At 60.3% G+C, this 45,980-nt stretch carries 41 protein-coding genes and 3 tRNA genes; 41 read left to right on the forward strand and 3 right to left on the reverse strand.

The genetic code is table 11. The features are described 5' to 3' along the window. The first annotated feature begins 197 nt into the window (after positions 1 to 197). The 17 genes from ABHU32_RS07700 (at position 198) to ffh (ending at position 15,577) form a co-directional block, all read left to right on the forward strand. Positions 198 to 272 (forward strand) — tRNA-Asn (locus tag ABHU32_RS07700). Positions 273 to 305: 33 nt separating this feature from the next. Further along, positions 306 to 380 (forward strand) — tRNA-Asn (locus ABHU32_RS07705). A gap of 33 nt (positions 381 to 413) precedes the next feature. Beyond that, positions 414 to 488, forward strand: a tRNA-Asn gene (locus tag ABHU32_RS07710). Positions 489 to 683: 195 nt separating this feature from the next. Further along, on the forward strand, positions 684 to 1,040 hold the full coding sequence (locus ABHU32_RS07715; protein WP_022093773.1) for an Asp23/Gls24 family envelope stress response protein: 357 nt from the start codon (positions 684 to 686) through the stop codon (positions 1,038 to 1,040). A gap of 27 nt (positions 1,041 to 1,067) precedes the next feature. Beyond that, complete coding sequence (locus ABHU32_RS07720; RefSeq protein WP_152068084.1) at positions 1,068 to 2,729, forward strand: DAK2 domain-containing protein; 1,662 nt, start codon at positions 1,068 to 1,070, stop codon at positions 2,727 to 2,729. 10 nt (positions 2,730 to 2,739) lie between these two features. Then, on the forward strand, positions 2,740 to 4,917 hold the full coding sequence (gene recG / locus ABHU32_RS07725; RefSeq protein ID WP_346979554.1) for an ATP-dependent DNA helicase RecG: 2,178 nt from the start codon (positions 2,740 to 2,742) through the stop codon (positions 4,915 to 4,917). Beyond that, positions 4,914 to 5,570, forward strand: a complete 657-nt coding sequence (gene rsmD, locus ABHU32_RS07730; protein ID WP_195520468.1) for a 16S rRNA (guanine(966)-N(2))-methyltransferase RsmD — start codon at positions 4,914 to 4,916, stop codon at positions 5,568 to 5,570. The genes recG and rsmD overlap by 4 nt, the downstream gene beginning before the upstream one ends. After that, positions 5,563 to 6,060, forward strand: coding sequence for a pantetheine-phosphate adenylyltransferase (gene coaD / locus ABHU32_RS07735; RefSeq protein WP_152068081.1), 498 nt, complete (start codon positions 5,563 to 5,565; stop codon positions 6,058 to 6,060). The genes rsmD and coaD overlap by 8 nt, the downstream gene beginning before the upstream one ends. 68 nt (positions 6,061 to 6,128) lie before the next feature. Next, positions 6,129 to 6,626: an ATP synthase subunit B family protein gene (locus tag ABHU32_RS07740; RefSeq protein WP_040358176.1), complete on the forward strand. Its 498-nt coding sequence runs from the start codon at positions 6,129 to 6,131 to the stop codon at positions 6,624 to 6,626. Next, on the forward strand, positions 6,626 to 7,180 hold the full coding sequence (locus ABHU32_RS07745; RefSeq protein WP_055309521.1) for a YceD family protein: 555 nt from the start codon (positions 6,626 to 6,628) through the stop codon (positions 7,178 to 7,180). Before ABHU32_RS07740 ends, ABHU32_RS07745 begins: the two co-directional genes overlap by 1 nt. A 64-nt stretch (positions 7,181 to 7,244) precedes the next feature. After that, the gene (rpmF, locus tag ABHU32_RS07750; protein WP_022094017.1) at positions 7,245 to 7,424 is read left to right on the forward strand and encodes a 50S ribosomal protein L32; all 180 of its coding nucleotides are present in this window, start codon (positions 7,245 to 7,247) and stop codon (positions 7,422 to 7,424) included. Between the two features lie 87 nt (positions 7,425 to 7,511). Further along, entirely contained in the window at positions 7,512 to 8,531 is a 1,020-nt protein-coding gene (gene plsX, locus ABHU32_RS07755) for a phosphate acyltransferase PlsX (protein ID WP_152068080.1), read from the forward strand. A gap of 124 nt (positions 8,532 to 8,655) precedes the next feature. Further along, a complete protein-coding gene (locus ABHU32_RS07760) occupies positions 8,656 to 8,898 on the forward strand; it encodes an acyl carrier protein (protein WP_055286398.1) in 243 nt (80 codons plus the stop codon). 3 nt (positions 8,899 to 8,901) lie between these two features. Further along, the gene (rnc, locus tag ABHU32_RS07765; RefSeq protein WP_138112385.1) at positions 8,902 to 9,627 is read left to right on the forward strand and encodes a ribonuclease III; all 726 of its coding nucleotides are present in this window, start codon (positions 8,902 to 8,904) and stop codon (positions 9,625 to 9,627) included. A 10-nt stretch (positions 9,628 to 9,637) separates the two neighbouring features. Beyond that, complete coding sequence (smc, locus tag ABHU32_RS07770) at positions 9,638 to 13,174, forward strand: chromosome segregation protein SMC (RefSeq protein WP_346979555.1); 3,537 nt, start codon at positions 9,638 to 9,640, stop codon at positions 13,172 to 13,174. Beyond that, entirely contained in the window at positions 13,174 to 14,091 is a 918-nt protein-coding gene (gene ftsY / locus ABHU32_RS07775; protein ID WP_195919866.1) for a signal recognition particle-docking protein FtsY, read from the forward strand. The genes smc and ftsY overlap by 1 nt, the downstream gene beginning before the upstream one ends. Before the next feature lie 10 nt (positions 14,092 to 14,101). Next, positions 14,102 to 15,577, forward strand: a complete 1,476-nt coding sequence (ffh, locus tag ABHU32_RS07780) for a signal recognition particle protein (protein WP_346979556.1) — start codon at positions 14,102 to 14,104, stop codon at positions 15,575 to 15,577. 116 nt (positions 15,578 to 15,693) lie between these two features. Here ffh and ABHU32_RS07785 read toward each other — a convergent pair whose 3' ends face one another. Beyond that, positions 15,694 to 16,458, reverse strand: coding sequence for a NifB/NifX family molybdenum-iron cluster-binding protein (locus ABHU32_RS07785; protein WP_346979557.1), 765 nt, complete (start codon positions 16,456 to 16,458; stop codon positions 15,694 to 15,696). 166 nt (positions 16,459 to 16,624) lie between these two features. On the opposite strand from ABHU32_RS07785, the gene thyA reads away from it, so the two are divergent. The 4 genes from thyA (at position 16,625) to ABHU32_RS07805 (ending at position 20,500) form a co-directional block, all read left to right on the forward strand. Beyond that, positions 16,625 to 17,473 (forward strand): thymidylate synthase, encoded by an 849-nt coding sequence (thyA, locus tag ABHU32_RS07790; RefSeq protein WP_006234017.1) that lies wholly within the window; start codon positions 16,625 to 16,627, stop codon positions 17,471 to 17,473. 9 nt (positions 17,474 to 17,482) lie between these two features. Further along, a complete protein-coding gene (locus tag ABHU32_RS07795; protein WP_117746018.1) occupies positions 17,483 to 18,001 on the forward strand; it encodes a dihydrofolate reductase in 519 nt (172 codons plus the stop codon). Between the two features lie 109 nt (positions 18,002 to 18,110). Further along, positions 18,111 to 19,025, forward strand: coding sequence for a TrmH family RNA methyltransferase (locus tag ABHU32_RS07800; protein WP_195503179.1), 915 nt, complete (start codon positions 18,111 to 18,113; stop codon positions 19,023 to 19,025). A 125-nt stretch (positions 19,026 to 19,150) separates the two neighbouring features. Beyond that, positions 19,151 to 20,500: an MATE family efflux transporter gene (locus tag ABHU32_RS07805; RefSeq protein WP_195544370.1), complete on the forward strand. Its 1,350-nt coding sequence runs from the start codon at positions 19,151 to 19,153 to the stop codon at positions 20,498 to 20,500. 22 nt (positions 20,501 to 20,522) lie between these two features. Here ABHU32_RS07805 and ABHU32_RS07810 read toward each other — a convergent pair whose 3' ends face one another. Next, positions 20,523 to 21,008, reverse strand: a complete 486-nt coding sequence (locus ABHU32_RS07810) for a cob(I)yrinic acid a,c-diamide adenosyltransferase (protein WP_346979558.1) — start codon at positions 21,006 to 21,008, stop codon at positions 20,523 to 20,525. 92 nt (positions 21,009 to 21,100) lie between these two features. On the opposite strand from ABHU32_RS07810, the gene ftsH reads away from it, so the two are divergent. Together ftsH and ABHU32_RS07820 are read left to right on the forward strand one after the other, a co-directional pair. Further along, complete coding sequence (gene ftsH / locus ABHU32_RS07815) at positions 21,101 to 22,993, forward strand: ATP-dependent zinc metalloprotease FtsH (RefSeq protein WP_171021520.1); 1,893 nt, start codon at positions 21,101 to 21,103, stop codon at positions 22,991 to 22,993. 81 nt (positions 22,994 to 23,074) lie between these two features. Beyond that, a complete protein-coding gene (locus ABHU32_RS07820) occupies positions 23,075 to 23,530 on the forward strand; it encodes a 2-thiouracil desulfurase family protein (RefSeq protein ID WP_195625084.1) in 456 nt (151 codons plus the stop codon). Between the two features lie 48 nt (positions 23,531 to 23,578). Here ABHU32_RS07820 and ABHU32_RS07825 read toward each other — a convergent pair whose 3' ends face one another. Next, entirely contained in the window at positions 23,579 to 24,661 is a 1,083-nt protein-coding gene (locus ABHU32_RS07825) for an iron-containing alcohol dehydrogenase family protein (RefSeq protein WP_346979559.1), read from the reverse strand. Between the two features lie 510 nt (positions 24,662 to 25,171). Here ABHU32_RS07825 and ileS point away from each other — a divergent pair. The 18 genes from ileS (at position 25,172) to ABHU32_RS07915 (ending at position 45,854) form a co-directional block, all read left to right on the forward strand. Beyond that, positions 25,172 to 27,949 (forward strand): isoleucine--tRNA ligase, encoded by a 2,778-nt coding sequence (gene ileS, locus ABHU32_RS07830; RefSeq protein WP_346979570.1) that lies wholly within the window; start codon positions 25,172 to 25,174, stop codon positions 27,947 to 27,949. Between the two features lie 445 nt (positions 27,950 to 28,394). Then, positions 28,395 to 28,922, forward strand: a complete 528-nt coding sequence (gene lspA / locus ABHU32_RS07835) for a signal peptidase II (RefSeq protein WP_346979560.1) — start codon at positions 28,395 to 28,397, stop codon at positions 28,920 to 28,922. Continuing rightward, positions 28,922 to 29,935, forward strand: coding sequence for an RluA family pseudouridine synthase (locus tag ABHU32_RS07840; RefSeq protein ID WP_346979561.1), 1,014 nt, complete (start codon positions 28,922 to 28,924; stop codon positions 29,933 to 29,935). Before lspA ends, ABHU32_RS07840 begins: the two co-directional genes overlap by 1 nt. An 82-nt stretch (positions 29,936 to 30,017) precedes the next feature. Next, positions 30,018 to 31,313, forward strand: a complete 1,296-nt coding sequence (locus tag ABHU32_RS07845) for a glycosyltransferase family 2 protein (protein ID WP_022094595.1) — start codon at positions 30,018 to 30,020, stop codon at positions 31,311 to 31,313. A gap of 81 nt (positions 31,314 to 31,394) precedes the next feature. Next, complete coding sequence (locus tag ABHU32_RS07850; protein ID WP_346979562.1) at positions 31,395 to 31,817, forward strand: prepilin peptidase; 423 nt, start codon at positions 31,395 to 31,397, stop codon at positions 31,815 to 31,817. Between the two features lie 31 nt (positions 31,818 to 31,848). Beyond that, positions 31,849 to 33,096: a deoxyguanosinetriphosphate triphosphohydrolase family protein gene (locus tag ABHU32_RS07855; RefSeq protein ID WP_346979563.1), complete on the forward strand. Its 1,248-nt coding sequence runs from the start codon at positions 31,849 to 31,851 to the stop codon at positions 33,094 to 33,096. A 60-nt stretch (positions 33,097 to 33,156) separates the two neighbouring features. Then, positions 33,157 to 34,506, forward strand: coding sequence for a replication-associated recombination protein A (locus ABHU32_RS07860; protein ID WP_346979564.1), 1,350 nt, complete (start codon positions 33,157 to 33,159; stop codon positions 34,504 to 34,506). Positions 34,507 to 34,606: 100 nt separating this feature from the next. Next, the gene (locus ABHU32_RS07865; RefSeq protein WP_346979565.1) at positions 34,607 to 35,194 is read left to right on the forward strand and encodes a hypothetical protein; all 588 of its coding nucleotides are present in this window, start codon (positions 34,607 to 34,609) and stop codon (positions 35,192 to 35,194) included. Beyond that, positions 35,187 to 35,564, forward strand: a complete 378-nt coding sequence (locus ABHU32_RS07870) for an ATP-binding protein (protein ID WP_006233993.1) — start codon at positions 35,187 to 35,189, stop codon at positions 35,562 to 35,564. The genes ABHU32_RS07865 and ABHU32_RS07870 overlap by 8 nt, the downstream gene beginning before the upstream one ends. A 1-nt stretch (position 35,565) precedes the next feature. Continuing rightward, entirely contained in the window at positions 35,566 to 36,357 is a 792-nt protein-coding gene (locus ABHU32_RS07875) for an RNA polymerase sigma factor SigF (protein ID WP_022094589.1), read from the forward strand. Beyond that, positions 36,354 to 37,763, forward strand: coding sequence for an AI-2E family transporter (locus ABHU32_RS07880; protein ID WP_346979566.1), 1,410 nt, complete (start codon positions 36,354 to 36,356; stop codon positions 37,761 to 37,763). Before ABHU32_RS07875 ends, ABHU32_RS07880 begins: the two co-directional genes overlap by 4 nt. A gap of 151 nt (positions 37,764 to 37,914) precedes the next feature. Next, positions 37,915 to 40,572 carry an alanine--tRNA ligase gene (gene alaS, locus ABHU32_RS07885; protein WP_346979567.1) on the forward strand — a complete coding sequence of 886 codons (2,658 nt, stop codon included), beginning with the start codon at positions 37,915 to 37,917 and terminating at the stop codon, positions 40,570 to 40,572. A gap of 17 nt (positions 40,573 to 40,589) precedes the next feature. Beyond that, entirely contained in the window at positions 40,590 to 41,018 is a 429-nt protein-coding gene (gene ruvX, locus ABHU32_RS07890; RefSeq protein WP_346972395.1) for a Holliday junction resolvase RuvX, read from the forward strand. After that, positions 41,011 to 42,444: an endolytic transglycosylase MltG gene (gene mltG / locus ABHU32_RS07895; protein ID WP_229089763.1), complete on the forward strand. Its 1,434-nt coding sequence runs from the start codon at positions 41,011 to 41,013 to the stop codon at positions 42,442 to 42,444. Before ruvX ends, mltG begins: the two co-directional genes overlap by 8 nt. 1 nt (position 42,445) lies before the next feature. After that, the gene (locus ABHU32_RS07900; RefSeq protein ID WP_117786909.1) at positions 42,446 to 42,943 is read left to right on the forward strand and encodes a YqeG family HAD IIIA-type phosphatase; all 498 of its coding nucleotides are present in this window, start codon (positions 42,446 to 42,448) and stop codon (positions 42,941 to 42,943) included. Positions 42,944 to 42,951: 8 nt separating this feature from the next. Next, positions 42,952 to 43,485 (forward strand): shikimate kinase, encoded by a 534-nt coding sequence (locus ABHU32_RS07905; protein WP_346979568.1) that lies wholly within the window; start codon positions 42,952 to 42,954, stop codon positions 43,483 to 43,485. Continuing rightward, entirely contained in the window at positions 43,482 to 44,591 is a 1,110-nt protein-coding gene (locus tag ABHU32_RS07910) for a hypothetical protein (protein ID WP_346979569.1), read from the forward strand. The genes ABHU32_RS07905 and ABHU32_RS07910 overlap by 4 nt, the downstream gene beginning before the upstream one ends. A 132-nt stretch (positions 44,592 to 44,723) precedes the next feature. After that, positions 44,724 to 45,854: a M24 family metallopeptidase gene (locus ABHU32_RS07915; protein ID WP_117769618.1), complete on the forward strand. Its 1,131-nt coding sequence runs from the start codon at positions 44,724 to 44,726 to the stop codon at positions 45,852 to 45,854. The last annotated feature ends 126 nt before the right edge of the window (positions 45,855 to 45,980 follow it).

Raw genomic sequence — 45,980 nt, forward strand, 5'->3', positions numbered from 1 at the left:
CGGCCCGTTCTGGGCGCGCCTCAATCGTAGCCCGAGATGGTCCCAGGCTGACAATTTCGACTGTAATGGACGTTCTTGAATGACTGGTCGTTTAAGAACGTCCCCAATGACTGGGTCGGAAAATTTCTTAAAAAAGTTCTTGCCCTGAGCTGATTCGTCCGTATAATAAACTTCGTTGCTTGAGAGCACGCACCTATTCCTCGGTAGCTCAATGGTAGAGCACGCGGCTGTTAACCGCGCTGTTGTAGGTTCGAGTCCTACCCGGGGAGCCAGAATTTTCCAGCCCTTTCCGTTGGGCTTTAAATTCCTCGGTAGCTCAATGGTAGAGCACGCGGCTGTTAACCGCGCTGTTGTAGGTTCGAGTCCTACCCGGGGAGCCAGAATTTTCCAGCCCTTTCCGTTGGGCTTTAAATTCCTCGGTAGCTCAATGGTAGAGCACGCGGCTGTTAACCGCGCTGTTGTAGGTTCGAGTCCTACCCGGGGAGCCAGGTTGTAAAACCCGTCGCTTATGCGGCGGGTTTTTTCATGCCGCGATCGCCGTTCGCGAACGTTACCATATCAACATTTCGTGTCGAGGATGTAATCCCGAGGCCCGCCACCTCAACATGCCGCGGTCGTTGTAGAATATTGCAATGATTGCTCCCACGACATGGTGCCGCGAGCACCAAGAAAAGGAGATTCTTGTGTCTGAGACCATTAACGGCAGCCTGAGCGTCTCGAACGACGTTATTGCCGATATTGCCGGTTATGCCGCGATGACGTGCTATGGCGTTGTCGGTATGGCTGAGCAGCTCCAGGGCGCCGAGAGCGTGCGCCTGCTTGCCGGTCAGCGCCTCCGCAAGGGCGTGCTTGTCTCCGCCGACGAGAACGGCCTTACGGTCGATCTTCACGTCGTGCTCGAGAACGGCGTCAACATGAAGTCCGTCTGCCACAATCTTTCGAGCTCCGTTGCCTTCACCCTGCAGGAGATCGCCCAGATCGATCCCGCCAGCCTTAAGATCGGCATCCATATCGACGCGCTCAAGAGCCGTCTGAACTAGCATCCGAAAACGGAGATTCAAATACCCATGATTGCAAAGACCATTCGCACCTGTTTTCCGATCGCTGCGGCTGCCGTTTCCGACAAGGCCGAGGAGATCAACAAGCTCAACGTCTTCCCCGTACCCGATGGCGATACCGGCACCAACATGTCGCTCACGCTCGCCTCGGTGACCAAGGAGCTCTCTGTCCTTCCCGCCGATGCCGATATGGAGGCCATCGCCGGTGCCATCACCCACGGCTCTCTCATGGGCGCTCGCGGTAACTCCGGCGTTATTACCTCGCAGATTCTTCGCGGCGTGGCCGAGGGCCTTGTCTCTGCCGACGAGCCTATTACGTCCGCCAATATTGCCTTCGCCTTCCGTCGTGCCGTCAAGGTCGCCTTCCAGGCCGTCCGCAAGCCCATCGAGGGCACGATCCTCACGGTCCTGCGCGATGTCTCGACCAAGGCCGATGAGTGCGAGAAGAAGAAGTTCTCGGCCGAGGATGCGCTCGATGCTATCGTCGTCGAGGCGTACCAGTCCGTTGCTCGCACGCCCGACCTGCTGCCCGTTCTGAAGGAGAACGGCGTGGTCGACTCCGGCGCCTTTGGCTTTGCCATCTTCCTGGAGAACTTTGTTGCCGCCGCGCTTGGCCGCAGCACCGTTGTCGAGGATTTCTCCGCCACGTTTGATTCCGCTGGCTCTGCCCGCGATGCGGCCCTTGGTCGCGTTGAGATCGAGGCCAACGACGACTGGGAGGGCTCGGAGTTCCGCTACTGCAACGAGTTCCTCTTTAAGGCCGACGCCCCGTTTGACGAGGACGAGTGCCTTAAGTTCCTGGGTTCCATGGGCGACTGCGAACTGCTCGTGGGTGCCTACCCCGATTACAAGATCCATGTGCACTCCAACACCCCCAACCTGGTGCTCGAGCACATGCTGCAGCTCGGTCAGATTTACGAGGTCTTTATCCACAACATGGAGATGGAGGCCCACGACCGTACCGCCAAGATTCACGAGGACCAGGAAAAGGCCGCCGAGCCCGCGAAGGCCCTGGGCTTTGTCGCCGTTGCCGCCGGTTCCGGCGAGGCCGACATCCTTAAGTCCCTCGGCGTCGACGTGATCGTGTCGGGTGGCCAGACCATGAACCCCTCGACCGCCGACCTGCTGGGCGCGGTGGACCAGGTCAACGCGACCTCGGTCATCATCCTGCCCAATAACGGCAACATCCGCATGGCTGCCGAGGCTGCCGCTTCTGCCTGCACGGACAAGAAGGTTGCCGTCGTTCCCACCAAGACCGTCCCGCAGGCGTTCTCCGCGCTGTTCGCGGTCCTGCCCGATTCCGAGCTCGAGGACGCCGTCGCCGCCATGGTCGACGCCATCAGCGAGGTCCGCGATGGCGAGGTCACCCGCGCTGTGCGCGACTCCAGCGCCTCCGACGGCTCGCCGATTCACTCCGGTGACGTCATGGGTATCATCGCCGGCTCCATCGACGTGGTCGGCTCCGACGTGAAGCAGGTCACGCTCGACTGCATCAACCGCATGCAGGAGGAAGAGGAGGGCGACGCACTGACGATTCTGGCCGGCGAGGAGCTGTCCGATGAGGCCTTCCAGGAGATCGTCGACGCTATCGAGGAGGCTCAGCCCGACTTGGAGATTGACGCCCATCGTGGCGAGCAGCCGCTCTATCCCGTGATTTTCTCGATCGAGTAGGCATCTCGTCATGTCCGAGCTGTGCTCCGTGCCGCGCGTCTCGGAGCGCTTTGCCCAGAGCAATGCGCTCGATGAAGATATCGCGCGACTCAAATATGTTTCGGGTAAACGTGAGGAGGCCCTTCGCCGTCTGGGAATTCGGACGGTGGGGGACCTCCTTCTCCATATCCCTCATCGATACCTGGACTTTACCCGTTCGTGGTCCATCGAGATGGCGCCCATCGGTACCATGTGCACCATCATCGCCACGGTCGACCGTATCGTCCAAAAGCAGCCGCGTCCGCGCATGCAGGTGACCGAGGTCTCACTCGTTGACGAGACGGGCGTGCTGCAGGTCGCCTTTTTCCGCCAGCCCTGGATTGCCCAGCAGCTTAAGCAGGGCGACCGCCTGGCCGTGATGGGCAAGGTCGAGTTTGCCTACGGCTTTAAGCAGATGGCCTCGCCGCACTTTGAAAAGCTCGAGGACGGGCGTGCCGCAGGCACCATCCTGCCGGTCCATTACGTGAGTGATGGCGTGAGCCAGGCGTGGATGCGCCGCATCGTAAGCGGCGCGCTCGAGGTCGTCGGCAATCCGTTCGATCCGATTCCCGCGCCGCTGCGCGCAAAGCGGAAGCTCATGAGCAATGCCCGCGCGTTGCGCTCAATCCATTTTCCATCGAGTATGGCAGAGCGCGACATCGCGCGTCGTCGCCTGGCCTACGAGGAGTGCCTCTACCTGCAGCTGGCGTTGCGTCTGCGCAACGACGGCGGCCTGGTCGATGTGGTGCCCTATGCCCACACCGCGGGCGAGCACCTGGCCGCGCTCAAGCAAGCCCTGCCGTTTTCGCTGAGCGACGAGCAGGAGGCCGCGTTCCAGGATATCCTGCGCGATATGTGCGATGACGGGCGTGTGATGAACCGCCTGCTGTTGGGTGATGTCGGTACCGGTAAGACCGCCGTTGCCGCCTGCGCACTGGCTGTGGCTGCCGATAGCGGCACGCAGGCCTGCGTTATGGCGCCCACGGGCGTGCTGGCGCGCCAATATGCCGATAAGACCGGCCCTCTGCTCTCACAGGCCGGCATGTCCTGGGCGCTTCTGACGGGTGCCACGCCGGCTGCAGAGCGCGAGCGCATCCATGCACAGCTGAAATCGGGCGAGCTTAATGTGCTCTTTGGCACCCACGCGGTGCTTTCGGATAACGTTGCGTTCAAGCATCTATCGCTCGTGGTCATCGATGAGCAGCACCGCTTTGGTGTGGGCCAGCGCAACGCTCTGCGCGCGAAGGGCCCCGGTGCCGATCTGCTCGTTATGACGGCAACGCCCATCCCGCGTACGCTGGCGCTTTCGGTCTACGGCGATCTGGATACGAGCATCATCCGCCACCGGCCTGTTCCGGGTGCCGGTGTGACCACGCGCGTGCTCACCGAGTCGAGCCGCGACCTCGCCTATGGCGCCATTCGCGAGGCGCATGAAAAGGGTCAGCAGGCCTACGTGATTTGCCCGCTCGTGGAGCCGAGCGATTCGGCCGATGAGTTGGAGGACGTACCCGGTATCGCCCGCGACGAGGAGGGCCGCGTGACGGTCCCCGTGCCGCTTCACGATACGGCAACCGAGCTCGACCGACTGCGTCTTGCGTTGCCGGGGCTTACCGTCGAGCGCCTTCACGGCCGTATGCCGGCGGGGGAGAAGGATCGGGTCATCGATGCCTTCAAGCGTGGCGAGATTGACGTGCTCGTCTCGACTACGGTGGTCGAGGTGGGCGTCGACGTGCCCAATGCCACCGTCATGGTTATCGAGAACGGTGAGCGCTTTGGTTTGGCTGCCCTGCACCAGCTGCGCGGTCGCGTGGGCCGTGGCAGCGTGTCGGGCACGTGCCTGGTCATGACGCACTCCAAGGGCAACGGCGGCGCATCGGCGGCACAAGACCGTCTCCAGTCGCTCGAAAAGACCTCGGACGGCTTTACGCTCGCCCAGATGGACCTGCGCCTGCGCCATGAAGGCGAGATCCTGGGTTATCGTCAGCATGGTGGTGTGACCCTGCGCTTTGTCGACCTGGACGCCGATGAGGACCTTATCGAATGGGCCCATTTGGACGCGGTCGAGCTCTTGCGGTATGCTTGCAACCTTGACTCTGTGGCGACGCGTCCCTTGCGCGACGCGGTCGCCATGCGTTATCGACATATCTTTAAGGAGGTCAGCGGAGGATGAGAATCATCGGCGGCGAATGGCGCGGTCGTAAGATCGAGGAGCCCCGTGGTCGCGATGTCACCCGCCCCACGACTGATCGCGTGCGCGAGGCGTGCGCATCTATGGTCATGTCGGCATTCGATTTCGATCTGGACGAGGTCCGTGTGCTGGACGCCTTTGGCGGCTCCGGTGCCCTAGGTATCGAGATGCTCTCTCGTGGGGCCCGCTCGCTCACGACGTTTGAGATCGATCGCAACGCCGCGCGGCTCATTACCAAGAATATCGAGTCGCTCTGCCGTGACCGTGCGCGTTGGCGCGTGGTAACGGGCGACATGCTGATGAGTGCCTCGCGCGGTCGTGTGCCGGGCGGCCCCTTTGATCTGGTCCTGCTCGACCCGCCGTATGCTTTTGGCGCCGAGCCGGTCGAGGAACTGCTGCAGAATCTGGCTCAGCAGGGTCTGCTTGCGCCTGGCGCTTATGCCCTGTTTGAGCATGCCTCCGCCGATGCGGGCGCGCATCCGGCAGGCTTTGAGACTGTACGTGAGAAGCGCTACGGCATTACCTCGGTCGACCTGCTTCGTTGGGTCGGCGATGACGACGGTGAGGACGATAGTGCCGTCACCGATGCCGATAACAACGATGCCACGACGTTTCAGGAGGACGCCCATGAATGACACCATCAACCGCGTGATCGTCCCGGGCACCTTCGATCCCATCACGTTTGGCCATATCGATGTGATCCGCCGCGCCCGCCGCATCTTTCCCAGTGTGATCGTCGCTGTTGCAGAGTCGCAGGGTAAAAACGGTGTGGGCACCACGTTTATGCTCGATGAGCGCGTGGCGCTGGCCCGCGAGGCGCTCGGTAATATCGACGGCGTCGAAGTCCTGCCCTTTACCGGCCTCTTGGTCGACTTCGCTCGTGAGCAGGGGGCGGGGGCCGTGGTCAAGGGCCTGCGCGCCATGACCGACTTTGAGTATGAGCTGCAGCAGGCCGACCTCAATTATCGCTTGGATAGCGAGCTGGAGTCCATCTTTGTCATGAGTGCTCCGCAGTACGGTTACATCTCGAGCTCGGTCGTTCGCCAGATCGCCTCGCTCGGCAGCGATGTATCGACGTTTGTGCCGCCCAACGTGGTCGAAGCGCTCAGACATCGCTTTTCGTGACGTTTTTTATTGCCTGGTGGCATGTGGTAAACTAGCACGATGATAAGTTACCTATGAAAGGAGACCGGATGCCGGGCGAGAATTTTCCTGGCGATAGGATCGTCAGCTTGGTCGATGAGCTCGAAGGGCTGATCGAGGAAGCCAAGCCGCCTTTCGGCAAGAACGCTCAGTTCAAGGTCATCGACGCCGACGTGTTCTTCAATATCCTCGACGAGATCCGCATGAGCTATCCCGAGGAGTGGCAGAAATCCCGCCGTATCCTTAAGGAGCGCGAGGAGCTTATGGCTTCCGCCGCCGCTCAGGCTGATTCCATCATCGCCGACGCTCAGCAGCAGGCCCTCACCATTGCCGGTGAGCAGGAGATCGTCCGCCTTGCGCAGCAGCAGGCCGACGACATCCGCGATCGTGCCCAGCAGTACGAGCGCGAGACGCGTTATGCTGCCGAGGACTACGCGGAGCAGGTCTTTACGCACCTGGAGGAGAACCTCAAGAGCCTGACTGGCACCGTTACCCGTTGCCGTCAGCAGCTCAACGAGGGTGCCGCCCAACAGAATGGTCAGTGGTAATGGCTGAGTTTCCGAGCGTTACCGTCGATCTTTCCGAGCAGCTCGAGTTTCCTGGAGATTCGTATCCGCTGACCGGTAAGGTCGATGTCGCCACCTACACGGTGGGCGAGAAGGAGTACCAGCTTCAGGACGGCATCGACTACGACGTTGTCTTTACCAATGCCGGTACCGGTGTCTTGCTCACGGGCATGGTCCGCGCGCACGCCACCGGCGAGTGCGACCGTTGCCTGGAGCCCGCCTCGTTTGATATCGCCGGCGAGATCGAGGAGTTCTACCTCTTTGAGGAGCCCGAGGATCCCGAGGCCTACGAGGACGGCTACGAGCTCCTGGGTGAGGACCGCATCGTCGATCTGGGCGAGCCCATCAATGACGCGGTCGTTATGGACACGCCGTTTGTGGTGCTCTGCAAGCCCGATTGCCGTGGTCTGTGCCCCACATGCGGTTGCAATCTCAACGTCGAGCAATGCGATTGCGCCGCCCAGGCAGAGGCGGAATGGGCCGCTGCCACGGAAAATCCATTTGCAGCATTGAAGAATCTCAAGCTTGATGAGTAAAACTGTGGTAGTATCGCTACTTGCGCGTAATCGCCACACTGGATAGTTCATAAGGAAGGTCACTATGCCCGTACCTAAACAAAAGCAGGGTCGTATCCGCACTCACACCCGTCGTTCCGCCAACATGAAGATCTCGGCTGCGGCTCAGTCCACGTGCCCCCGTTGCGGCGCTGTCAAGCTTCCGCACCACGTGTGCCCCAGCTGCGGTTTCTACAAGGACCGCGAGGTTATCGTTACCGAGTAACGGTATACTCTGGATGCGATGCCGTTCCAAATGGAACCACAATGGCCGGCTCAATGAGTCGGCCATTTTTGTATAAGGAGCATGTATATGAGTAACGTTCGCGTTTGTGTAGACGTTGTGGGCGGAGACGAGAAACCTCAGGTTGTTCTCGATGGTATCGAGGCTGCGCTTGCCGCCGATCCCGATATCGAGGTCTTGGCGGCTGGCCCGGCCGAAATCGTCAATCCCTTTGCAGCTTCCCATGCACGTGTTGAGGCCCTTGAGGCACCTGACGTTATCGCCATGGATGACGATCCCATTCGCGCCGTGATGACCAAGCGTAAGTCGTCGATCGTGCTTTCTTGCCGCGCCATTAAGAAGGGCAACGCGGATGCGTTCTTCTCCGCCGGCTCGACCGGTGCCATGACCGCCGCTGCCACCGCCTACGTGACGCCGTTTAGGTATCAGGCCGAAGGCAAGAAGCAGCCGGTGCGCCCCTGTCTGACCAATGCGCTGCCCAATCGCGCCGGCGGTCTGACGGTGCTGTGCGACATGGGTGCCAACCCCGATGTCGAGGTTGACGATATGGTGCGTTTTGCCCAGATGGGCAGCGCCTATGCCCGCGTCGTCCTGGGCATCGAGCATCCTCGCGTGGGCCTGCTTGCCAACGGCACCGAGGACGAGAAGGGTTCTAACTTTACCAAGGCCTGTTTCCCTGCTATGAAGGCCGCCGTTCCCGGCTTTGTTGGTAACTGCGAGGGCACCGACCTCACCTCAGGCAACTTCGATGTCGTCGTTGCCGATGGTATGTCGGGCAATATTGCGCTCAAGGCCACCGAGGGCGCTGCCAAGTTTTTGCTGCAGGAGCTCAAGGGTGTCTTTATGTCTTCGCTCGGCACCAAGATTGCCGCGCTGCTCATCAAAAAGCAGATGCGCGAGATTAAAGCCAAACTTTCGGGCGACGCCAAGGGCGGCGCGATTCTTTTGGGCCTGCGCGGCGTGGTCCTGATCGGCCATGGTGCCACCTCGGTCGAGGCTGTCAAAAACGGTACGCTCGCGGCGGCCGAAGCCGTGCGCGCCGGGCTGGTCGAGAATGTCGCCAACTCTATGGACGGTATCGTTTTATAAGAGCGAGTTAGAGCGCTGTTATGTGCTTCGCGGTGCACGTCGTGGGGTAGAATCAGAACCGTGTCTTGGTACCGCCCGGGCGGTACCATTCTTTTGGTATTCATGCACTATGAGAGGAAGCGCTATGGACCGCTCCGAAATCTTCGACAAGATCGCCGAGGTCGCTGCTGACGTTCTGGGCGTCGATGTTGCCGAAATTAGCGAGGAGACCACCTTTGACGACCTCGATGCCAACTCGCTCGAGCGCCTGCAGCTGGTTACGGCTATCGAGGACGAGTTCAACCTCGAGATCGATGACGAGACCCTGCTCTCGCTCAACTCTGTCGCCGACGCCGTCGACGCTATCGAAGCTGCCAAGGAGGCTTAAGTCTTGGCTTTATCCGACCGACTTACGCGCGCCCAGGAAATCCTGGGCCACGAGTTCAACAATAAGGTGCTGCTGCGCGCGGCGCTTACGCATCCCTCGGCAGTCGAGGGCCAGCCGGTTTCTGCCAGCTATGAGCGCCTTGAGTTCTTGGGCGATTCCATTTTGGGCGCTGTGGTCGCACGCTCCCTGTTTGAGTCCTATCCGGAGTTTGACGAGGGCAAGCTCACGCGCTTGAAGGTGTCGCTTGTCTCGGGCGCTACGCTGTCCGAGGTTTCTCACGAGCTGGGCATCGACGACATCATCATCTTTGGTGCCTCCGAGACCGGTACCGGTGCGCGCGGCCTGCATTCGGCCCTCGAGAACGTCTATGAGTCGCTCGTGGGCGCGCTGTACCTGGATGCCGGCTGGGACGTTGCGGCGGAGTTCATTCACCGTACGCTTAAGCCGCATTTGGCTTCCGAGCGTGCCGAGCATCCTGCGAACCCCAAGTCGTTTTTGCAGGAGTGCGTGCAAGCCGACGGTCACGAACCTCCGGCGTACAAGCTCGTTGGCTCCGAGGGCCCGGCGCATGCGCCCACCTTTACCGCTGTGGTTTTGATCGATGGTATTCGCCAGGGTCGCGGCTCCGGCTCCTCAAAGAAGGAAGCCGAGGGAGCTGCCGCGCTCGAAGCGCTCGACCGCATGGGTTACACCACCAACGGCGTGATTCTGAACAAGAAGCACGTGTAAGCGAGGAACCGTGTATCTCAAGTCCCTCACGCTCAAAGGGTTCAAGTCGTTTGCCGACCGCGCCCATATGACGTTTGAGCCGGGCCTGACCGTCATCGTCGGTCCAAACGGCTCGGGAAAATCGAACATCTCTGACTCGATTCTGTGGGTCCTGGGCGAGCAGAGCGCCAAGCAGCTGCGCGGCCAGGCCATGGAGGATGTCATCTTCTCGGGCTCGTCGGCGCGCAAGCCGGTGGGTGTCGCCGAGGTCACGCTGGTGCTCGATAACTCGGACCATATGTTGCCCGTCGACTTTGACGAGGTCGCCATCACCCGTCGCATGTATCGCTCGGGCGAAAGCGAGTACCTCATCAACTCGAGTCCGTGCCGCCTGATGGACATTCAGGACATCCTGCACGATTCGGGCCTGGGCAAGGATACGCATTCCATCATCAGCCAGGGCAAGCTCGACGCCATTTTGCAGAGCCGCCCCGAGGAGCGTCGCGCCCTCATCGAGGAGGCCGCCGGCATTTCCAAGCACAAGCGCCGCAAGGAGCGTGCGCTCAAAAAGATTAAGTCGATGGACGAGCACCTGACGCGTGCCCGCGACATCAATAAGGAAATCGCCCGTCAGCTGCGACCGCTGGAGCGTCAGGTCGATCGCGCGCGCAAGTACAAAGAGCTGTCCTCGCGCGCGAACGAGCTTACGCAGATGCTGGCTGTCGATGAGCTTCGTTCGCTGCAGTCGCAGTGGAACGACCTGGAGAGCCGCTCCAAGGAAGGTGCTGCCGAGCTGGAGCTTGCGCAGTACCGCATGAGCGAAAAGGAGCGCGAGCTCGAGAAGCTCCAGGTTATGCTTGAGGAAAAGGGCCTGTTTGTGGGCGACCTGGGCGAGCAACGCCGTCATATGCAAGATGTGGTCGGCCGCATTAACTCCGACATGCGCCTGCTCGAGGAAAAGGGCCACAACATGGTGTCGCGCCTGTCTGACATGCGCGGTCAGATTTCGAGCTCCGAGCATCAGCGTCGTCGCGTGGTCGAGGAGCTCGAGGACGCGCGTGCGCAGCTTGAGGAAGTGACCGGTGCGCATATGCAGGCCCAGGAGGACGTTGACGCCGCTGGTCCTGCCGCCGCTGAGCTCCACGAGCGGCGCGTGGCGCTCGACAATCAGATTTCGCAGCTTACGCGTGAGCAGCGCGATGTGCAGCGTGTGGCTGATAACGCCGCGCTTGAGCTCGCCAAGGTGAAGGATTCCTTGAGCAATGCCGAGGTCGAGGACAACATGTATGCCTCGCGCCTGGAGCAGATTGACGAGCAGCTCGAGGAGGTCACGGCCTCGCTCGAGAGCCGTCGCAACCGCGCCGAGGAGCTTGAGGGCGCTCTTGAGGAAGCGCGCCAGGCTCAGGTTGATGCGCGTGAGGCCACCGAGACGGCACGCGCGGCCCTGAAGGACCTGCGTGCCCGCGAGAGCGAGGCACGCAACAAGTTATCCGAGGTGCGCTCGGAGCTTGCCAGCCAAAAGAAACTCGATGCCCGCATGGCCGACAGCTCGCCGCTCGTGAGCCGTCTGATGGGTGCGCTGGGCGATGATGTCTCGGGTCGTTTGGGCGACGTGCTCGAGGCTCCTCGTGAGCTCGAAGGCCTGGTCGAGCAGCTGCTTGCCGGCGATATCGATGCTCTTTTGTTTGATGACGCCGCCACGCTTGAGCGTGCCGGTCGTGCGGCTCTGGACCAAAATAAGGCCTCGGGCGAGGCACTGCTGGTGGCGCGCGGCGTGAGCGGCTCTACCGCCGCTGTGGGCGCCTCCGGTACCCGTCTGGTTGATCGTCTGTCCGTGCGCGCAGGCTACGGACCCGTCGTCGAGGCGCTGCTCGGCGGCTATTACGTCGTGGACGATCTTTCTGCCGCGCTTTCGGCGCCGGTCGTTGACGGCGTGACTTACGTGACCCCCGATGGCGCCCGCGTCGCCTGCGGCGGCCTGGTGCGTGTGGGCCTCGATGCCGGCGAGGCGTCGGGTGCTCTGGAGCGTAAGCGTCGCATTCGCGAGCTGGAGGGGCTTGAGCCCGATTTGGCCGCTGTGTTTGAGCATGTGTCGGATCGGGTCGTCGAGGCCAACGCGGCCGTTGAGGAAGCGCGTGCCGCTGAGGACGATGCCGCCGGCGAGATCGCCCGTCTTGAGGGCGAGCGCCGCTCGCTGCTCTCCGAGATCGGCCGCTTGGAGCAAAGCGCCAACAATGCCGAGGTCGAGCGCGTGCGCATCTCCAAGCGCCGCGAGCAGGCCTCCGAAGCCGTTCGCGCTGCGCGCCCGCGCGTTGACGAGCTCACCCGTTCGCGTGACGAGGCCCGCGCGCAGGCAAGCGATCTGGGCTTGCAGATTTCCGAGGCCAACGACGAACTCGACCGCGTTCGCCGTGACGATTCCGAGGCTGCCGGCAAGCTCGCCGACGCCAAGGTTCGCCTAGCCCAGACGAGCGAACGCCTGCGTTCGCTGAAGGGCCGCGTGCCCGACCTTGAGCATCGTCTTGAGGGCATCGACCGTCGTATCCGCGGAACACGCCAGGCCTCGCGCTCGCTCGAGCTGCTGCGCCTGCGCGTCGATCCCATGCACGAACGCTATTCTGCCCTGTTGGAACGCGCGTCGGATTGGGCAGCGCGCCTGCGTGACCAGGCCTCTCTGGAGGAGGCGGACTCCGCTTCGCTCAAGAAGACCATCGAGGATGCCAAGGCAGAGGTTGCCCGCGCTAAGGAGCGAGTCGATACCGCCTCCGCCACGCAAAACGAGTTCAAGGTCGCGCGTGGCAAGCTCGAGGTGCAGGTCGAGGCTGCCATCAAGGCCATTACCGCCGATGGCACGACGGTGCTCGAGGAAGCGCTCATGCTTCCTGCTCCTACCGACCGCGATGCCGCCGAGCGCGAACTCAACCAGCTTGTGCGCCAGATCAACAACCTTGGTCCCGTTAACCAAGTTGCCATGGAGGAGTACGAGCAGCTCAAGCGCCGCGCCGACTACATCGAGGAGCAGCTGGCCGATCTGGAGAGCGCGCGCAAGGCGCTCACCAAGATCACGGTGGCCATTGATCGCAAGATGCGCAAGGCGTTCCTGGTGACGTTTGAGAAGGTCGACGCGAACTTCCGCGAGATCTTCGCTATGCTCTTCCCGGGCGGCCAGGCTCATCTGGAGATGACCGATCCCGAGCATCCTGCCGAGACGGGTATCGAGGTCGTGGCGCAGCCGCGCGGCAAGCGCATCACCAAGATGATGCTCATGTCGGGCGGCGAGAAGAGTCTGACGGCGCTCGCCTTGCTCTTTGCCGTGTATCGCACGCGCACGGTGCCGTTCTATGTGCTGGACGAGGTCGAGGCGGCGCTCGATGACGCCAACCTGTCCAAGCTCATCGGCGCGCTCGATGTGTTGCGTTCCGATACGCAGCTCTTGGTTATCTCGCATCAGCGCCGTACTATGGAGGACGCTGACGTCCTCTATGGCGTCTCGATGCAAGCCGACGGCGTCAGTCGCGTCGTCTCGCAAAAACTCGATCGCGAAACCGGAAAGGTCGTGAATGCATAATGGGATTCTTCGATGCTCTCTCGCGCGGACTTGAGCGAAGCCGCGAGGCCCTCAACGAGGTCTTCTACTTTGGCGGTGAGGTCGACGAGGATTTTTGGGAGGACCTGGAGGACACCCTCGTCATGGGTGACATGGGCGCCGAGATCGCCATTCAGGTCTCCGATGACCTGCGCGATGCCGCGGCCAAGAAGAACCTCAAGACCGCTCCACAGCTTCGCCGTGCCCTGGCCGAGCAGCTTGAGCAGCACTTTGTGCCCATCGAGCGCGATCCGTTCTCCGATACGCCGAGCTGCGTGCTGTTTGTGGGCATTAACGGTGCCGGCAAGACCACGACGGTCGGTAAGATCGCGAGCGCCATGGCCTCCCGCGGCAAGAACGTCGTGATCGGTTCGGCCGATACCTTCCGCGCTGCCGCTATCGAGCAGCTCGATGTGTGGGGTCAGCGCGCTGGCGTCCCCGTCATCAAGCGCGACCGCGGCTCCGACCCGGCAAGTGTTTGCTACGACGTTCTCGACGAGGCCGACAAGCGCGGCAGCGACCTGGTGCTCATCGATACCGCCGGTCGTCTGCACACGAGCCCCGAGCTCATGCGCGAGCTTGCCAAGGTGGTCAATGTGACCCGCAAGCGCGCCGCCAATATGGCCGCCGGCCCCATGCCCGTCTATGTCGTGCTCGTGATCGATGCCGCAACGGGCCAAAACGGCCTCAACCAGGCGCTCGAGTTTAACGAGGCGCTTGGCCTGGACGGTATTATCATGACAAAGCTCGACGGCACGGCAAAGGGCGGTATCGCCATGGCCGTGGCCGAGAAGCTCAAGCTTCCCATCCTGCGCATCGGCGTGGGCGAGCAGGTCGATGACCTGCAGGAGTTCAATGCCAAAGATTTCTGCCGCGCCCTGGTGGGCGAGTCCAATTAAGGAGTGACTAGTGTTTGATTCTCTGAGCGATCGCCTCAACGACACATTTGACCGCCTGCGCGGCAAGGGCAAGCTGACCGAGGCCGATATCACCTCGGCCATGCGCGATATCCGTATGGCGCTGCTCGAGGCCGACGTCAACTTCAAGGTCGTCAAGGAGTTTGTCGCTAAGACCAAGGAGCGCTGCATGACCGCCGAGGTCATGGAGTCGCTGTCGCCGGCGCAAAACGTCGTCAAGATCGTGCTCGACGAGCTTACCGAGATGCTCGGCTCCACCGAGAGCAAGCTTGTCTTTAGCAACCGCATTCCCAATGTCATCATGCTCGTGGGCCTGCAGGGCTCCGGCAAGACTACGGCGGCCGTAAAGCTGGCCTACCTGCTCAAGAATCAGGGCCGCTCCCCGCTGCTCGCCGCGTGCGACGTCTACCGTCCCGCCGCTGCCGACCAGCTGGCCACGCTCGGCGGCGAGATTGGCGTTCCGGTCTTCCGCGGTGACGGCGAGCACCCGGTCGACATCGCCAAGGGCGCCATTCAGGAGGCCGTCGACCACCTGCGCGATGTGGTCATCGTCGATACCGCCGGCCGCCTGCAGATCGACGAGCAGATGATGCAGGAGGCCGTGGACATCAAGAAGGCCGTCAAGCCCGATCAGGTGCTGATGGTCGTCGATGCCATGACCGGCCAGGATATCGTCAACGTCGTCTCGACCTTCGCTGAGCGCACCGACTTTGACGGTGTGATCATCTCCAAGCTCGACGGCGACGCCCGTGGCGGCGGCGCGCTTTCTGTGCGCCAGGTGACCGGTAAGCCCATCAAGTTCGTGAGCATGGGCGAGAAGCCCGATTCGCTGGAGCCGTTCTATCCCGATCGTATGGCCAAGCGCATCTTGGGCATGGGCGATGTTGTCGGCATCATCGAGAAGGCCCAGGAGGCAGCCGACGCCGAGCAGCTCGAGGCTGCCGAGCGTATGCTGCGCGAGGGCTTCACCATGAACGACATGCTCGACCAGATGAAGGCCGTCAAGAAGATGGGCGGCATGAAGGGCATCCTGGGCATGCTCCCCGGCGGCCAGCGTGCGCTTAACCAGATGGGCGGCAACCTGGACGAGGGCATCTTCGACAAGAACGAGGCCATTATCATGTCGATGACCAAGGAGGAGCGCCTTCGCCCCTCCATCATCAACGGCCAGCGCCGTGCCCGCATTGCCAAGGGCGCCGGTGTGACCCCCACCGAGGTCAATAGCCTTATGAAGCAGTGGGGCGAGATGAATAAGATGATGGGCCGCATGCGCACAATGGCCAATCAGGCGCAGGCCGGCGGCAAGAAGGGCAAGAAGGGTAAGAAGGGCAAAAAGATGCGCATGCCCAATATCCCCGGCCTGGACGCTATGGGCCTGGGCGGCATGGGCGGCCTGGGTACGGGCGGCCCCAAGTCCGATATGGACCTGCTGCGCCAGATGGAAGCGCAGATGCGTAATAAGAAGTAACGGCTGGTTGAGTCGAGTATGGCGAAGGCCGCCTGGATGGTACTCCAGGCGGCCTTCGCCGTTCGTTCGCAGGTTGTCGCACGCGCGGAAGCGTGCTGGCGCCGGGGTATGTGCCGCTAGTGGCAGCCGCAGCCCTCATGTCCGTCGTGGTCGTGATGGCCGTGACAGCCGCAGGACTCGCCATGCTCATGGGTGTGCTCGTGGTCATGTCCATGGCAGTCGCAGGTGGCCTCGCCGTTCTGTGCGAGCGTGCCGGCAATGAGGGCCTCGACGCAGGCATCGCAGCTGCCCTGGGCGCCCGCATAGACCGTGATGCCGGCTTGGGCAAGCGCGTTGATAGCGCCGCCGCCGATACCGCCGCAAATGAGCGTGTCAACGCCACCGTTGGCAAGCAGGCCCGCCAAGGCGCCGTGGCCGGTGCCACCGGTGCCTACGACCTGCTCGTTGAGCACCTTGCCATCCTGGATGTCGTAGATCTTGAACTGCTCGCTGCGGCCAAAGTGCATAAAGATGTTGCCGTTGTCGTACGTTGTTGCCACCCTCATGGTGCCGACCTCCTTTGCTGGCCATGCGGCCGTCGTCGTGGTGATGGGGGAGTACGCGATGTTGCCGCCTTCGATGACGATCGCCCGTCCATTGACCAGCGCGTTTGCCACCTTGCGATGCGCGCGACTGCTGATTGCCGCCACCGTGGCGCGGGCGATACCCATGTGCAGGGCGACGGCCTCCTGATTGAGGCCCTCCAGATCGCACAGGCGCAGTACTTCGAGCTCATCGACCGTCATATCGATAGCGTCTCCGCTGGCAAGGCCATCGGGGGTAAAGCCGCGATATTCGGGGATGATCCCAACGCGGCGTAATTTTTCTCGTCTTCCTGACATACACTCTCCAAATCTGACATATGTCAACAATAGAATAGCGAACGTGCGGATTTGCGCAAGTAATTCCTGGCATATGTCAGAAAATGAGGGGTTATGTTTGGGCTGTGGGGCCGCGTGCGCCTGGGCTACAATAAAAATCGCTTATAGACGACTGACAGGAGGGTCAATGAGCAAGGCTGATCAACAGTTTGTAGCCATGTGCCGCGACATTCTGGACCATGGCACCACCACCGAGGGCCAAAAGGTCCGTCCGGTGTGGGAGGACGGCACCCCTGCCTATACCATTAAAAACTTTGGCGTTACGGCGCGCTACGACCTGCGCGAGGAGTTCCCTGCGCTCACCCTGCGCCGCACGGCCCTCAAATCTGCCATGGACGAGATCCTGTGGATATATCAGAAGAAGTCCAATAACGTGCATGACCTCAACAGCCATATTTGGGATGAGTGGGCTGACGAGACCGGCTCCATCGGCAAGGCCTACGGGTATCAGATTGGGCAGAAGAGCCATTACGCCGAGGGCGACTTCGATCAGATGGACCGCGTGCTGTACGACCTTAAGCACACGCCGTACAGCCGCCGCATTATGACGAACACCTATGTGTTTAGCGACCTGTCCGAGATGCACCTGTACCCGTGCGCGTACAGCGTGACCTATAACGTCACGCAGCGTCCGCAGGACGATAAGCCCACACTTAACATGATTCTCAACCAGCGCAGCCAGGACATTTTGGCCGCGAACAACTGGAATGTGTGCCAGTACGCCATCTTGCTGATGATGGTTGCGCAGTCGGTCGATATGATTCCTGGCGAGCTGCTGCATGTGATCGCCGACGCCCATATCTACGACCGTCATGTCGATATTGTCCGCGAACTTATCGAGCGTCCGCAGTTTGCGGCGCCTAAGGTAACGCTTAACCCCGACGTGCACGATTTCTATGCGTTTACGACCGACGACCTGATTGTGGAGGGCTACGAGCACGGTCCGCAGGTCAAGAACATTCCCATTGCGGTGTAGGTGGTGCTCATGACGTGTAAGCTATCTGCTATCGTTGCCGTGTGTGACGATTGGGGCATTGGGTGCGAGGGCGACATGGTGGTGTCCAATCGCGCCGACATGCGCCATTTTGTGGCCTGCACCAAGGGCTGCCCGGTCATCATGGGGCGCAAGACGCTGCTGAGTTTTCCCGGTGGGCGTCCACTCAAGAACCGTCGCAATATCGTGCTTACCCGCGACGAGGATTTTGCTGTCGAGGGCGTCGACGTGGTGCATAGCATCGACGAGGCGCTCGCCGCGGTTGCCGATGAGCCCGTTGCGTGGGTGATCGGCGGCGGCGATGTCTATCGGCAGTTTTTGCCGTATTGCGCCGAGGCCGAGGTCACGCACAACCATTGCACTCATGCCGTGGACACGTACTTTCCCGATTTGGACGCCGATCCCGCGTGGGAGATTGCGTGGCGTGGCGGTGTTGCCACGATTGCCTCGGGCGAGGGCGACGAGGGTGTCGATTATGAGTTCGTGACGTATCGTCGCGTTGAGGCGTAAATCGCCTGGCGTGAACGGTATTATCGGGTTGATTGAATGTATGGGGCGGCGCTTAGCGTCGCCTCGTTTGGTATAGATGTGCTGTAAAGAAGGGTGCGGGCAGGCTGCTATGACTGATGCCGTTGAGGTTCTGCGAATTGATTCGCTCGAGGACGAGCGGCTCGATGCCTACGTGCGACTGACCGAGCGTGAGCTGCGCTGCGTGCTAGAGCCGCAAAAGGGCATCTTTATCGCCGAGAGTGCCAAGGTTATTGAGCGCGCGGTGCGTGCCGGATACGAGCCGGTGAGCTTTCTTTTGGGCGAACGCTGGCTCGACCAGATGATGCCGCTGTTTGAGCGCCTGGTTGTGCGCGAGGGCGCAGGTCCGGTTCCTGTGTTCGTGGCTTCCATGGAACTCATGGAGCAGCTGACGGGCTTTAACGTGACGCGCGGTGCGCTCGCGGCGTTTCGTCGCCCGCGGCAGATTCCGGTTGATGAGTTCTTGGGTGGCGTCGTCGAGGCGGCGGGGGAGCGCCCGGTGCGCGTGTGCGTGCTCGAGGGTATTGTCGACCACACGAACGTGGGTGCGATTTTCCGCTCGGCCGCCGCGCTCAATGTCGACGGTATTTTGGTCAGTCCGACGTGCTGCGACCCGCTGTACCGTCGCTCGGCCCGCGTGAGCATGGGCACGGTGTTTCAGGTGCCGTGGACGCGTATTGGCAGCGAGGCTCGTGTGTGGCCGCACGATGGCCTGGCGGCACTGCACGAAGCCGGTTTTTCGTGCGCTGCGATGGCGCTGACGGACGACTCCGTTTCGCTGGACGATCCTGCGCTGCAGGAGGTTGATCGCCTGGCGATCTTTATGGGCACCGAGGGTGCCGGCCTGGGCGCCAAGACTATCGCGGGCTGCGACCGAGCCGTGCGCATTCCGATGGCGCACGGGGTCGATTCGCTCAACGTGGCCGCGGCGAGCGCTGTCGCCTTTTGGCAGCTGTGCCCGCACGTGAGCAATGAGTATCACTACCAGCCGGGTTTGTATCACTAGGCACTTATTCCGCACCGCGCTCTAATTCGGGGTGTTTCGGTCGCCGCCAGTCGGTGCTAAGCTGGTTTTGGCTTTGGTTTTAAATTGCTGTTTTGCTGTTTGACGTATGCGTGTGGGGAGGGCGTGTGGCTAAGAAATCTACGGCGATCGATGTAACGCAAGGAGTCATTTGGCAGCAGCTGCTTTCGCTGTGCGTTCCCATCTTTTTTAGTTCGTTTTTTCAGCAGGCCTACACGCTTATCGGTACCTATATCGTCGGTCAGTTTGGCGGCAAGCTCGCGCTAGGTGGCATTCAAGCTACGATGGTGCTCACCGAGCTCTGCATTGGCTTTTGCGTTGGCGTCGGCGCCGGCTGCGCGGTCATTACCGGTCAGTATTTTGGTCAGCACGATGATGAGCGACTGAGTCGTTCGGTCCATACAGCCATGACGCTCGCGCTGGTGGGCGGTATCGCTTTCTCGATTCTTGGCATAGTGTTCGTTGAGCCCATGCTGGTGCTTATGAACACGCCGCATGAACTATTGGCCGAGGGTGTGGCCTATGCTCGCTGTTATTTTGCCGCGATGGTTGCGGCACTGCTGCTGAATATGGGAACCGCACTGCTGCGTGCCGTGGGCGACACGCGCGGGCCCGCCGTGATCATTGCCTCTGGCTGCCTTGTTAACGTGGTGCTGGATATCATCTTTGTCGCTGTGTTGCATATGGAGGCGCTGGGCTGCGGCATCGCAGTGGCGCTGACCATTTGCTCCAATGCAACGATGATCGTGTTGCGCATGATGCGCGCTCCGGGTGCATGGCGTCTTTCGCTGTCTAAGCTCGGTATCGATCGCGGTATTTGCAAGAGTATGATCTCGTGTGGTCTGCCACTCGGTTTTCAATCGGCTGCCTATTCGATCTCGAACGTGCTGATCCAGGTGTCGGTTAATTCGTTTGGCGCCGATGTCACGACTGCTTGGGGTCTATCTGGGCGCCTGGATGGCATTATCTGGATGGTGACCGAGGCGCTCGGCGTATCGATCACTACGTTCTCGGCGCAGAACTTTGGCGCGCGCAACTACGAGCGCATGCGCAAGGGCTACCATACGTCGCTCGTGCTGTCGTTTATGCTCATTGGTGGCCTGTCTGCCGTGCTGCTGGTGTTCTCGGGCCCGCTGTCGCGTTTGTTTGTCGACGATGCTTCGATTTCGGCGTACACCACGACTATCCTCCATTTCATTGCGCCGTTCTATGCGATTTTCTCGATTATCGAGAACGCCTCGGGTTCCATCCGCGGCGCCGGCGTGAGTTTGCAGCCTATGATGCTCACCATCTTTGGCACCGTTGTCTTGAGGGTGATCTGGGTGTTTGCGATCATGCCCTTCGATCCGTCGCTCGAGCATCTACTGCTGGTTTACCCCGTAACCTGGCTCATCACGGCCACGATGTTTACCATTTACCACCACAGCGGCAACTGGCTCGGCCGCGCCACCGCCTAGCCATTCGGGACGTCCCCAATGGCTAGTATTCGATGCCTTGGCGGGCTAGGAGTCCTTCGTCGAAGTAGTGTTTGATGGGGCGCATTTCGGTGACAAGGTCGGCGAGGTTCGCGAGGGGCAGCAAGCCCCGGCCGGTGAGCACGAGCTCCGTGGTGGCGGGCTTTATCGCGATCAGCGCTTCGACATCCTCGCGCGTCACGAAGCCGCGGCGCATGGCCTCGCCGAGTTCATCCAAAATCAGAACGTCGACCTGTGATATCTGCTCGCATGCGAGCTCCATGATCTGCGCGGCGCAAGCCTCGGGTGTGTCGCGGTCGGCTTGTACGATGCGTAGCCCTAAACGAGGTGCTGCATCATGTTCGGCGCAGTGCAGCTTCTTGGCAAACTGAAGCATGAGCACGTTAAGTCCATAGCCCGTGGCACGCAGCGCGAGCCCCAGCGCAGCCGTCGTCTTGCCCTTGCCGTCGCCCGTATAGATTTGAACCTTGCCGACTTCCAGTGATGCCATCTCTGTCTTTTCGTGCCCGGCGTCGGTTTATCGCCGTTCGGGTTGGGTATTCTAGAAAGCATTATCAACCCCAGTAGATGGAGTTCAAGCAGATGGAGATGGATGACAACAAGCGTAGACGGAATATGATCCTCTACGTGCTCATCGCCTTCGTCGTCTACCTCGTGCTCTCGACCGTTCTGTTCCCCAACATCGGTCACACGCAGCAGATTACGAAGACCGATTACTCGACGTTTGTCAAAGCGCTCGATAAGAAGAGTGTCGACAAGGTCGAGTACAACACGGACGATTACTCGATTTATTACACCAAGAAGGGCGAGGACGAGAACATCGCCTATAAGACGACCGGTGTGCCGAACGATGCGGGCTTTACCGATCGCGTGCTTGAGTCTGGCGCTTCGCTGGAGTCGGTCGTTCCCGATAAAAACTCGGGTTTGATGACCTATTACCTGCTCACACTCATTCTTCCCATGGCGATTTTCTTCCTCATCGGTTGGTGGCTCAACCGCCGCATGAAGAAGGCTATGGGCGATGACGGCCCGTCGATGAACTTTGGCGGCGGCGGTTTTGGCGGCGGCGGACTGGGTAAGTCCGGCGCGCGCGTGATCGCCTCCAAGGACGTGGGCGTGACCTTTAAGGATGTCGCCGGCCAGGAAGAGGCCAAGGAGTCTCTCAAGGAGGTCGTCGACTTTCTGGAGAAGCCGCAGCGCTATGAGGAGATCGGCGCCAAGTTGCCGCGCGGTGCTCTCCTTGTTGGCCCTCCGGGTACCGGTAAGACCCTGCTTGCCAAGGCTGTTGCCGGCGAGGCGGGCGTTCCGTTCTTTAGCATTTCGGGCTCTGAGTTCGTTGAGATGTTTGTTGGTCGCGGCGCTGCTAAGGTTCGTGACCTGTTTAAGCAGGCCAAGGAAAAGGCACCGTGTATCGTCTTTATCGATGAGATCGATACCATCGGTAAGAAGCGCGATGGCGGCGGCTTTAGCGGCAACGACGAGCGCGAGCAGACGCTCAATCAGTTGCTGACCGAGATGGATGGCTTCGATAACCACAAGGGTATCGTTGTCCTTGCCGCAACCAACCGCCCCGACAGTCTCGATCCCGCTCTACTGCGCCCCGGTCGTTTTGACCGCCGCATCCCCGTCGAGCTGCCCGATCTGACCGGCCGCAAGAACATCCTCGAGCTGCATGCTAAGAGCGTGAAGACCGAGCCGCCGATCGACCTGACCGCGATTGCCCGCGCCACGCCCGGTGCCTCGGGCGCCGACCTGGCCAATATCATCAACGAGGGCGCCCTGCGCGCCGTTCGCGAGGGTCGCAAGCGTGCAACCCAGGACGACTTCGAGGAGTCGGTGGAGGTCGTCATTGCCGGCCAACAGCGTAAGTCCACGGTGCTGTCCGACCACGAGAAGCAGGTCGTTTCTTATCACGAGATCGGCCATGCCATCGTTGCCGCTCGCCAGAAGGGCTCTGCGCCGGTCACGAAGATCACCATCGTGCCGCGCACGAGCGGTGCTCTTGGTTATACCATGCAGGTCGAGGAGGACGAGCGCTTCCTGACGACGCGCCAGGAGGTCTTGGACAAGCTCGCTGTCTATTGCGGTGGCCGCGCAGCCGAGGAGCTCATCTTTGGAGAGATGACGACCGGCGCCGCCAACGACATCGAGCAGGCCACCAAGCTCGCCCGTAATATGGTGACGCGCTTTGGTATGTCCGACGAGTTTGGCATGATGGCGCTCGGTACCGTGCAGAACGCGTATCTCAATCAGGACACGTCGCTCACCTGCGCCCCCGGTACGGCCGAGCGCGTGGACGCGATTGTCGCCAAGCTGATCGAGGATGCGCACGACCGCGCTTTGCAGATTCTGAAGGAGAACAAGTTTAAGCTCCACGAGCTGGCTCGTTATCTGTATAAGAAGGAGACCATCACGGGCGAGGAGTTCATGAACCTCCTCACGCGCGAGAATCCGCTGATGCCCAAGCAGCAGTAAAGCCGCGGCCGAGCCAGTAAACGCCGACGCCCCATTTGAGCAGCTTTCTCAAATGGGGCGTTTTGCTTGAGAGGGATGGAAATGAAGATCGTGGTGAGCGCCTGCTTGATGGGCGAGAGCTGCAAGTATAATGGGCTCGACAACTATCATCGCGAGTTGGTCGAGGCCTGCGAGCGTACAGGGACCGAGGTCCTCTTGGTGTGCCCTGAGGTCTTTGGGGGCCTGCCCACGCCGCGCAAGCCGTCCGAGATTGTGAACGGCGAGGTCTGTACCTGCGAGGGCGTGTCCGTTGACCTGGAATTTCGCCTAGGCGCCCAACGTGCGCTCGACATGTGCGAGCAGGCGGGTGGGCCGGAAGAGATCGCCGCGTGCATCCTGCAGGACCGTAGTCCCTCGTGCGGCGCGAGCCTCATCTACGACGGAACATTCAGTGGCACCCTCACGGCGGGCAACGGCGTCTTCGTTGATTTACTGCTCCGCCACGGTTATCGCGTGATCCCGGCTAGCGAGTTCGACCCCAGCATGCTGGAGCAATAAAAAACCACCACAAAGGTGCTGCTCCCTTGTGGTGGTTTTGGCCTGGGTCTAGAGCGTGTGGCCGTAGGCGTTGGCGGCCTTGATGGCGGCGGCGAATTTTTCGTTGGTGAAGGGCTCCGGGTTGCCTTGCTTCCACTCGTTGGTGGCGTGCGCGTGCTCGCACAGGGCAGGGATATCGGTCTCGGAAAGCCCGACCTGCTCAAGCGTTACGGGCAGCCCCATCTGCTTGTTGAAGTCAGCATAGCGCTTAAGGTTCTCGGTGTCGCCCGTGTAGGCGAACAACACCAGCACGCCCAGGCTTACGACTTCGCCGTGCAGGTAGGTGCCCTCACGCGGAATGCTGCAGGTGGCGTTGTAGAACGCGTGCGCCACGCTCGAGTTGTAGTAGTAATCGTTCTGGTTGGTCAGGTTCGAGACATAGCCCGTGTTGACCACGATGTCGAGCGCGATCTGCTTGACGGCCTCGCTCGACAGATTCTGACGAACGTCCTCAAGACCCTGAACACCGTAGGTAAACAGCGGCTCGGAACAGGTGTGGGCAAGAGCCAGGCCAAGGCCGGCGGTGTGCTCCAGGTCGCCGGCGCTCGTGGCGTACTCGACTTCGGGCTGCTTGGACAGGGCGTCGCCCACGCCGGCCCAGAAGTACTCCGCCGGAGCCTCGGCGATGATCTTGGGATTGATGAAGATGTGCGCCGGTCGGTTGGGGTACGAATAGCCCTCGAGCGATCCATCGTCGTTGTAGACGACGGCAATGGCGGTCGCGGCGGAACAGTTAGAGCAAATCGTCGGCACCGTAAAGACAATCTTCTTGAGCTCGATTGCCGCTGTCTTGACGGTGTCGAGTGCCTTGCCGCCGCCACAGGCGATAAGCACGTCTGCCTGCTGGCAAGCGGGGGAGTTCACGACCTTGGCGATATTGGCGCGCGTACTGTTGGTGCCGTAGACGCGCGTCTCCAGAATCTCGACGTCGGTACCTTCAAGCGCCGCCTCGATGCCCGGCAGCGCCGCAGCTAGGGCTCGCTTGCCACCAATGATGGCGACTTTCTTCGCGCCGTACTCCGCCAGTGCGGCGGGCAGCTCGGTAAAGCAATCCTCGCCGACGGTGTAGTCGCTCATTCCGATTGTGCGCATGGCAGCCTTCTTTCGTTAGTTAAAGTGCTTTCAGGTATTTTGCTCCTAGAGAAGGTCCACAGCCGCGAGAAATTTCGAACGTATAAAACCAGTGTTGAGGGTTTTTCGCCGGCGCGGAACGTGCTAGCATACTCCGCATAAGCGTTGATGGGGACGAGTAGTCGGCCGTCCGCATGTTACAGAGAGCGGGGAGCGCTGAGAACCCGTGCATGCGACCGATGAAAATCACCCCGGAGCTGCGGTCCCAACGGACGCGTCGCACAGGCTCGTCTTAGTAGATATCGCCGAGATGGTCGTCGATACAGGCCAGCCGAGTAACGGATGCGAGCGCGCGAATACGCGGGCGAGGGCATCTAAGCTGGGTGGTTAAACGAAGAGCTTTTGCGGGCGTACAGTCCGTTTTGTGGCGCTTCGTCCCAGCTTGTAGGGACGGGCGCTTTTTTGGTGCCCAACGGGCGTGCGCGCCCACGACATGAAAGGGGTACCGTGGCAAACGAGTACAAGCAGACGATGAATCTGCCCAAGACCGGTTTTCCCATGCGTGCCGGTCTTTCCAAGTCCGAGCCCAAGCGACTCAAGGACTGGCAGGACAACAAGGTCTACGAGCAGGTTCTGAAGAAGAACGAGGGTCACAAGAAGTTCGTGCTGCACGACGGCCCTCCGTACGCCAACGGCCCGATCCACATCGGCCACGCCATGAACAAGATCTCCAAGGACATGATCAACCGTTACTGGATGATGCAGGGCTATGAGGTTCCCTATGTCCCCGGTTGGGACTGCCATGGCCAGCCGATCGAGCATAAGGTCGAGGAGAAGCTCGGCACCGAGAAGTTCAACCAGACCTCCACGGCTAAGATCCGCGAGCTTTGCAACAAGTTCGCTGTCGAGAACATCGAGCTGCAGAAGGCCGGCTTCCGTCGCCTGGGCGTGCTTGGCGACTGGGACAACCCCTACCTGACGCTCTATCACCAGCATGACGCTGCCGACATCGAGGTCTTCAAGGCCATGTTCGATAAGGGTATGATCTATCGCGGTCACAAGCCCGTCCATTGGTGCAAGCACTGCCACACCGCACTCGCTGAGGCCGAGATCGAGTACTCCGACGAGACGAGCCCGTCCATCTTCGTGCGCTTTGAGATGACCTCCAATCCCGCCGGCCTCGAGAACTTCGACGGCCCGGTTGACTTTATCATCTGGACGACCACGCCGTGGACCATCCCCTCCGACCAGGCCGTTTCTCTCAAGCCCGGCGCCGCCTACGTCGCCGTTGAGCACGACGGCCGCGCCGAGGTCATGCTCGAGGACCTGGCTCCCAAGTGCTGCGAGGAGTTTGGCTGGGAGTACACCCCGGTTGTGGTCGATGGCAAGCCCTATGTGGTTCCCGCCGAGACCTTCCATCACATTCACTATAAGCAGCCGATCTTTGACGGTGTCGAGGGCGTGGCGCTGCTGGCCGATTACGTCGGTGTCGATGACGGTACCGGTATCGTCCACAACTCGCCCGGCCACGGCGTCGACGACTACTTTGCCTGCCTCAAGGAGGGCATCACCGACATCTGCATGCCGGTCGATGACGACGGCAAGTTCTACACCGGTGAGGAGTTTGGCACCGGTGGCCCCTTCAGCGGCATGGATACCGACGAGGCCAACCCGCATATCATCGAGTTCCTGCGCGAGCGCGGCACCCTGGTCCTCGAGAAGAAGATCACGCACAGCTATCCGCACTGCTGGCGCTGCAAGCACCCGGTGCTCTTCCGTGCTACCGACCAGTGGTTTGTCTCGATGGACAAGACCGGTTTGCGTGAGCAGGCTGGCAAGGAGGTCCGCGAGAACGTCAAGTGGTATCCGGCCCATGCCGCCAACCGCATTGGCGCCATGGTCGAGCAGCGTCCCGACTGGTGCATCAGCCGCCAGCGCAACTGGGGCGTGCCTATCCCCAGCTACACTTGCGCCGACTGCGGCGAGAAGGTCATGAACGACGCCACGCTCGACGCCGTCATCAAGCTCTTCCACGAGAAGGGCTCCGACGCCTGGTTTACTGACGCTCCCGAGAGCTACCTGGGCGAGGCTTGCGTCTGCCCCAAGTGCGGCGGCCATCACCTCAAGGCCGATAAGGACATCCTCGATGTGTGGTGGGACTCCGGCGTTTCCTGGAAGGCCGTCTGCGAGTATCGCCCCGAGCTTGAGTACCCGGCGGACGTGTATCTCGAGGGATCCGACCAGCATCGTGGTTGGTTCCAGAGCTCGCTGCTCACTTCGGTGGGCGCCAACGGCCATGCTCCTTACAAGGCGGTCGTCTCGCAGGGCTTCACGCTCGATGGCCAGGGCCGCAAGATGTCCAAGTCGCTCGGCAACGTCATCGACCCCAATAAGGTCTGTGACGAGATGGGCGCCGACATCATCCGCCTGTGGGTTGCCTCCGTCGACACCAGCTCCGACGTTTCCATCGACCACGAGATTCTCGCTCGTACGTCCGATGCCTACCGTCGTTTCCGCAACACGCTGCGCTTCCTGCTCTCCGAGCTCGAGGGTCAGTTTGAGCCCGAGACCGACGGCGTCGCCTTTGCCGACCTGCTGCCGCTCGACAAGCTCATGGTTGCCCGCCTGACTCAGGTTCAGGCCGAGGTCGACGACGCTTACTCTTGCTACGAGTTCCCGCGCGCTTACCGTGCGATTTATGACTTCGTGGTTACCGAGCTTTCCAACGTGTACCTCGACGCCCTGAAGGACCGTCTGTACTGCGATAAGCCCGGCTCGCTCGAGCGCCGCAGCGCCCAGACCGTGCTGGCCGAGCTCTTCTCGATGCTCATGCGCGACCTGCAGCCGATCCTGTCCTACACGGTTGACGAGGCCATGGCATATGCGCCCGCTGGCTGCGTCGATCACCAGAAGTACGCCGCGCTGCTCGATTGGTACAAGTCGCCCATCACGGTCGACGAGGCCAATGAGTTCGAGGGCGTGCTCGAGGCTTCGCTCGAGCTCCGTAGCGCCGTGACCAAGGCCCTTGAGGATGCCCGTTCTGCCGGCACCTTCACCAAGAGCCAGCAGGTCCGCGTCAAGGCGGTCGTTCCCGCCGAGATGTACGCGCTGCTGACCGGTGATAAGGCCGTCGACCTGGCCGAGTTCTACATCGTCTCCGATGTTGAGCTGACCCAGGGCGAGGAACTCTCCGTTGCCATTGAAGCTGCCGAGGGCGAGTGCTGCGACCGTTGCTGGAACTACCGCACCACCGTTGGCGAGTACAACGGCCACGCGCATATCTGTAAGCGCTGCGCTGATGCGCTGTAGGTTACGGCGTTCGTAGAACGCCGTAACCTACCGACGCTGCAAACGCCCCTAAGCGGCAATCTGACGTTCAATCGTCGGTCGCGTACCAAAGTACGCTTCCCTCCTCTTTCACGTCACCTTGCTCGCTTAGGGACGTTTTCGCTGTTGGTGACGATAACGCGGCGTTTCCATTGCTGGAGCTAGAGGCTTTCTTTCGACTTGCGTTTTTAGTCGAAAGCTATTAAGCGACATTCCGTTATTCGGAATGTCGCTTTCGTTTTTAGCTGGTTATTTCGCTTGCGTTGGTGGATATGTCGTGCGTTCTGCGTATGGCAATATAAGATAGTTCTTTGTATTAAACGTAATTCGATGATCTTGAGGGTAGGGGATTAATTTGGGTCGTGCTGGGGATATGACGCCGCCTTTGCGTTGGCGGTTGGGTGTTGCTGGTGGGGTGGCGCTGGTTGTGCTGCTTGTTGACCAGCTGACCAAGCTTGCGGTTCGTGCCGTGGGCGACGCTTTGCATGTGACTGTTATCCCCGGTGTGATCGACTTTCTATTTGTCCGCAATATCGGAGCCGCCTTTAGCATGGGCGAGGGGCATGGCATCGCGTTTGCCGTGCTGGCGTTGGCGGTCATTATCGCTATTGCCGTGTACCTCGTTCGTGCACCCCAGCTCGCCCATCTTGAGGTTGTGGGCATGGCGATGGTTGCGGGCGGTGCTATCGGCAACGCTATCGACCGTCTGACTTTTGGCTTTGTGACCGATTTTATTGCCACCACCTTCATCGACTTTCCCGTCTTCAATGTGGCCGATATCGGCATTACCGTGGGCGTTGTGCTCGCCCTCTTCGGCTACATGTTCTTGAGTCCCGCGGCCCGCGAGGTTGATGCGACTGCCGAGCTCAATGCCCGTGATGAGGCCCGCGCTAAGCGCAAAGCCAAGCAGCGTGGGGAGCGTGCCCGCAAGATTCGCGAAAGGAATGAGCGTTAATGGCCGACATCCATATTCTTGTTGCCGACGATTCCGCTGGTCAGCGTCTTGATGCCTATTTGGGCGCCAACGATGGCTGTCCCACGCGCTCTGCCTGCGCGCATCTGATCGAGGGAGGCGCCGTTGCCGTCAACGGTGAGACTTGTCTCTCTAAAAAGTACGCCGTACGCGCCGGCGATCGCATCTCGGTCGACTTGCCCGAGCCGCACGACCCGACCGACGTGATTCCCGAGGCCATTCCCCTCGATATCCGCTACGAGGACGACTACCTTATCGTGCTCTCCAAGCAGCGGGGCCTGGTGTGCCATCCCGCCCATGGCCACGAGAGCGGCACCCTTGCGAACGCTCTGGTCTACCACTGCGGCATCGATCATCTTGGTACTGTGCAGGGTGAGGACCGCCCCGGCATCGTGCATCGCCTGGATCGCGATACCTCGGGCCTTATGCTCGCGGCAAAAGACGACGACACCCAGCGCGCGCTTCAGAATCTCATCCGCACGCGCACGCTCGACCGTCGCTATATCACGCTCGTTCACGGTCACATCGCCATGGACGAGGGCACTATCAACACCGGTATTGCCCGTTCCACGCGCGACCGCGTGAAGATGGCGGTTTCGGATGACCCCTTTGCCCGTCAGGCCATTACGACCTTTAAGGTCCTCGAGCGCTTTGATTCCACGCGTTTTGACGACGGCTATACGCTCGTTGAGTGCCACCTGTTTACGGGCCGCACACATCAGATTCGCGTGCATATGCGCCATATCAACCACGCCTGCGTGGGCGATCCGCTCTACGGCAAGTGCGATGCGCGTGCCGATCAGGGCCTGACCAGGCAGTTCCTGCATTCTTGGCGCGTTGCGTTCGATCATCCCGTAACGGGGAAGCGCATTGAGTGCCGTGACGAGTTGCCGTGGGATCTCGCTGCGGTTCTCGACGATCTGGCTCCGCGCTCGCTCGGTCGCACGGCCGTTGGAGATGAAATCGTTCCGCAGCTCGGTCTTCTCGAAGCCTAGCCAGTATTAGGTGGTTTCTTGAACTCGGTAAGCCTGCGGTAAGATATACGATTGTTTACGTTACACGTTGCTGGGAGCCTGCATGCTCGCCTTTTTACAAACCAACACACCCATCGTGATCTTCAACCAGATTGTCGTCACGCTGCTCACGGTCTGCTTTCTGTACCAGGTGGTCTTCTTTGTCATTGGCGCTCTTCGTGGCGAGGTCGCGCCTCCCAAGGCCAAAAAACTCCATCGCTATGCCTTTTTTATCGCGGCGCATAATGAGGAGGCCGTGATCGCCAACCTCGTTCGCTCCATCAAGGACCAGGATTATCCGTCCGAGCTCATCGAGGTTTTCGTGGTCGCCGATGCCTGCACCGACAACACGGCGCAGCTCGCGCGCGAGGCCGGTGCCATTGTTTACGAGCGCAATGACCTGGCCCGCAAGGGCAAGAGCTGGGTCATGGACTTTGGCTTCGACCGCATTCTCAACGAGTATCCCGACACGTTTGAGGGCTACTTTATCTTCGATGCCGATAACGTTATCTCCCGCGATTACGTTTCCAAGATGAATGATGCCTTTGACCAGGGCTTCCATGTGGTCACGAGCTATCGCAATTCCAAGAACTTCGGCAGCTCGTGGATCTCGGCTGCTAATGCCACGTGGTATCTACGCGAGGCGCGCTTCCTCAACAACGCGCGTAATATCTGCAAGACGTCCTGCGCCGTCTCGGGTTCGGGCTACCTCATCTCCGCCAGCGTTATCGAGGGCATGCACGGTTGGCAGTTCCATACGCTGACCGAGGACATTCAGTTCACCACGTTCTGCGCCATTCACGGTATTCGCATTGGCTATGCGCCGGCGGAGTTCTTTGACGAGCAACCCGTGACGTTCAAGGCATCCTGGAAGCAGCGTATGCGCTGGACCAAGGGCTTTTACCAGGTGTTCTTTACCTACGGTAAGCATCTGGTCAAGTCGACGTTCCGCTATCATCGCTTTGCCGCCTACGACATGTTCATGACGATCGCCCCGGGTATGCTGCTATCGCTGATCTCGATGCTCGCTAATGCGACGTTCTTGATTGTGGGTGGCCTTTCGCATGGTTTCTTGGCAACCGAAGTCGAGATGCAGGCGTGCGCCGCTTCGCTCATTATGACCTTCGCCATGATGTATCAGACGTTCTTTATCCTGGCGCTGCTCACGACTATCTTTGAGTACAAGCATATTCACTGCGCGCAAAAGTGGCGCCTGGTGACTAACCTGTTTACCTTCCCGATCTTTATGTTCAGCTATATCCCCATCACGGTGGCCGCGCTGTTCCTGAAGGTCGACTGGGTGCCGACGCAGCACGCCGTCAACGTTACCCTTGACGAGGTCATGCAAGGCGCCAAATAACCACCACCAAAACCACCGCAAAGGGGACAGGCACCTTTGTGGTGGTTTTTGCTTTTGCGATGCAGCTCGAGGAGGAGTCCGATGGCCTATATCCCGTTTTGGATTTGCATCTTTGCCGGCGTGGCAATTGATGCCCGAGAGCGACGGTTTCCCAATGGGCTTGCCGGCGCATGTGCCGTGGCGGCGTTGGCGGGCGTTTGGCTCGACCTCGGTTTGAACACAGCGGTTGACCACGCCGGTCTTGCGGTCATCGTCTACCTTGCCCTTGTGCTCACTGAGTCGCTCTGGCGGCGCCTTCGCCACGCCCCGGGCATCGGCATGGGGGATGCCAAGGCGCTCTTCGCGCTTTGCACGCTCGACCCTATGGGTGGCATCGTGGCATTTGCCGTCGCACTCCTGGCCCTGGCCCTCTCCTGCCTCTTCACAAAATCACGCTCCCTGCCATTGCTCCCGTTTTTGGTGCCGATTTTTGCCATAATCGAGGTCGTGGGCTGCACTTTGTAACCGATTGCGCATCCTTCTTAAGGAGCATGCCATGGCAACTAATCAAGAAACGGCCGTCATTAAGGCGCGCATGGACCGTATTCCCTCGGCGTTGTCGCCCGAACTTGTCGAGCGCATTGCCGCCGATCGTGCTTCGGGCTATGTCAACCCGTATCGTTGCAACGACGATCAGGTCATTCGTCGTATTGATCGCGCCGCCGACAAAGGCACGCTTATGCGCCCGGCGTTTATGCGCGATACCGAAAAGATACTTCATCTTCCGGCGTACACCCGTTATGCAGGCAAAACGCAGGTCTTTAGCTTCCGTAGCAATGACGATCTGTCACGCCGCGGTTTGCACGTGCAGCTCGTCTCCCGCATTGCGCGCGATATCGGTCGCGCCCTGGGGCTCAATTGCGATCTGATCGAGGCGATTGGCCTGGGTCACGACTTGGGACACACGCCTTTCGGCCATGCCGGCGAGCGTTTCCTCAACGATATCTATCATGAGCGTACGGGGCGTTATTTTTTCCATAACGTGCAGTCGGTCCGCGTGCTCGACACACTGTACGGCCGCAACGTGTCGCTCCAGACGCTCGACGGCGTGCTATGCCATAACGGCGAGTACGAGCAGCGTGTGTTTGAGCTCTCGGACATGAGCTCCTTTGACCAGTTTGACCAGACGGTTGAGGATTGCATTGCCACGGGCTATAGCGCAATTGGGCATCTGCGTCCCATGACGCTCGAGGGCTGCGTCGTTCGCATCTCGGATATTCTTGCCTACGTCGGTCGTGACCGTCAGGATGCGATCGCGGCGGGCCTGCTGTCACCCGACGCTTTTGATGATGGCCGGGGCGGTGCCTACAACAGTTGGATCCTCACGCATGCCTCCATCGATATCGTTGAGCACAGCTATGGTAAGCCGCGCATCGAGATGAGCGAGGACCTGTTTGAGGAAATCCGCCGAGCCAAGCGCGAGAACTACGAGAAGATCTATAGCAAGGGCGGTATCGAAGGCGATTCCGAGGTGGAGCTGCGCGAGGCGTTCGAAAAGCTCTACGACCGTTGCCTGCGGGATCTAAACAGTGGTGACGAGTCCTCGTACATCTTTAAGCACCATATTTCGCGCATTAAGCAGCAGCTTTCCTACTACGATCGCACCTATGCCTGGCAGGACGACAAGGATCAAGCCGTGGTGGATTATATCGCGAGCATGACGGACGGTTATTTCTGCGAACTGACGAGCAAGCTGTTCCCCGGTCTGGAGTTTCCGCACCGTACCTATATTAACGAACGGTAGTTCGTATATATTCGGTATACTGTTAGTGGAAAACGTTTTTGATTGATACACGGGATGGCTATGGACGACCTTTTTTCTGCTTCGACGCGCGAGCGTTCCTTTCAGAATGCGCCGCTTGCGGTGCGTATGCGCCCCAATTCGCTCGACGAGTATGTGGGCCAGCAAAAGGCCGTCGGTAAGGGCTCATGGTTGCGTGCCGCGATCGAACACGACGTGCTTTCCAGTGTGATTTTGTATGGGCCGGCCGGTACGGGTAAGACGACGCTGGCCCATATTATCGCCAACCATACTAAGAGCGAGTTTGTCGAGGTCAGCGCTGTGACGGGCACCGTGAAGGACTTGCGCCGCGTGATTGATGAGGCCAAGACGCGCCTGAATACCTACGACCGCCGCACCATTCTATTCATCGATGAGATTCACCGCTTCTCTAAGTCGCAGCAGGATGCCCTGCTGCATGCAGTTGAGAACCGTACCGTCATTATGATTGGCGCCACGACGGAGAATCCGTACTTCGAGGTCAACTCGGCACTGTTGTCGCGTGGGCGTGTGGTGGAGCTTGAGCATCTGAAGGATGAGGATATCGCCACGCTTATTGAACGTGCGCTTGAGGCACCGCAGGGCTTGAACGGTAAGTTCTCGGCCGATGAGGATACGGTCAAGACCATCTGCACGCTGGCAGCGGGTGACGCTCGCTCGGCGCTCACGACGCTCGAGCTTGCGAGCGAGATTGCCGTCACGCGTCCCGATACCGAGGGAACGCCAGCGCCCGCGGCGGGGGAGCGCTATCCCATCACCGTGGATGACGTGAAGATCGCCAACCCGCGTCGCGGCTTTACATACGACAAAAACGGCGACATGCACTACGACATCATCAGTGCGTTTATTAAGTCTATGCGCGGTAGTGACCCCGATGCCACGATCTATTGGCTCGCGCGCATGATCGATGCTGGGGAGGATCCTAAGTTTATCGCTCGCCGTATTATGATTCACGCTTCTGAGGATGTTGGCAACGCCGACCCGCAGGCGCTTTTGGTGGCGCATGCCGCGTTTAAGTCTGCCGAGGTCATTGGCTATCCCGAGTGCCGCATTAACCTGGCTCAGGCTGCACTCTATGTGTGCTTGGCGCCAAAATCCAACGCGTGTGAGGCTTCGATCGATGCGGCGCTGGCCGATATCCATTCTAGTGGGCTTCGCGAGGTGCCGAGTTATCTGCGCGATCGCCATCGCCCGGGCAGCGATGAATACGGTGTGTATAAGTATCCACATGATTATCCCGAAGGCTGGGTCGATCAGCGCTATTTGCCCGATGGCTTGGAACGCGGTGCATTTTGGCAGCCTGCCGGGCGCGGCTGGGAAGAGTGGCGCGTAGAGCAAAGCGAACGCGACCGCAGCGGGAATGCACCGAGGTAGCTGCTGATAATTTTGTCCCACGTTGCTGCTCTTGGCATGTTCGGTCCCCTTTGGGGTACCATGAAAAGCGTCTGTATTTCGATTCTTCCGGGAGGCTTGTATGAGTCCCATTCAAATCGCCCTGCTGCTGCTCGCCGTTGCCGGCGTGTGGGCCATCGCTGAGCTCGCGCTTACCCTGCGCAAGACCCGCAATGTTGTCGACTCGCTCGATAAGACCGTGAACGACCTCAACAACACCATCGCCGAGGCTCAGCCTGTGGTGGCAAAGCTCGATGGCGCTGTCGATGAGCTTACGCCGGCGCTTGCCCAGATGGAGCCGCTGCTTAAGTCGAGCAAGACGGCAGTTGATGCCCTTACCTCCAATCTCGTAGAGGTCGAAGCCGTGGTTCGCGACATTTCCGAGGTTACGGGCAGCATGGCCGAGGCCAGCAATGCTGTGTCGAGCGTGACCGACTCTGCCGCCGGTGCTGTGCAGAAGCTCTTCAATAAGGTGAAGGCTCCTGCAGCCAACGCCGATCGCAAGCTCGCCGCTGCCGCTGCGGAGGCCGAGCAGCCTACCGAGCGCGTCCTAATTGGCGAGGACGAGGCCGCCGCGGGCGACGATGATGGTCAGAAGTCTGTATCCAAGCCGGCTCAGTATTACACCTATACGCCCGCCGAGACCTCTGAGGAGTCCTGCGATGAGTAGCGAAGCAACCTGCCCTATCACGCTGACCGTTGCCGGTGACCCGCGTCTCGCTCGCCTTGTGCGCATGACGGCAGCCAACGTTGGTGCCCTGTGCTCTATGTCTGTCGATCGCATCGAGGACATCCGCATGGCTGCTGAGGAGGCTTTCATCTTTGGTTGCACCGCGGTCGACTGCGATGACATCACCATCAAATTCGATGTCGATGAGACCCACGTTGGCATGACTATTACCTTTGGCGACCAGGCTACGGTCGATGAAGACGACCAGGCTGCGGTGTATGCCGAGCTCATCCTCGCGAGCGTGTGCGACTCCTACGAAAAGACTACGGCGCCCCTGACGCTTTCCCTCGACCTCAAGGCGGATATCTAATATGACCGAACGTTCCCGGAGCGGCAAGACCGCTTGGGACAAGGAGAAAACTCGCGAGCTGTTTCGTCGTTACAAGGAGACCGGTGATCCGGACGCCCGTGAGCAGCTCGTCATGTCCCATATGAACCTGGTAAGGTTTCTTGCCAACAAATTTAAGAATCGCGGCGAGCCGCTCGACGATCTCATGCAGGTCGGCTATCTGGGCTTGCTCAAGGCTATCGACCGTTTTGATCCCGAGCGCGGACTCGAGTTCACGACGTTTGCGACACCCACTATCCTGGGCGAGATCAAACGCCATTTTCGCGACAAGGGCTGGAGTGTGCGCGTACCGCGTCGTCTGCAGGAGCTCTCGGCCAAGGTCAACCAGGCTACTGACAAACTTACCAACGAGCTGCAGCGTTCGCCCAAGGTTGAGGAGATCGCTGAGTATCTAGATGTGACTGTCGATGAGGTCCTCGAGGCTATGGAATCGTCTTCGGCCTATACCTCGGTGCCCATCGAGGCTCCTGGTGCGTCCGATTCCGACGATGCGCCCTCGATTCTCGACCGTTACGCCGACGATGACAACGAGCTCGACTTTACCGATGACCGCCTGGTGATCGAGGAAGCCATCCGCGATTTCTCGCCGCGTGAGCGCGAGGTGATCGAGCTGCGCTTTGTGAAGGGCATGACCCAGATCGAGATTGCCAAGAAGCTGGGCATCTCGCAGGTGCAGGTCTCGCGTCTGCTGCGCCGCACGCTTAAGAAGATTCAGGACAAGATCGACCCCGACGGAGTGATGATTCGTTCATGAGTGAGCACCCCCAACAAACCGATCGCGTGCTGCGCGACACCCGCGTTCTGACGCTGCGCATTTGGGCTGTTGTCGGCTGCATTGTCATCGCCGCTGTCATCTTTAACCTTATGGGCATCCTGGCGCCGGTTATTGAGTTTCTTGCCGTTGGCTCCATCATTGCTTTTGTGATGTCCCCGATCACCAACTGGCTCGAGCACCATGGCGTGAATCGCGGCATCGGTTCGCTTATTGCGCTAATTGTTGTTGTTGCCGTGCTCGTCGGTGTCGTTTGCATCTTGTCGCCGATTCTCTTTGGTCAGATCATGGAAGTCCTGAGCCGCCTGCCCGAGCAGCTTCGTGTTGCGGGCGGTGATCTCAACGAGATGATCTCGCATGCCAAGACGCTCAACAACACGCCGCTCAAGGAGTATTTGGACGATAATCTTTCGTCGCTGGTTGCCGTGGCATCGAAGTATGTGTCTCAGATCGCTGCCGAGCTTGGCCGCGGTGTGTTCCCGCTCATCACCAATACGGCTTCGCAGCTGTTCGTGATCTTCCTTGGTCTGGTGCTTGCCTACTGGATGGCCTGCGACTACCCTCGCATGCACCACGAGATTTGCACCATCATCGGTCAGGAGAAGGAGACCTCGTACCGCTTTATGGTCGCCATTCTTTCTCGCTCTGTCGGCGGCTACATGCGCGGTATGGTCGTGACGTCCATCTGCGGTGGTTTCCTCGCCTTTATCGGTTTTATGATCATCGGCCATCCGTATGCGGCGCTCATGGCTATCTTTACCGGCATCATGCATTTGGTTCCGGTCGTCGGTCCTTGGGTGAGCGCAGCAATCGCCACAGTGCTCGGTTTCATGTTCAGCCCTATGTTGGCGTTATGGACGCTCATCGTGACTATGGTCGCGCAAAACGTCACCGATAACGTCATTTCGCCCAAGGTCATGCAGAGCTCGGTGCAGGTGCATCCCATCATGAGCCTCACGGCGCTCGTTATTGGCTCGGCACTCATGGGGCCCATCGGCATGATTATTGCCATCCCGCTGTGTGCGGCCCTCAAGGGTATCTTCGTGTACTACTTCGAGAATGAGACCGGCCGCCAGCTTGTGGCCTATGACGGCGCCGTGTTTAAGGGCACGCCGTACCGCGATGCCGATGGCAACCCGGTCGCCGCCTACGACGCGCTCGGCGACGACACCTTCATCTACGAGTCTGAGCTCATCGGCAACGAGACTGCGCCCGAGGCCAAGGCCATGCCCAAGCCCGAGCTCGATAATCCCTGGATTAAGCTCTCTGGTCTGCAGCCCGATGCCACGGGCTTCTTCAAGAACCCCTTTGCCAAGGACGATGACTCCAACTCGGACGACGATACCAAAACCGGCATCGACGGCTCCATGGACGATGACGACAACTAGCGGGGTAATTCGGGTTAACATTCATACGTGCTAACATGCAATTTCGCTGGAGGGTCGCTGTTTGGCGACCCTCTTTTTTGCACAGGCGCGGTGGGATGGTAATATCGTTACGTTTGAACTGTTTCGATGTGAAACCGAGGAGATTCCCTCTATGAGTGCTGACTACCCGTCAATGACTACGGCCGAGATCCGCTCCAAGTTCCTCAACTTCTTTGAGGAGCGCGGTCTTAAGCTCTATCCTTCTTCGTCCCTCGTCCCCGATGATCCCTCGCTGCTGCTTGCCAACGCCGGCATGAACCAGTTTAAGGAGTACTACCAGGGCAAAAAGACCATGAAGGAGATCGGCGCGATCTCTTGCCAGAAGTGCGTTCGCACCAACGACATCGATTGCATCGGCGAGGACGGCCGTCACCTGTCCTTCTTCGAGATGCTCGGCGACTTCTCTTTCGGCGGCGTCTCCAAGGAGCAGGCTTGCGCCTGGGCCTTTGAGCTCATCACCAAGGAGTTCAAGCTGCCGCTCGACCGCCTGTACTTTACCGTCTTTACCGAGGACGACGAGACCCACGACGTGTGGCGTTCTCTGGGCGTTGCCGAGGACCACATCTCCCGCCTGGGTGAGGACGACAACTTCTGGGCCGCTGGCCCCACCGGTCCCTGCGGTCCGTGCTCCGAGATCTATTTTGACATGGGCGAGGAGGTCGGCTGCGGCAGCCCCGACTGCAAGCCCGGCTGCGACTGCGACCGCTTCCTTGAGTTCTGGAACCTCGTGTTTACCCAGTACGACCGTCAGGAGGACGGCTCCATGCCGGAGCTGCCGCACCGCAACCTCGATACGGGCATGGGCCTGGAGCGCATGGCTGCCATCATGCAGCACAAGACCGCCAATTACGACGGCGATCTGATGCAGCACCTCATCAAGCTGGGCGAGGAGATCAGCGGCAAGACCTATGACGCCGACGATTACTCCGGCGCCAGCCGTTCTCTTCGCATCATCGCCGACCACTCCCGTGCCGTCGACTTCATGATCTCTGACGGCATCCTGCCCGGTAACGAGGGTCGCGAGTACGTCCTTCGCCGCCTGCTCCGCCGCGCCGTGTTCCACGGTCGCCTACTGGGCATCGAGGGCGCCTTCCTGACCAAGTTCATCGACGAGGTCAACGCTCAGATGGGCGAGGCCTACCCCGAGCTGCTCAAGAACGTCGCGCTCGTTAAGGGTATCGTCGCCTCCGAGGAGGAGCGCTTCTCCACGACGCTCGACAACGGTCGCGTCTACCTGGATGAGGCCCTGGCAGCGCTTGCCGAGGGTGCTGCGCTTCCGGGCGATGTTGCCTTTAAGCTGCACGACACCTTTGGTTTCCCCATCGACCTGACCGTCGAGATCGCCGGCACCGCTGGTCACGACGTCGACATGGACGGCTTCACTGCCTGCATGGAGGACCAGAAGGCCCGCGCTCGTGCCAACGCCAAGGGCGATGCCTGGGGCAGCTTCAACGACGTGTGGGTCGAGCTTTCCGACAAGGTCGCTGCGACCGATTTCGATGGCTATGACAACGACGTCATCGAGGGCGCCAAGGTAGTCGCCATCGTTCGCAACGGCGAGTCCGTCGAGTCCGCTGCCGCCGGCGAGGACGTCGAGGTCGTGCTCGACCGCACCCCGTTCTATGCCGAGATGGGTGGCCAGCAAGGCGATGCCGGCAAGCTTTCCGCTGAGGGCGTTGTTCTGACCGTTGCCGACACCAAGAACCACAACGGCCTGTATGCCCACGTCGCGCACGTTGCCGATGGCACGCTGACTGTCGGTGCCGCTGTTACCGCCGCGCTCGACGCCGAGCGCCGTGGCTTCCTGCGCCGCAACCACACCGCCACGCACCTGCTCGACGCCGCCCTTAAGCAGGTCCTGGGCGAGCACGTCTCCCAGGCCGGCTCGCTGGTGACGCCCGAGCACCTGCGCTTTGACTTCACGCACTTCGAGGCTCTGTCCTCCGAGCAGCTCAAGGCTGTCGAGGACCTGGTCAACCAGCAGATCTTCGCTTCCAAGCCGGTCGTGACCCGTGTCATGGGCATCGACGAGGCTAAGGCCGCCGGCGCTGTCGCTCTGTTTGGCGAGAAGTACGGCGATGTCGTCCGCGTCGTCTCCGTGGGCGCCGAGGACCAGCCGTTCTCCCGCGAGCTCTGCGGTGGCACGCACGCTGCCAACACTGCTGAGATCGGCCTGTTCAAGATCATTTCCGAGTCCTCTACGGGCTCGAATGTCCGTCGTATCGAGGCCGTGACCTCTAAGGGTGCTCTCGACTATATGGCCGACCGCCTGGCGCTCGTCGACGCCGCCGCCGCTGCGCTCAAGTGCCGCGTAGACGAGGTTCCCGCTCGCGTGGAGAACCTACAGGCCGAGCTGCGCGAGACGTCCAATAAGCTCAAGAAGGCTCTGACCGGTGGCTCCTCCGACGCCATCTCCAGCGCCATCGAGGGCGCCGTCGAGCTCGACGGCTATAAGCTCGTTGTCGCTGAGCTCCAGGGCCTTGAGGCTGCCGACCTGCGCAACGTATGGGATACCGTGCATCAGAAGGTCGCCGGCCCTGTCGCTTGTGTCGTCGCCAGCGTGACTGAGAAGGGCACTCCGGCCCTGCTCGCTGCCGCCTCTGATGACGCTGTGAAGGCCGGTTTCCACGCCGGTAACGTGATCAAGCAGATCGCGGGTCTGGTCGACGGTCGCGGTGGCGGTCGTCCCAACATGGCCCAGGCCGGTGGCAAGAATGCTGCCGGCATCGCCGATGCCCTCGCGGCCGCTAAGACCGCGCTCGGCGCCTAAGAATCTAAGAAGTCGCTGTGGTTGCGCTCGCGCTGGACATAGGGGAGACCAGGATTGGCATCGCCGTCTCGAGCCGTGATGGCAAGATGGCGATGCCCGTTAAGGTGCTCCCGGCCGCCGAGGTCACCGGTATGGCCAAGACGTTCCGCTACCTGGTTGAGGATTATGAGCCCGACATCCTGGTAAGCGGACGTCCCCTGACCATGGCCGGTGAGCCCGGCCCTCAGGCCGAGCGCGTTGCCGCTGTGGCGCAAAAGATTGCCGACGAGCTCAATCTTCCGTTGGAGTTTGAGGACGAGCGTCTGTCCTCGCAAGAGGCCAAGCGTATCCTGCGCGAGCAGGGACTCAACGAAAAGCAGATGAGGGGCAAGATCGACATGATTGCCGCCAGCCTGTTTTTGCAGACGTGGCTCGATCGTAAAAACGAGGAGGTTTCGCATGCCTAGTGCTTCCGATCCGCGCCAGCCGAATCGTACACAGCAGCCGGCGTCGCGCCCTGCCCAGCCTGGCCAGCGTCCGGCACAGCCGACGCAGCGCGCAGCTCAGCCTGCCGCGCGCCCGGCGCAGTCCTTCTCTCGTTCGGCCCAACCTGTTCAACGGACGGGTCAGCAGCCTTCTGCTCGTTCGGTTCAGCATTCGGCTTCTCACGCGGTTCAGCAGCCCACTGCTCGTACGGCCCAGCCTGCAGGCGGCACCCGCTTTAAGCAGCAGGCACCTACCCAGCGAACGCAGGCCCCCCAATCGCATTCGCATCACGCTCGTGGTTCGCATGGCGTTGCTCCGGCGACCCGCTCGAGCTACAACACGCATGCTCGTCGCGGTGCTCAAAAGAAAAGCTCCCCGGTGCCTATGATTATCGGTGGCGTTGTTGCCGTGCTTGCGCTTGTCGCGATCGTTTTCTTTGTCGTGCCAGCCGTCAAGGGCTTCTTTGGCGGTGAGGGTGCGAAAGTCGTTGCAGGCCAGCAGGTTACTATCACGATTCCCGATGGTGCCTCGGGTGACAGCATCGCTTCGATTCTCTCCGAGAACCATATCGTAGAAAATCCCAAGGATTACTATGCGGCGGTGAAAAAGCTCAACGCCGATATGTCGCTCAAGCCTGGTGATTATTCGTTCACCACACTCATGGATGCGACCAAGGTTGTTCAGCAGCTCATGGAAGGCCCCAACGCGGGCTCCAATACGCTGACTATCCCTGAGGGCCTGACGGTCGATCAAGTCGCCGACCGTGTGGCCCAGGCCTACGACAGCATCTCTAAGGAAGACTTCCTCAACCAGGCCAAGGCCTCCAACTACGTGGACGACTATAGCTTCCTTAAGGGCGCCGCCAACGATTCGCTCGAGGGTTTCTTGTTCCCCAAGACCTATTCGCTGGGCGATTCGCCGACGGCCGATGACGTGATTCGCGCTATGCTCGATCAGTTTAAGACCGAGTACAAGTCGCTTGACTTTGCGAGCTGCGAAGCCAAGATCAAGGAACGCTACGGTGTGGAGATGTCCGACTACGACATCGTCAACTTGGCCTCTATCGTTGAGCGCGAGGGCCTCAACGCCGATCAACGTGCGCATGTGGCCTCGGTTTTCTACAACCGCCTTGCCGGCAAGCTCGACGGTCTGCGCTATCTCAATAGCGATGCGACTATGATGTATGTCACCGGTGGCGAGGTTACCGCCGACGACCTGCAGAGCGATAGTCCGTATAACACCTATAAGCATGAGGGTCTGCCACCCACGCCCATCTGCTCTCCGTCGCTCGAGGCACTCAAGGCCACGCTTGAGCCGACCGACTCCGATGACCTGTATTTCTACATTACGCAGGACGAGGAGTACTTCTCGCAAACCTACGAAGAGCATCAACAGTCTTGGAATTAGCATGAGGATTTTTAGCCCCAAACGTTACGTTGCCTCGGTCGATCGCATCGACCTTAATACCCTGTGGGCCGACGGCAAACGCGCCATTCTGCTCGATCGCGATAACACCTTGGTGCCGCGCGATACCGAGCAGGTTCCCGCCGCGGTTTCCGCTTGGCTCGATGCCGCCCGCGCCAAAGGCTTTAAGCTGTGCATGGTGTCCAACAACTGGCATCGCGACCAGGTCATGAGCTCTGCACGCGAGCTGGGACTCGAGGCCATCAGCCACGCCATGAAGCCGGCGCCGTTTGCCCTCAAGGCGGGTCTTAAGCGCCTCGGCGCCACGGCCGACGAGGCGGTGCTGATCGGTGATCAGCTCTACACGGACGTGTGGAGCGGCAACTTCGCCGGCGTCGATACCATCCTGGTAAAGCCGCAGGCGACGCAGGACCTGTGGTATACGCAGATCTTCCGTATCTTTGAGCGCCGGGCCCTGCGCGACCTTCCCTGCGAGGAATAGGTCTCGTCATGTCCCAGCACATCAAACACGGCTGCGACCATATCTTCTTTATTGGCTTTTTGGGCGCGGGCAAATCGACGCTCGCGCGCAACGTCGGAACCATGTTCAAGCGGCGTTTTATCGATACCGACCGCCTGGTCGTGCGCCGTTGCGGCAAGTCGGTAACCGAGATTTTTGAGACCGAGGGTGAGGGTCGTTTTCGCGAGCTCGAGACCTCGGCGCTCCGTTCGCTCCAAAGCGAGCGCAGCCTGTTGGTTTCGTGCGGGGGCGGTATCGTCGAAACGCCGGTGAATATTGAGCTGATGCACGAAATGGGTACGTGCGTGTACCTCGAGGGCGACTTCGAGGATTCGATTCGACAGATTCGTCGGTCCGACACGCGCCCCGATTTCCGTTCGCCCGAGCATGCTGCGCTCCTGTTTGAGCATCGCCGTCCGCTGTATCGCCAGGCCGCCGACCTTACCCTTGATATTCGCAACAAGTCCTTCGAGGACGTTTCCTACCTTTGTGCCGAGATGCTTTTGGAGCGTGGGCTGCTATGATTCGCCGTCAACTGATCAATTTCCAAAACCGCAGCGTCGATGTCCGTGTCGGATTGGGCGCGTTCGATGAGTTGTCGCGCATGTTTGCCTCGGCTGTGGGCAAGCCTAAGCGCGCGATGGTGGTTTGGAACGACGCCACATCCGAGCGTTTTGGTGAGGTCGTCGAGCATGCGCTGGTCGATGCCGGTTTTGCCGTGTCGCTGCTCGTCCTCGAGGTTTCGCCTGCTGGTGCCACGCTTGCTGATGCCGATGCTATCTTTGGCGCCCTGACTGCCAATGGCATTACCTGTGACGATCTGGTTGTCGCCGTTGGCGATGCCGCAACCTGCTCGGTTGTTAGCTGGTGTGCCAATCAGTGGTGCGGCCGCACCGAGTGCGCGTTGCTGCCGACGACGTTCGACGCCATGCTCACGGTCGCGACGACCATGAAGCCGCTCGTCGCCTCGTCGGCGAATGCGCTTCCCGCTATCGCGTTCCGTCCCGAGCCGGGCCTGGTCGTGTGTGACCTCGACCTTGTTCGCGAGGCGGACCCCGAGGACCTCAAGCTCGGCTATGTGGTACTTGTTGGCACCATGCTTTCGAGCAGCAAGTCCCGCTGGAATCAGTTTACCGAGACCGTCCCCGAGATTCTCGCGGGCGAGGAGGTCGCGCTCGTCAATGCCGTTCAGTGGTCTCAGACTGCCCGAAAGGACGTACTGATGGCCACGAACCCGAGCGCACGTCATGCGCTCGATTTTGGTAAGACGGGGGAGCGCACCCTGCGCGCCTGCTTGGGCGATGCCGCTTCGCAGGTCCCTGCCTACCAGCTGTTATCCGAGGGCATGCGCTTTGAGGCGCGCGTTGCCCACGATGCCTGCGACTTCGATATCGATTACGTTTTTGAGGTCGATGACTGCCTGGAGGACTTTGGCATCGAGGAGCTTGCCTTCGATCTGGAGCCCACCGCGTTTATCGAGGAGTTCCGCAAGCAGCAGTTCGCCCGCTCGAACCGCAGCATGTTGCCGCTGCCCGCGGCACTCGGCGCCATTCGTCTAACGAGCGTTGAGGACGAGGTTCTTGAGCGTCACGCTCACGCCTACTTGGCTTCTCGCAAAGAACTTCTCTAAGATTTATTGACATCCATCGTCTTTCGTATCATGTTGAGGGACGGGTTTCCAATCGGTTGCGGTTCGCATGCGATTCCGACGTTCGGTTGAGACCCGTCCCGCACTTTTTGAGACAATAAGAAAGGAATCTGCATGTCTGAGTTTGCTGCCGGTCCTGCCGGTCGTATCGAACGTGTCCGTGCCCTGATGGTCGAGCGCGGCTACGACGCCATCGTGGTACGCGACGAGGCCAATCTTCGTTGGCTCACGGGCGTGAAGGGCGTCTTCGACTACACCTTCGAGTTCCCGCACGCGGCGTTTATTACGGCTGACCAGTGCCTGTTCCATACCGACTCGCGCTACCTCAACAGCTTTGAGGAGAACACGCCCGCCGGCAGCCCCTGGGTCTACGACATGGACGAGGGCACCATCCCCGGTTGGGTCGCCGGCAAGATTGCGGCCAACAAGTGCCGCGTCTGCGCTGTCGAGGACGACATGCAGATCAACTTCTACCAGGGTATTCAGCGTGGTCTGGAGGACCGTTCCGTCGCCTGCATGTTGCCGCTGATGCATGACGACATCCGCAAGATGCGCGCCATCAAGGACGCCGAGGAGATCGAGCTCATGCGCCATGCGCAGTCGATCACCGATGCCGCCTTCCAGCATATGCTCGGCTTTATTAAGCCTGGTATGACCGAGAAGCAGGTTCGCAACGAGCTCGAGAACTTTATGTTCGCCAACGGCGCCGACAGCTTGGCCTTCGGCTCCATCGTGGCAAGCGGCCCCAATACCGCCAACCCGCATGCCGTGCCGAGTGACCGCGTGATCGAGAAGGGCGACTTCGTCCTCATGGATTACGGTGCGGGCTACTGCGATTATCGTTCCGACATGACGCGCACCGTCGTGATGGGCGAGCCTACCCAGGAGCAGCTCGACCTGTACGCGCTCGTGCGCCGCACCCACGAGGAGTGCGTCGCCGCCATCCATCCGGGCGTCGAGGGTAACGACATTTTCAAGCTTTCCAAGAAGATCATCGGCGATGCCGGCTATGGCGATTACTACAACCATGGCCTGGGCCACGGCGTGGGCATCGACATCCATGAGCTGCCCAACTTCAACCGCAGCAAGAACACTATCGAGGTCGGCTCGGTTATCACCATGGAGCCCGGCGTGTATCTGCCCGGTGTGGGCGGCGTGCGCCTGGAGGACTACGGCGTGGTCACCGAGAACGGCTACGAGCCCTTCACCAAGACCCCTCACGACCTGCACGTCATCGATTGCTAGCCCATTTCGATAGTTTTTTGGGGCGGGGCGTCCGGATAGATTCGGGCGCGGTTGATTTCCGATCTCAGCCGAACACTTTGAGCGGATAGGCCGTTCCCGCAGTTAGCTGAACGCCCCCGCGGCCCC

The sequence above is a fragment of the Collinsella aerofaciens genome, assembly GCF_039758965.1.
Taxonomy (GTDB): Bacteria; Actinomycetota; Coriobacteriia; order Coriobacteriales; family Coriobacteriaceae; genus Collinsella; species Collinsella aerofaciens_BR.

What these genes read in the sequence shown, in the direction of transcription:
- ABHU32_RS07800 (WP_195503179.1), top strand. Translation starts at nt 18,111, where the DNA reads ATGACTGATGCCGTTGAGGTTCTGCGAATTGATTCGCTCGAGGACGAG.
- ABHU32_RS07870 (WP_006233993.1), top strand. Translation starts at nt 35,187, where the DNA reads ATGAGTAGCGAAGCAACCTGCCCTATCACGCTGACCGTTGCCGGTGAC.
- ftsY (WP_195919866.1), top strand. Translation starts at nt 13,174, where the DNA reads ATGGGATTCTTCGATGCTCTCTCGCGCGGACTTGAGCGAAGCCGCGAG.
- plsX (WP_152068080.1), top strand. Translation starts at nt 7,512, where the DNA reads ATGAGTAACGTTCGCGTTTGTGTAGACGTTGTGGGCGGAGACGAGAAA.
- mltG (WP_229089763.1), top strand. Translation starts at nt 41,011, where the DNA reads ATGCCTAGTGCTTCCGATCCGCGCCAGCCGAATCGTACACAGCAGCCG.
- recG (WP_346979554.1), top strand. Translation starts at nt 2,740, where the DNA reads ATGTCCGAGCTGTGCTCCGTGCCGCGCGTCTCGGAGCGCTTTGCCCAG.
- ABHU32_RS07915 (WP_117769618.1), top strand. Translation starts at nt 44,724, where the DNA reads ATGTCTGAGTTTGCTGCCGGTCCTGCCGGTCGTATCGAACGTGTCCGT.
- ABHU32_RS07825 (WP_346979559.1), bottom strand. Translation starts at nt 24,661, where the DNA reads ATGCGCACAATCGGAATGAGCGACTACACCGTCGGCGAGGATTGCTTT.
- ABHU32_RS07745 (WP_055309521.1), top strand. Translation starts at nt 6,626, where the DNA reads ATGGCTGAGTTTCCGAGCGTTACCGTCGATCTTTCCGAGCAGCTCGAG.
- ABHU32_RS07865 (WP_346979565.1), top strand. Translation starts at nt 34,607, where the DNA reads ATGAGTCCCATTCAAATCGCCCTGCTGCTGCTCGCCGTTGCCGGCGTG.
- ABHU32_RS07720 (WP_152068084.1), top strand. Translation starts at nt 1,068, where the DNA reads ATGATTGCAAAGACCATTCGCACCTGTTTTCCGATCGCTGCGGCTGCC.
- alaS (WP_346979567.1), top strand. Translation starts at nt 37,915, where the DNA reads ATGAGTGCTGACTACCCGTCAATGACTACGGCCGAGATCCGCTCCAAG.
- ABHU32_RS07905 (WP_346979568.1), top strand. Translation starts at nt 42,952, where the DNA reads ATGTCCCAGCACATCAAACACGGCTGCGACCATATCTTCTTTATTGGC.
- ABHU32_RS07875 (WP_022094589.1), top strand. Translation starts at nt 35,566, where the DNA reads ATGACCGAACGTTCCCGGAGCGGCAAGACCGCTTGGGACAAGGAGAAA.
- ABHU32_RS07785 (WP_346979557.1), bottom strand. Translation starts at nt 16,458, where the DNA reads ATGTCAGGAAGACGAGAAAAATTACGCCGCGTTGGGATCATCCCCGAA.
- rpmF (WP_022094017.1), top strand. Translation starts at nt 7,245, where the DNA reads ATGCCCGTACCTAAACAAAAGCAGGGTCGTATCCGCACTCACACCCGT.
- ABHU32_RS07795 (WP_117746018.1), top strand. Translation starts at nt 17,483, where the DNA reads ATGACGTGTAAGCTATCTGCTATCGTTGCCGTGTGTGACGATTGGGGC.
- ABHU32_RS07845 (WP_022094595.1), top strand. Translation starts at nt 30,018, where the DNA reads ATGCTCGCCTTTTTACAAACCAACACACCCATCGTGATCTTCAACCAG.
- ABHU32_RS07860 (WP_346979564.1), top strand. Translation starts at nt 33,157, where the DNA reads ATGGACGACCTTTTTTCTGCTTCGACGCGCGAGCGTTCCTTTCAGAAT.
- rsmD (WP_195520468.1), top strand. Translation starts at nt 4,914, where the DNA reads ATGAGAATCATCGGCGGCGAATGGCGCGGTCGTAAGATCGAGGAGCCC.
- ABHU32_RS07900 (WP_117786909.1), top strand. Translation starts at nt 42,446, where the DNA reads ATGAGGATTTTTAGCCCCAAACGTTACGTTGCCTCGGTCGATCGCATC.
- thyA (WP_006234017.1), top strand. Translation starts at nt 16,625, where the DNA reads ATGAGCAAGGCTGATCAACAGTTTGTAGCCATGTGCCGCGACATTCTG.
- ABHU32_RS07740 (WP_040358176.1), top strand. Translation starts at nt 6,129, where the DNA reads ATGCCGGGCGAGAATTTTCCTGGCGATAGGATCGTCAGCTTGGTCGAT.
- ABHU32_RS07850 (WP_346979562.1), top strand. Translation starts at nt 31,395, where the DNA reads ATGGCCTATATCCCGTTTTGGATTTGCATCTTTGCCGGCGTGGCAATT.
- ABHU32_RS07820 (WP_195625084.1), top strand. Translation starts at nt 23,075, where the DNA reads ATGAAGATCGTGGTGAGCGCCTGCTTGATGGGCGAGAGCTGCAAGTAT.
- ABHU32_RS07910 (WP_346979569.1), top strand. Translation starts at nt 43,482, where the DNA reads ATGATTCGCCGTCAACTGATCAATTTCCAAAACCGCAGCGTCGATGTC.
- ftsH (WP_171021520.1), top strand. Translation starts at nt 21,101, where the DNA reads ATGGAGATGGATGACAACAAGCGTAGACGGAATATGATCCTCTACGTG.
- ABHU32_RS07880 (WP_346979566.1), top strand. Translation starts at nt 36,354, where the DNA reads ATGAGTGAGCACCCCCAACAAACCGATCGCGTGCTGCGCGACACCCGC.
- ABHU32_RS07760 (WP_055286398.1), top strand. Translation starts at nt 8,656, where the DNA reads ATGGACCGCTCCGAAATCTTCGACAAGATCGCCGAGGTCGCTGCTGAC.
- ileS (WP_346979570.1), top strand. Translation starts at nt 25,172, where the DNA reads ATGAATCTGCCCAAGACCGGTTTTCCCATGCGTGCCGGTCTTTCCAAG.
- ABHU32_RS07855 (WP_346979563.1), top strand. Translation starts at nt 31,849, where the DNA reads ATGGCAACTAATCAAGAAACGGCCGTCATTAAGGCGCGCATGGACCGT.
- ABHU32_RS07840 (WP_346979561.1), top strand. Translation starts at nt 28,922, where the DNA reads ATGGCCGACATCCATATTCTTGTTGCCGACGATTCCGCTGGTCAGCGT.
- ABHU32_RS07810 (WP_346979558.1), bottom strand. Translation starts at nt 21,008, where the DNA reads ATGGCATCACTGGAAGTCGGCAAGGTTCAAATCTATACGGGCGACGGC.
- coaD (WP_152068081.1), top strand. Translation starts at nt 5,563, where the DNA reads ATGAATGACACCATCAACCGCGTGATCGTCCCGGGCACCTTCGATCCC.